The sequence below is a fragment of the Desulfuromusa ferrireducens genome, from assembly GCF_055389805.1.
Genome location: NZ_AP042415.1, coordinates 2,935,455 through 2,991,342, shown reverse-complemented (window position 1 = coordinate 2,991,342; position 55,888 = coordinate 2,935,455). Strand labels below are relative to the sequence as shown.

Here is a 55,888-nt window from a genome sequence, read left to right as displayed (position 1 = left end):
TGATCGCCCCTTCCTCTGGGGTTCCAAACGGACTGGCCCCGACCTGGCGCGCCTCGGTGGAAAATACCCGGATGCCTGGCATTACAAGCATATGGATTCGCCGCGCTCAATGGTTCCGCGCACCAACATGCCGGACTATAAATGGCTGCGCGAGTACTCTCTCGATCCCAACATGATCCGCCGCAAAATGGAAGTTCTTGATTTCCCTTACACTGAAGAACAAATCAGTGCGCTGGCAAGTAAAAACGAGATGGACGCCATCGTTGCCTATATGCAGAAACTCGGCAGCGATATCCCTTGGCGACAGACGGTTAAAACCGAGATCGTTGGTGAATTGATCAACCCCTACAGCGATACAGAGCATAGTGCCATGGAATCCTGGGAAGGCATTTATCAGAGCAACTGCGCCGCCTGTCACGGCGGTCATCTCGAAGGGGAAATTGGTCCCGAACTGGTCGGAGCAAACTACGCGGATGCGGAGCTGTTTGAAATCATTTACAATGGCATCCCGGATGGCGGCATGCCGTCATTCTCAGCCCTTGGGACAGATAAGGTCTGGAAACTGACCAACTTTATTAGGGACTATAACCTCGGTGAGGATCATAACTAATGGATTTAGGATCACTCCTTTATCTGGGCGTCACCTTCGGTCTGTTCGTGATTTTCGCGCTGATTGTATTTCGGACCTATCGGCGCAAAAACAAAGACCAAGGCGAAGCCCCAAAATACAACATGCTTGATGATGATTAATTTGTAACGCTCGCAGCAAACCGGCCGTTACACTTAAAAGGATATTGATATGAGCAATTCTGATCAGTCGCATGAAGATCATGCCGATGGAATCGTTGAAGCAGGCAAGAAGGCACCAGTCTATTTTTATCTGCTGTTTTTCGGGTTGATTGCCTGGGGGGTGATCTTCATGGCCTATTATCTGTTCAGCGGCTGGAGTTCCAGCGGTGAATTTGATGAAAAAATGACGGCACACACCTCGGCCTACAATCAATCGGCCCCATCCGCCGAGGCGACAATTGCAGACCAATCGGCAGCAAGCAGCATTGACGCAGCAGAGCTGTTCGCATCCTACTGCGCTGGCTGTCACGGCGCTGACGGCAAAGGTGGATTCGGCAGCGACTTAAGTCGTGGCAGCTATATCTACGGAAAAGATACCGCTGCGGTTAAAACGAGTATCGCAAATGGTCGCGGTGGCAAGATGCCTCCTTTTGGTGGCCAACTAAAGGACGCAGAAGTAGACGCCCTGGTTGAATTCTCCAAAAACCTCTAATCCTTAAAGCTTGCCGGGGCGGTTCCTCGCCCCGGCAAAACCTTGGCTATGTCACAAACATCCTGTGTTGATAAACTCCCCGGGCCACTCAGCCCCTGGCGGCGCAAATTTCAATGGGTCATCTCGTTACTGATTCTGCTGCTGCCTTGGCTGCAACCGGGTGGCAACAGTCTGCTGCGCATTGACGTCCCCAGCTTAAGCCTGTATCTGTTCGGGCAAGTGTTGCGGATAGAAGAGCTATTTCTTTTTTTACTGTTCTGCCTCGTTTTCGGTATCGGGTTCCTGCTTATCACCTTGATTTCCGGTCGCGTCTGGTGTGGCTGGGCTTGCCCACAAACGACACTCAACGACCTTGCAGAATGGTTTGCCAAACGACTAAAATTAAACGTCCGCAAAAATCGCCTCCAGGGTGCTAGCTGGCGCAAAGTTGTTGTTCAGGGATTCTATTTTCTGCTGGCAACGCTGGTTTCCGCCAATCTGCTCTGGTATTTCATCGAACCACAACGCTTTTTCCGCAGCATCTACTATGGCCAGCTCCACTATTCGATCTGGCTGACATTTATCAGCATTGCTCTGATTATCTACCTTGACCTGGCTCTGATCCGACGCTTGATGTGCAAAGAGTTCTGCCCCTACGGACGCATCCAAACGGCACTGGTCGACCCCGCAACTCTCACCCTGCAGATGCCGGAGAGCGAAAAGGAGCGCTGCATCAAGTGCAACTCCTGCGTGCGCTGCTGTCCGATGGGAATTGACATCCGTCAGGGCTACCAGGTCGAATGTATCAACTGCGGACGCTGCCTCGATGCGTGTCGACAGATCATGCAAAAGCGCCAGCAAACGGGACTGATCTCTTACACCTTCGGTGTCGATAAGTTGAGCCCTGCGGCGCTATTTAATCCGCGAACGATCCTTTTGAGTCTGATCCTGGTCATCCTGATGGCGATTCTTGCGTTTTCCATTTTCAATCGTGTTGAAGCGTCACTCAAAATATCAGTTTCGCACAGCGTCGCAAGTCGCCTGCTCAAAGATGGGCGGCAGGCAACCTTCTTTAATGGCTGGATTAACAATCGCAGTACGAAAAGCGAAATCTACTACCTGCAAGCCAAGACGAAATCAGGTGCCCCACTGACGATCAAGGGGCAGACGCAACAGCTTAGGCTTTCTGCGGGACAAAATCGTAAAATTGATTACGTGTTGATCTCCGCCACTGACGAGCAAGCATTCATGATAGACTTCGTACTATTCAATAATGAAAATCGACAACTGGCGGTCAGTGAAGCGCAGATATCGCCGTTGAGCAAATAAATCCGGGACCCTAAATGCCTAATAATTTCTACCCGTTTTTCATTCTATCTCTACTTGGAGCTTTTCTGCTCTTTTCGACCTGGTCGGCCTTTCAGGCCTCAACTCCGGGGACCGAAGTCACTGACCGTGACTACTACAGCAAGGGCCTGAAATACAACAACACGCTGGTCGAAAAACGAGCGGCCAGTGTCCTCGGCTGGAAGGTCGCTACGACGCTGGCTGAGAAACAATTACAGATCAGCTTGATGGACGGCAACTCCGCTCCGGTCAGTGGAGCTAGAGGGCTGTTAACTTTCTACACTCAGGCAGAGAGCAACCAATTAGCGCTACCACTCGTTGAAAACTCACCGGGAAGTTATCACATTCAACTGCCGGCAACACTCACTGGTGAAATTACTGTGCGCGTTGATTTTGAGCGCGAAGGTGCCAGAATTTCACGCCAGTTATTACTCAATATCTGATGACAGAATCGACCCCGCCACCACTGAAATGTATCCACTGCAAAGAGATATTTCTGCCTGCGGATCTCGTTTCTACTGAAATTGATGGCCAAACCCTCAACTTCTGCTGTCACGGTTGTAGTAGTGCCTATCAGATTATCAATGGTGCCGGCCTCAGCAGTTACTATCGCCGCCAGGATCGGCAAACGGTTGCCAACAAAGAAGCCATTCAAACCAAATACGACCCCGAATATCTGGCCCGGTTCGTCAGTCATGCAAACGACATAGACAGAATCAGTTTGATCATTGACGGTATCCGCTGTGCGAGTTGCATCTGGGTCATCGAACGAATTCTGCAAAAACAGCCGGGGGTTCACTCTGCCCGGGTCAATTTTGCCACCCACCGGATTCTGATCGATTTTGACCAGGCACAGATTTCTCCCGCGCTCATCTGCACGCAACTGGCGCAAATCGGTTATATCCCCCGCCCCTACTCTCCCGACGAATTACAGCAGTCGGCCGATCGCGAACAACGCAGCCTGATGTTCCGTTTCGGCACCGCGGTATTCCTGTCGATGCAACTGATGGGTTTTTCTATCGCTCTTTATGCGGGTTATTTCCAGGGCATCAACCCGCAAACCCGTGACTTGCTGCAGATATTGGCGGCGCTGGTCACCACCCCGGTGATTTTCTATTCCGGCTACCCGTTTCTGCGCGGCGCCTGGTACAGCCTGCTTAATCGTCAGCCGAACATGGACCTGCTGATCGCCCTCGGCTCCCTCTCCGCCTACAGTTACAGCCTCTACGCTTTGACCATTGGCGGCGAGATTTACTTCGATACCGCGGCAATGATCATCACCCTGATTCTGGCCGGCCGCCTGTTCGAAAGCAGTGCCCGGCGAAAAGCCTCAGCCAGTGTCGACCGACTGCTAAAACTTGCTCCGGCCAAAGCCAGCCGTTGGCAAGACGAAGAGTGGATCAGCGTCGATAGTCAACAACTACAACCGGGCGATCGCATCCAGGTTGTCGCCGGTGAACGCCTGCCGGCCGATGGCATTATCCGCAGCGGAGCGACAGAAATTGACGAGGCCGCCGTCACCGGCGAACCGCTACCGGTGGTGCGTGAAATTGGCTCAAACGTCACCTCTGGCACCCTGAATCTGACCGGACGGATTGAAGTTGAAATTACTGCCGCAGCCGCTGATTCTTTTATCTCCAGAGTGGCCGGCATGGTCGAGCAGGCCCAGGCCAGAAAAGCTCCGGTGCAGCGACTTGCCGATCGCATTGCGACGATCTTTATCCCCATTGTCCTGCTGATTGCGGCAGTAACCTTCTTCTTCTGGGGCGGAGGGGAAAACGGCCTGTTGTACGCCATCACTGTCCTGGTGGTTGCCTGCCCATGCGCGTTGGGGTTAGCGACACCAACGGCTGTCATGGTGGCGACCGGACGCGCTGCCGAAGAGGGAATTCTCTACCGAGGTGGCGATGTTCTCGAGGCGACAGCCGATATCAAACTGATTGCCTTTGACAAAACCGGAACCCTGACAACCGGCAAGCCTCAAGTCGCAAAGATACAACCAATTTCAATAACAGAAACGCAGCTGCTGCAACTGCTCGCCAATACCGAAGCCGGGAGTCAGCACCCCTTAGCCAAAGGGATTCTAGAGCGAGCCAGAGAACAGAACCTGACAACCTCCCCGCAAAACAGCTCACAAACGGTCCCCGGACGGGGGATTAAAAGCTCCGGAAGGGACGGAGAAATTCTCGCTGGCAGCCAGCTGTTTCTCCAGGAGCAGGGCATCGAGTTTGCCACCACAAACAATAATTCATCAAACAGCGAAGTCCACTTGGCGCAAAATGGCGAATACCGGGGTTGGATCGAATTAAGCGATCAAGCCCAGGAGGATGCAGCGACACTGATCAGTACCCTGAAACAGGCGGGTTATCAGACCCTACTGCTAACAGGAGACCGCACCGATGCGGCCGCTGCCCTTAGCGCCCAACTTAACCTGGACAATTACCACGCACAGTTGACCCCGGCAGACAAAGCGCAATTGATCGAGCAGTGGCCTGATTCGCGGGTGATGATGGTCGGCGACGGGATCAATGACGCGCCAGCCTTGAGCGCAGCGCGGATTGGTTGCACCCTGGCTGGCAGTACAGACATCGCCGTGGAAAGCGCTGACCTAATCCTGACCCGGCCGAAACTGAGCAACCTGTTGACCGCCCTGAACCTGTCGCGCTGCAGCATGAAAATTATTCGGCAGAATTTACTCTGGGCTTTCAGCTATAATTTAATCGCCTTGCCACTGGCGGCCAGTGGGCATTTAGCACCCGTCTACGGCGCAGCGGCGATGGCGATCAGTTCTATTTGCGTGGTCACCAACTCCCTGCGACTGAAAAGGATTGCCTTAACCAATGCTTAAATCGATCCTGATCCTGATTTTCCTCTCCTTCTGCATCGGTACCGGCGTCTGGCTGTTTTTTATGTCGGCGGTCAAGCGGGGCGATTTCGATGATATCGAAGGAGCCAAATACCGTATGCTTGACGATGATGATGATGAGTCTGATGACGATTTTCCAGGCGGGACTCGACGGTGAAAAAAAGACCTCTAGGTACCCATAAATCGAGATGCCGGGAGTTCCCATGGATCCACTAATCAGCATGGCATTTATGACCGGTCTGCTTGGATCTGCCCACTGTATCGGCATGTGCGGCGGTTTGGTCAGCGCCCTTTCATTGACCGCTGACGGTCGTAACAGTGGCATTGCCTTTCACCTGCTCTACAATCTCGGCCGCATTACGACCTATACCTTGATTGGATTTCTCGTTGGCTGGCTCGGGTCAGCGATGGTGGTGAAAAGTTCGTTGCAGGACGTGACGCGAGTCTTGTTGATTGGCAGTGATCTATTTATCATTCTGGTCGGCTTGGGGAGTGCCGGGCTATTCACCAAACTAAACATGATGTCCCTGGAAATCAAAGGCCCGATCGGCGTCATGACGAAAGCGGTCAAAGGACTGCGAAAACTGCCGCCCGCGTTCGCAGCCTTACCGCTGGGTCTGTTGTTTGGATTTTTGCCGTGCGGACTTCTTTACGCAATGGCGCTGACGGCGGCACAGAGCGCCGACAGTAGTATCGGGGCGCTGATGATGACGGCTTTCGGACTGGGAACGGTTCCGGCCCTGTTACTGGTCGGCGGAACGGCCCAATGGGTCAGTTCAAAACGCAGCTGGATGCTCAAAGCGGCCGGTGTGACTGTGGCACTGATGGGCTGTTACAATCTTTACGGACACATCAACATGCTAACCTAGCGAAAACTATTAGGGTTTCTTTTTCAGCAAACTGGCCCTCAGCGGCGCAAAGTGATGTTTATCCGCCTGCCATTCGTATCCACCAGCATCCCAGATATCCTCCAATAAATCCCAATCGAGATGAAGTTGTCCCGTTTCATCAAACAACTCCGATACTTCCAGCATTTCGAGATCTTCAATAATCAAATTGCCGTTACTATCCGCCCAATGAAACGGTTTGATTTCCATCGGACCAACGGTTTGTAGCGGGATCACCGAACGATGGCCATCGGGATTGGCAATCAACTCCCCTTTCCAACGGATCGAATCGCTGGAAACGGCTTCTTTTGCCACCTCAAGCATATAGGAAACAGTTGTCTGCAACGCTGGCTTACGGAAAATCCAACGGGCCATCCCCTCGAGATTATCCAAACTTGAGGCAGGCGGATCAGCTTCAACCAGTTTCCAACCCTGTGGGTATTCTTCACGCAGGATCATACCCTTCAAAGGCTTATCCGATGAAAGCTTGATTCGAATCAACACCCGACTTCCGGGAGCAGCATACGGCGGCAGTAAGCGCTTGGCCTGCATTGTCGGTGCCTGTACACTAGTACTACGGAGATAAAAAGCACCCACAACAAGCAGAAACACGACGAGCAGCCCAAGCAACCAAAGCTGTTTTTGCGAGTTTTTAGGTGGAGGAATTATTTCTTCCGGTTGCTCTTCCCGCTTTAGAATTTCTTCAAGCTCGACTTCAAGAGCTTCAGCAAGCTTCAGGGCGTTATCTCGCCTGATGGTCGGATAACGATTATTTTCCCAACGCGACACTGTATCGGTCGTCACACCAACAACTTTCGACACATAGAGTTGAGTAAGACGTTTATCTTCCCGCACCCTGCGAATAGCCTCCCCGTCGATTGAAACGGAAGGTAATTGTCGAATATCCAAGTCCATATAAGTTGACCTAAAAAATAGAGTTTATCTGACCAATGAAGTCTACCAGAGTGTTTACAGTTGAGTAAACCGTGGAATTAGATAACATCAAATCAATAAAACCAACCCGACATACAAACCGCAACTGGCTAATTTTACTTAAACACAACCCGACATCTTACGACATTCAAGCCGATGTCTGATGAAAACAGGTAAAATATGTGGAATTATCCATCGCAAAGGTGACGCGGAGGCTGTCACCGCTTTAAACTCTAGAGGAGGAAGAAGATGAAAAAACTACTGACCCTGTTTGTTGCTGTTGCCTTGGTCTCTGTCGCTGCCATGACCGTTATTGCTGCCGACAAAGGACCCGCTGAATTAAAAATGTCTGCAAGTATGGGCGATGTTACTTTCAACCATGCTAAGCACCAGGAACTGGTGACTGACTGCGCAACCTGTCACCACACCGGGGTTGCCGACGGAGCATGTAAAACCTGTCATGGCTCAAAGCCGGAAGCTCCCAAAGCAAAGAAAGCTTTCCATAAATTGTGCAAAGACTGTCATAAAAAAGAAGCCGGACCGACGAAATGTAAGGCTTGCCACGTAAAATAATCACGATATCACAATAAAAAAGGCGGGCCGTTGTGGCTCGCCTTTTTTATTACCTTAAAGATATTATGAAATTATTTTCATTTTTAGTTGACATTAATTATTTAATCCTTATAATTACAAACAACAGAGAAAACAAACTCTCTCCAAACAAACTTTTGCCCCGTGTTCTCCCTCCTGACGCGGGGCTTTTTTTGTCTTGCGCAGGTGAAACCCTACCCTGCCACCACCCCTCAAATATTTTTGAAGACTTTCAACAAATGTGGCACCAACTGTTTTTTGCGCGACAACACCCCTTTAAGGATGTATAAATTTTCATTTTCTTGAGGGTAACCGATGACATAGGGCAGCTCGTTAGGCCCAACCGTCAGCAACAAGCTGGTCTCCATAACGATATCGGTAACGAGTAACGCCGCCAATTCGTAGCCCCGTTCTTTCCGTAGCGATTTCAACTCGACCAACAACTCATCGTAGCGCTGATGGAACGAATGAAAGTTAACCACCTCAACCTGCCCCAGTCCAAGCATGTGATTTCCAGCAGAATACTCTTTAAAATCGGTCAACAGCAAGTCACGAGCAGCCGTCCCACTAGCCATCGCGCTGCCTGAGGCAAAAAGCTCAGCACCGAAGGTCTTATATTCCAAACCGGAAAGGGATTCCAACCAGGGAACCAATTGGCGGTCACTCTCGGTTGTGGTCGGAGACTTGAGAATAACCGTGTCTGACAACAGACCGGCAAGCAGCAAACCAGCCGTCGCCGGTTGCGGATCGATCCGCGCCTGTTGATAGAGAGTTGCCACCAAAGAGCAGGTGCTACCTAAGGGTTGATTGATAAACCGAATCGGCGTATCGGTATGAAAATTACCCAAACGATGATGGTCAATCACTTCAAGAACTTCGACTTTCTCCGCTCCGGGAACGGCTTGGGATAATTCATTGTGATCGACCAAAATCAACTTAACGGGAGAACTTTTGATCAAATGACTCTTGGTTGCAATTCCCGAAACCCGTTTATCGGGTGAAATTACGATAGCTCCAGGATTTTTGCCGTGCTGCAGCTTGAAGCGTAAATCATCCAACAGGTCATTTGGTTCAACGCTTAAGAAATCGCTCTCAACCAGCTCTCCAACCGGTGTCGCCATGCGCGTCAACCAGACACTGTTTGCGGTATCGTATGCACTGACCAGTATCGAAACACCTTTTTCTTCGGCTACCCTCAGCAACTCATCACTGACCGGAGACTTGCCTGAGATAATCAGCAAACGAACACCGGCCTCAATGGCTTTTTTTTGAATACCGACCCGGTCACCGGTAATTAGAATCGTCTGCTGCGGTACGATTTCATCCACCCAACTACTGAAGCTGGCCTCACAACGGGCACCAACATAAAGGCTGAAATCATCCACCTGATCGGCTTCAACCAGGTGGTGCGCTGTCGCCGCCAAGCAAGATTGAATTGACGCAAGGGAAGCGCGCACCCGACGCATTTTATCCGGTTCGGTGGGGACAAGAAAAACCTCCGAGGCCGTTTTCAGTAACAACATCCCTTTTGGACGGAACTCATCATCAACGACCGGCAACATACGAATGCGATGCTTGTGATACAGCTCAATGGCTTTTGACATCGGCGTCGATTCATGGATAGTCACAACCTCTTCAGTGACGACATCCTTAATTCTAGGGTGCACATCGGCGAGCAATTCAGGGATCGGAACCCCAAGGTGCTCAAGAACGAACTCTGTTTGCTGATTAAGATTGCCCGCACGAGCGGAATACACATTTGTCAGCCCCTGCTGGCGGCGCAACTCTGCGTAAGCAATAGCGCTACAGATGGAATCGGTATCGGGATTGCGGTGCCCGATAACGTAAATTTTTTCCTCAATATTCATCGCCAGCCTCCTTCAGTAGAGCAAAACATTTTCGCTGCCTTTTACCACCCAGACGCTTAACTGTCATCAGCAGAAATAAAAAAACCTGCGTCAGAAGACACAGGTTTGTAAAAAAAACTTATAAGTTGAAAATCAATCAGTCAGTGACTTGCGCCAAAGTTGTGACCTGACGTAGTACGCCCTTCACATCACCCAAACCGATAACATTTTTGATGATCCCTCGTTCGAGACGATTGTTTGCATCAAAGCTAACCAATAGCTCGCGGCCGTTGGTTTTAAATACGGAAGGGTCAACCAAAACCTTACAGAGTGTCCCTTCAGCGGCAAAAAAGTTTTTATCTTTATTCTTTAGGCCTACCGCTGGAGTCACAACAATTTCTTCGACCCCTTTACGATGAAAGGTCGGCATGTGGATTGTCTGTTGTTCAAGAGAGCCAAAAGCCTCTAAACGTAAATTATAAAACGCACTCAAAATATCATACACCGGGCCATCGGTCTCAAGGGGCAACATCTCGTCAGCATCGATACGATGATATTTAATTTTTTTGTACTGAACCTGGCGCTGATCATAATCGAAGGTATAGCTGGTCTGCTTTTCACGCTGCTCCTTGCCCTCCCCCTTATAGGTGTGGGAGCTGTGGACCAACGGACGCAAAAAACCGTCGGGGCCGATTTCCATCAACGTTTGGTATTTTTCAATGCGATTCTTGGTAACAAAAGCAGCAAAGCCGCGGGTACGGGCTTCCATTGTAGCAAGATAGGTCCCGGCTTGTTCACCTCTCTCAAGCCGAATAGTCCCTTCAGCGAGCCGCTTGAACCACAGAAAAGACACATCGTAAGCTAACTGCTCGCCGACCAGCCCTTCAACTGGATGAATATTCCCCTGATCAGCAGCAACAGATGAAACTTGCACTGCGAACAGCAGGAATAGAGCATTGATTATGAGAATAAGCTTCCTGATCATGTATATAAGACCTTTTTCAATAATTTTACCCAGAAAAACTGTAGCATTTATACCATGGTGTGGCGTATTGGCATCTACCTTTGAAACCGCCGACACATCGAAACCGATCTACTTGCCACACCCTCTCCAACATTCCAGAGCAAAAGCAACAACTTGAAAATTTATCATTATTTATTGGTCGCTTACGTGTCATCGTGGATACATATTTACTTCAAAATCAATGCCAATTTACTGGCAAACAAAATACTAATCTAACGGCGCTCCCCCCCCAACCGGGGCACCATGCAATAACACACTTGACGAAAAGCTTTGATCCAACTAATATCCATATATTCAAAATTCAATAAAGGTAAATAATTATGATTGAGTCTGCTGAAAAGTTGCCGTTTGGGAAAGAACAGGATTATGATCGCGAATCAGAAATTTTAAAGGTTCTCGGCCATCCGATACGATTAAAGATTGTAGCGGGTTTGATGTCTCAGTCCTGTAATGTAAAAAAAATCTGGGAATGTCTCGGCCTTCCGCAGGCGACCGTTTCTCAACATCTGGCACTTTTAAAAAACAAAGACATTATTTCTGGACGTCGTGAAGGAGTAGAGGTTTTCTACCAAGTCACCTCTCCAGAAGCGAAGCGGATTGTCGGGGCAATTTTTGAAGGCCCCATCAACTGCGACCAGTAAACATAATCGCGTCCACCAAAAAAACGGTCACTTATTTTATAAGTGACCGTTTTTTTGGTGGCGTAAATACGACTTAATCTTTATTTTCCGGCCCGGATTGCAGCAACCGTTTTGCCTCGAATCCCCCAGTTTTCCGCCGGGATCTCTTCGATGATAACATGGGTGGCTTCTGGATTTTTACCAAGCACTTCCTTCATTGCCACGGTAATCCGATCCATCAACTCCTCTTTTTTTTCTTCGCTGATTCCACCAACAGTACGTACAGTTACAACAGGCATCTGGTATCCTCCTTTCATCACTGATTAAATGCGAAGATCTAGTATAGCCCGAGCGAGAAAAGAATCAATAGTCAATTGCCGGCTACAGTAAACGAGCCAGAAGATAGATGACCTCGTATGTTGCCGGGACCCCTTGCTCACTTCCATAACAGTCATTGTAATACAAAATCATCTTTTGCATAACCTGTCGCGAAGCTAATCCCTGCGGACGCTGTTGACTGGCATTCTGCGCACCGATTTTTTTCAGGCTACGCATCAAGGCTGGCACATTTGCGTGCCACTCTACTTCAAACTCCGAACGCAGGGTCACAATCTCAAATCGATCCCCCAGCGCAGCTGAAACCGTCTCCAAAGACGGGAAACTTTGACTATGCGACTGTTTGTCGACTAACACCGATTGATGTGAAGTCCGCAATTCATGCAGCGTTTTTTCGCCAAAAAGTGCCAGCGCCAACAAACCATCCGGATTCAGTACCCTTGCTACCTCGGAAAAAGCATTGGGCAAATCATTCAACCACTGATAAACAGAACTGGAGAGGACCAAGTCAAAACTGCTGTCGACAAAAGGGAGTGCCGCGGCATCCGCATCACATACCGGCGCAGGGGAAAGGGTCTGTTGCACATGATGACTCATGCCATGCGCGATATCCGACAAAACCAATTTCATTTCCGGATAGCGTTGCAGCAGTTGGCGACTGAGCAGTCCAGTTCCACAGCCAACCTCCAATGACAGATGTTCTGGCTGCCGATAGTGCGACGACAGATACTCGATCAAACGTGTTGCCACCTGTTGCTGCACCAGAGCGTAACGATCATATTCCTGGGCATGACAGGAGAAATGTTGGCGAACTTGCCGCTTATCAATTCTTTCACCTATCACTGTAGAAACTTCAACCATTGGTCGACCGTCTCCTCAGGACAACTAAAAAAAGGCGCATGGCCGGCTGACGGCAGACGATAAAGACGGGCCTTCGGCAGTTGATGCACCAAAAACTCACCGGCGGCAAAAGGAATAATTTGATCGAGTCCACCATGCATAACCAGGACAGGCTGCTGCACATCGAGCAATAAATTTCGTAAGTCAGCACTCCCCAAAACAGCTAAGGTTTTTTGCGCCTGCTCCGGCTTAGGCAGTTGTTCACGACGGACAGCAAAGGCAAGTATCTGGCGATAACGTTCTTTAGCTAGGTCTTCGCCAACAAACTGAAGGTTAAAAAAGTCGCCCATAGTTTTTGCGTAGGCTCGCTCGAGATTCCGGGTTAACGACTTAATCTGCGTGGCCGGCAAACCATATTGCCAATCATCAGACTGGCAGAAACGGGGTGTAGTCGAAATGAGCAACAACTTTTTGACGGACAACAGTTTATTCGCCGCAATCTGCAGCGCTACCTGACCACCGAGAGACCAGCCTAATAACGAAGGATTCGCAACTCCAAGTTGCTGCGCCCACTGCTCTATTGCCATTGCCAAGACACCCAACTGGCAGTCTGCCACAGAATCCGACTGGCCGTGACCGGGAAGATCGGGACAAAGCACGCGATATTTTTTCGCTAGAACAGGTGCCACTTCGCTGAAAACAGCCGAGCTCATTGACCAGCCATGCAGCAGAATAAACGGCTCTCCCGCCCCCCATTCGCGCCAAGAAAGTTGCTGGCCGTTCGGCAACGTACAGAACTGAACCTGCGGCACGTCAATCACGGCTAAGTTCCTGGCGAACGACATCAATCATCTGTTGCGCGGCCTGTCGCACTTCAACCAAGCTATGATCTGCCATCAAGGTCGCACGCAGACGACAGGTCCCGGGAGCTACGGTCGGGGGACGAATGCCGCTGAGGAAAACACCGCGACTAAACAGCTCTGCAGCAGCCCGCATTGTCGGCTCGGGGCCGCCAATCATAACCGGAACAATTTGCGTGGCACTGCCGCAAAGATCGAATCCAACCTCACTCAACAGTTGATGAAAAAGCTGCCGAGTTGCTTCCAATTGCGCGCGCCGCCGTGCCCCTTCTGCGCTGTCGACCAGATTAATAGCGGCCATATTGGCGGCTAGCACCCCAGGGGGAAGGCTGGTAGAAAAGATAAAACTGCGCGAGCGATTGACCAGCGTGTCGATCACCTCGCGACGAGCAGCCAGATAAGCGCCGAAGCTACCAAACGCCTTACCGAAGGTCCCCATCTGCAAATCGATCTGCTCAAGGCAATTGCAGTGCTCTGCCGTGCCACGTCCAGATTTACCCAAAACGCCGCCTCCGTGCGCATCATCAACCATCAGCCAAGCGTCATAACGTTGCTTCAAGGCGACCAATTCAGCCAGCGGTGCGATATCGCCATCCATGCTGAAAACGCCATCAGTGACGAGCAACCAGCGACCGCAGCGCTCCGCCTTTTGCTGCCGCAATAACTCTTCCAGCGCCGCCATGTCTTTATGTGGATAGATCTCGATGCGGGCGCCCGAAAGACGGCAGCCATCAATAATCGAGGCATGATTGAGGCTATCGGAAAAGACCGTGTCTTCCGGGCCGAGCAGGCCCTGGATAATGCCGTTATTAGCCGCATAGCCGGTGTTAAAAACGAGGGCGGCTTCGGTTCCCTTAAACTCGGCAATCCGTTCTTCCAATTGATGATGTAATGACATGCTGCCGGAGATCAGGCGGCTGGCTCCCGAGCCGGTACCGAAATCGGTCGTTGCTTTACAGGACGCTTCTATCAACGCGGGATGATTCGCCAAACCAAGGTAATTATTGGAACAGAGTAGCAAATAGTCCTGACCAGCAATTTTCACCCGCGGACCCTGGGCCGATTCGACCTCGCGCAGGGTTCGCAACATCCCCTGCCCGGCAAGCTCAGTCAGATAGCTTTGCAGTTGCCTCATCCCTCTTCCTTCCAGTGGCGCGGCGTATGAACGCGGCCAATACGCTCGATGATAAACGGTTGCCGCTCCAGCCATTTAACCAAAGTCCCGAGGCGGCCTTGACCACAACGAACAAAAAATGCGCGACCACCCCGTTCATCACCGGCCGGTTTTAACAAACTGATGCGCTGATAGCCATTTTCTTGCGAAGCGACGTAGCCTGCCTGGTAATCGGGGTCATCAGACCAGCACAGTTCTGCAACGACAGCCGGGCAGCTGACAACCTTGGCCGCCAACGTCAAGGCTTCAATCACATGGGGATTATCCAGTCCGTGTAGAGCCAAGATATCACGCAATTGTCTTCGCGCATCAACCGACAAATCCATCCGACTGACCCTGACCCCGCGTGTCGGATCTTTTTCTAAACGAGCGCCACTATCAGCGTCGATCAACATTGCACCGCGCATACTGTGACCGCCGGGTGCTGCGCCATTAGCAAGGATATCGATAGCACTCTCTACAGCACGGCGTTCAACAGCGGAAGAAACCAGCATCTCCGCTGCCAAAACACGCCCTTGCTGCCAACTCTGCACTTGATTATTATGCAGATCAGGAAGACGGCCTGATTGCAGCTCAGCCTGATCGACCGTATCGATATGAAAACAGATTCGTTGCGCCTGCCCACGCGGATGCAACAGCGCACGCTGCAACATTTCAATCGCGGCGCGCTCCAACTCATCAAAACCGATCAGCCGCTCAGCCCCGGAAATATGTTTTTCTTCGCGCTCAGCACGCATTCTTAGACTGTTAAGAGGGTTTGACATGTCGGCGAAATTATCACTTCAACCGAGGATTGTCAACCAACACAAGAGCACCGGTTGACAGGACGGCAGTTCCCTTTTTTTCTCCAGCATGCTAGTTTTTCTATCTCTCATCAACCACATCGAAGAAGCGAGATCCCAGTGACCAATCTACACCTGTTACAATTTGCCACCTTTGCTTACTGTCTAGCCGTATGCGGATATCTGTTGCTGGTGGTACGAAAACATCGTTGGCTGCAAATAACCTCTCAAACATGCATTTTTATCGGTTTTCTGCTACAAAGCGCTTGCCTTATCTGGCGCTGGCAGTTGGCCGGGTTTCTGCCCGTAACCAACCTTTTTTCCACGCTGTTTTTCTTCAGCTGGTCACTGGCGGCCTGCTATCTGTATTTTGAAATCCGTTATAAAATTGCCGCCAGCGGTCTATTTGTCATGTTTCTCAACCTAAGCCTACTGTTTGTTGCCCTTAACCGCGATGCCTCACTACCAACGCTTGTGCCGAGTCTCGACACCCCATTTTTCAGCCTGCACATCGTCTTTTCATTTCTCGGCTATGCCTTTTTTGCCATGGCATTTTCGCTTGGTGTACTTTACTTGGTTCAACGCTATCTGCCGAATCAACAGCTGCCACCCTTAAGTACATTGAGAAAACTAAACGAAGAGTCGATTTTTCTCGGCTTCTCGCTTTTCACCCTCTGTATGGTGGTTGGTGGGATTTGGGCCTACTGGGCCTGGGGCTATTATTTCTCGTGGAATATCAAGGGAGTCTGGTCTTTTCTTGTTTGGCTGTTTTATGCCGGCATGTGTCACGCCAAATTCATCCGCCGCTGGCAGGGAACCGGTTACGCTCTGTTATCGATCGCCGGGTTCGGCGTTGTCCTCTTTACTTATCTCGGCATCGGCCTGTTGCTGGAAAGCAATCATCCACTGGAGTAATCGCTGATGCTGAAAAAGACCTGGAATCTCTGCTGCTCCTTAAAACTGGCCATCTATTTGGCCTCGGCAGTCACCCTGCTGCTGATGGGCGGATCGCTGCTGATCCCCTATAACAACCGCATTTTCGGACCGATGGATCGCATGGCGATCGGTGATTGGATGCCGCAGATTGCCGCCGCAAACCTCGATAAAACCTGGTGGTTCTATCTGGCAGCAATCCTGATGGCGCTGCTCGGAGTTAATACTTTATGTTGCTTTTGCGACTGGCTTTGGCAGATCCGTTCGCGTTGGAAAAAAATCGGCGAATACCTGTTGCACCTCGGGGTTGTTCTCGTCCTGATTGCTTACCTGTGGGGCAGTAGTGCCGGTTGGCGACATAATGGCATGCAGTTTCGCGTTGGCACAGTCACCCCGCTGCCGAATTGGCCTGGACATTTTCTTCGCGTCGATAATTTCAAGCCGCTGCTATCCCCAAACGGCCCTCCACGCGACATGATCAGTGAAGTTTCACTCTTGCGCGGTGATCAACTTCTGGTCCACGGCAAGGTTCAGATTAACCGACCCTTACTGCATGGGGGGATCGTCATTACCCCTGTCTCCTTTGGACAAAAACCGGTCGGCTTCCGCGCTTTGCTTCCGGGGCTACCTCCAGTCGAACTGGAAACCGGCCAACGAATTGTCCTGACTGATCGCAGTCTACTTGAGGTCCTTCGATTCCTCCCTGATGCGCGACGAAAATCCAGCGGAGAAATCATTTATCGCAGTGGTCGACTTGGCAACCCAGCGTTTGAACTGCGCTATCTTTCGGTAAATGGCAAGAAATGGCAGGGTTGGTACGTGGCAGGGGAACGTCTCCCCAGAGAGCTGACCGCTCAGGGGGTACAGATCAGACTTCTTTCACCGATCTACGCTAACTACAGTTCGCTGACGGTTAATTACGATCCAGGTGCGGCATTAGCTGCCGCAGGCAGCGGCCTGATGACCGTCGGTGTGTTATTGGCGCTGTTCTCCTTTTATCGTAAACGCAGACAACAGGATCGACCAGAAATCTAATTGACAGACATCTCGCTAAGCTCTATACCTATCAATTACAAGAGGCTAATAGATGAACAATGAATCGATTCTGGTCGTCGACCACATTACAGATCGTCGCGAACATCTCGTTACCTTGCTTGATGAGCAAGGAATGGCGGTCGTTCAGGCGTCGTCTTGTGAGGAGGCCCTAGAATTACTGGCAAAGATGGACTTCCTGGTCATTCTGACCGAAACCGACCTGCCGCGCAAAAGTGGTCTCTACTTACTCAAAGAAGCCAAAGGCATCCAGCCACTAGTGGAAGTCATCCTGCTAACCCATAACGCTTCTTCATTCACCTTGCTTCAGGCGCTCCGACATGGGGCCTACGACTTCATTCTGCGCCCCATCGACAGCAGTGAAATCCTGTTTAATACCCTTTGTCGCGCCCTGGATCACATTCAACAAAGAAACGAGCGAGAAAGCCTGCTGCAGGAACTGGAAGTCAAAAATCGATCCCTTAGCCAAGCCTTGCATCGACTGAAATCGTTAACCGAAAATATTCGTCGGATGGCCAAGTCCGACCAAGTTGAAGATATTTTCAGCATCATGCTCGAGGCTGCCACGTCCGAGCTTCATGCCAAAAACGGTTTAATTGCTCTATTCAATCGCGACAGCGACTCATTGGCGCTGAAACTGACGCAAAAAATATCACCGGAAATGTGTTCCCGCTATGCCAGAAAAATTCCCAACGGACTGATTCAGGTCATTGCCAAACGCAACAAACCGATATTGGTTCCGACCCACTTACCTCAAGGATTGGCTGAACTATGCCTTCCGGAAGAGGCTGATTTACTGCTGCTTCCGGGTCTGATTTCCGTACCGCTGCAACTCAATAATCGCACCGCCGGCATTATGTTATTAAGCGGCCACCCACCTAACAACCCCTTTGCCGAACACGATTTGCTCTATCTGAGCCAACTCGCAACTCACTCACAGTTGCTGCTGGGAAAAGTTGGCCAGATCCACCTCCTGCGCAGGCAGAATAACGCAGCAGAAAAATCTATCACCCGCGCAACCTACTAACGTGAAATAGAAATTCGTCGGGACAGCGCTAGTTTTTTCGGTAATGAAAAATCCAGACGCCACGACTGGCCTCTGACTCGGGAAAATCCTCTCCTGGTTGCTGCTTCTGCAAAAGCTCCATCTCCGGAAGAACTTCAGCAACCTGTTGCTGTAAAAACTCAGGTGGCAAGCGTGGCCCATTAAGACAAGCGATCAGCTCTCCGCCGGGAGCAAGTAAAGCAGGGATCTTTCGCAACATTTTTGGCCAATCGCGCTCTGCCGTGAAACTTTTCCCCTGATAAGCCGGAGGGTCACAGATAATCAGATCAAACGGCCCCAACCTCCGCAAGCGCGTGACACTACGAAAAAACTCCAAGGGCAAGAAACTGACACTGCGCAAGTCGAGCTTATTGAGCTGATGATTTAATTTCCCCTGTTCCAGGGCTCCTCGATTCATATCCAGATTCACAACCTGGTCGGCACCACCAGCAAGAGCGGACACGGAAAAGCTGCAGGTATAGGCAAAAAGATTGAGGACCCGTTTTCCCGACGAAAGCTGTTTGACCAGCGCCCTGCCCTGAGCCATATCGGGGAAAAAGCCAATATTCTGCGCTTCGCCTAAGCGGAGCCGATAACGCAGTCCCGCCTCCTGAGCATCCACCGCCGCCTCAGTTTCGCCCCAAAGAACCCGCACCGGACCGTTAGCAATAAATCTCTCTTGCAACATAATGGCGGTCACACCAAACACTTCCGCTTGCAACAGTGTGACGAGGTCCTGCAACCACTCGTCATCGCGCGGCGCGTATAAACTGATCAACACGATCGGCTTAAACCAGTCGATAAGTAGATCTTCATATCCCGGAAAGCAGTGTCCACGTCCGTGAAACAACCGTCTTGATTCTTCATTATTGGGAAGATGGTGTTGTAGTTCCTGCGCGATGATCTGCATTGTCTTCAAAAAAGTCCGTATGGTGTCAAGGCCCGGCGAAAATACTCCGTCGCCGGCACGATTAAATAAAAAGAATTGCCGCTTTTACGCAGCAGTAGAAACTGATACGCGCGCCTCGATATAGTATCACCAACCGTTGCGAGCAAAATTGCCAACAATATGTGGTAGAAAAGATGAGAAAAGCAAGTCATAATAGACAGATTAATAACTCGGAGGATTCGGATGAAAAAAATCAACTTACTGATTGTGGCACTGGTTATTGTCATCTCAGGGCTTGCGCTGACAATATTTATGCAAAAAAAACCACTTCAGGAGAATACGGTCAGCCCGCAGATTCAAAAAACACCACCCAAACCAGACAAACAAACGATTGTTCACTACCCGGTTCCGGTACAGATTAAAGATCAAATTTTGCCAATGGTACAAGAAGAGCGTCAAGAAACGGCTAAGGCCTCTCCGGTGCTCCCCAAACAACTACCAACGGTACAACAAAGTGATAAAAGCATACAGCAGGCTATGAGCAATCTTAATATAAAAAAATCGCTCAGCAACTTAGTTTTCATCGAGAACTTTATTCAACGCTTTGTCGTTACCATCGATAATCTTCCGGAAAAACGCGTACCAAGAGCCCATCTGCCACTAGCGCCCATTAAAGGGCGCTATATTGTCGCAGGCACAACAGAAGCTCCCCAGACGAGTAGCCAAAACCAAGCTCGTTACAATGAGCATGTACAGCTGATAGAAAATCTGGATCAAGATTTGGTTATAAAAATATACATTCATTTCTACCCGTTATTTCAAACCGCCTTTGAGCAATTGGGTTATCGTAACGCCTATTTCAATGATCGCCTCATTAATGTCATTGATCATCTCCTGGAAACACCAAGTCCAACCGAACCAATATTGCTGTCGCAACCGGCTGTGCTTTATATTTATGCTGATCCGCTACTTGAAAAACTCTCATCCGGGCAAAAAACTCTGCTGCGTGTCGGTCCCAATCATCGCGGGAAGTTGTTAAGAATACTAAAAAGCTATCGCGAAAAGCTAACGAACCTGCAACCATAAAAAAATGCCCATCCAGTCTTTGGATGGGCATTTTTATTTATTGAGAATCAACCACCATACTAATAAATTGCGTGCATAATCCGCCGTTCCGGGCCTTGATAGGTACGATGAGCGAATCGACGGACAGGATCAATCCCTGGATAAACCCAGCCATCAGACCGCTGAAACTTGACGATTCCATCGCCTTCAATGAGGTTCTGCAATACCTTAGGTTCGACCATGTCCATCATGCCATCTTGATAAACTACTGGAACTTCTTTCATCGCTGACCTCCTTTATCTAAAGGTCATACTAACATCAATCACCTTTCCCGCAAAGCCATAGCGAAAAAAAACAACGCCAGATCGGACACTTAATTGAGTTTAGCTAATAATGAGATTTTCTTCTCGGTAGAATCAGGCACAAAAAAAACCGGCTAATGCCGGTTTTTTTATGTTTGAACCAAACGCTAACTTCTTCTTTCTACACCCAAATAATTATCAGGTACGGTTTCTCGAATCGAATCAAAACCAACAGTGACCCAACCAGAGGAACGCATAAATTGTACAATTTTTCGTTTTTCTATTAATTTTTGCAGTTTCCGGGGTGGCACCTGCTCAACCTTCCCAGTACTGTGACGAACACGTATCAACATCAAGCACCCTTTCAACATCAGCAAACCGGCAGAACACGGCAGAACACGGCAGAACACGGCAGAACACGGCAAGTCAACTTCAACACCAATGTGATGCGGATAGTAACAGAACTTACTGCTGCAGACCTAACTATTTCCTTTTTCCACTTTCAAGATCAAACAGAATGGATGAACGACGATCCTGCCCACGATAATCACCCCGCAAAGAGCTTCTGATCGGATCTCTGCCCAAGGTCACCCAGCCCGTTGCTCGTTCAAACTGTTCAATTTCACTCATAACAATTAATTCATCAAGCTTCCGCGACGGAACCAGATCGATCCTGCCATCTTTGTATCTCACACGTATCAACATCAGGAGAACCTCCGATTCAATCGAGCAGTGCATCAATTGCGTTAAAATTGAAACGTTTTTCCGCGAGTTCAGTAATCATTTTCAGTTTATGCGTATCCTCAACGGTTAATTTTGAAACGTCATCATTGATAATTTCAAAAACCGTCGAAGAGGTCCGCATCGCACGCATATATGGAATGCCACTTTTTTCAAGAATCCGCTGGGTAATATGACTGATCTGACCAACCCCAGGAATGATGATACCGGCAATTTTCTTATGATATTCCTCGAGCTGATAAAGATTGGCAATCGTCATCAATAGCTCATCTCGGCTACTATTAACAATCACCAGCGATGATTCCTGAAGCAATTCGGCAACACGCTGCGCCGAGGCAGCGCCGATCTGGACATTATGTACAATCCGTTGCGCTTCTACTTCTGTCGCATGCAACTTCACCCCGAGGACACTGGCAATTCTCCGCAAAGTCGGATTCGCCAAAATTGGCTGATAATTAAATCCGCCGACAACCTGAATCCCTTCAGGCTCGAAGGCTCTTTCGAGATACTTAAGAGTCTGCTCCCTTTTCTCGGCAATAATTTTATTAACCAGGATTGCCTTGACGTCCGCTTTTTCCTTTTGAAAAAGAGCAAAGTTCATCATCGCGGCATCGACCACGTTACCCAAGCCCCCCCCTGTCACCATGACAACGGGAGAATTAGTCTCCCTGGCGATACGCGCATTGTTACAACCGATGACCGAACCGACTCCTGTATGGCCAGCACCTTCAATAATCAGAAAATCATTTTTAGCATCAAGTTCAGCGATGGCATCGAGCATCTGCTGAACAATTTTTTCGCGCGACAACTCACCATCCATAATTCGCCGAGTGTCCCCCTGCCGAAGGACAAATGGTGACATCAACGGCAAATCGTCAACCTGCCCGAACATTTGCGCGATCAAAATGGCATCTTTATCGGCAATCAGACCGTTAAACTCGACGGGTTTCGGACCGATAGGTTTGACAAAACCGACACGATCATACTTTTTTCGCGCCATATGCATGAGAGATAAACTTGTGGTCGTTTTTCCACTATTCATTCCCGTTGCTGCGATAAATATCTTACGGGCCATAAAGTCTCCTGACTAATTTTTTCCAGACATTACAACAATTCAGGTCAAGTTAACATGTAAAGAATAACAATGAATAGAGCATTAAAGCGTAAAAAAGGGACGTTCCGGTAAAAAGAACGTCCCTCGCTAGCTATTTAATTTACCAACCGGTTAATCATGCAATGTGCTTTCCAGTCTCGCCTGGGCGAGTAAGCCACCGATAAGCCGTCGAGTTTCCTCTGCAGAGAGGATCGCACCCAAATCATCCTCAAATTCATCCTGGTTATTCGCTGTATACTCTTCACCACTTTGATCACTGACAAGGATGGCGGGAAACAATTTGATATCGTGCGTAATTCTGAGTAATGGCTGTTTGTAATCAATACAGGGAACCGTTAAAAAAAACTCATAACTAAACAAGGTATTTTTTTGCCGCCTCTCGACAAGGTAATCAAGTAAACCCTCCGTCATTTCAACAAGATACTGACCCTGCTCAAGAACAATTTCATGCGGAGTTCGGATGCTGGAGATGTCCGGCATATTCCCCCATAGATTTTTTTTTGCCATACAACGTCTCCACTTCGGCAACAAGACTAAAACCAAACAGAAGTGAATTTTAACAAAAAAATGTCGATAAGACTGCCATTTTAATCTTTTCTCATTTTTCTCGCCAGTGGAGTAACACACAAATGATGACTATTGACTTAAATTGACAATACCCAGCCAACAAGTAACCTTTTAAGTAATCAAAAATGAAAAACAAGACAATGGAGCTACCGATGAAAAAACTCATCTGCAGTATCATAATTATCGCCCTGTTTCCGACGTTGGCATTAGCTGAAACGGTTCAAATAACTGAAACGAGCAGTCTTATTTTCGAGCTACCGGATGGTTGGCAATTAACCACAGAGCCACCACAAGCCCTGGTGGCAGAAATGGCTGAGCATATTGGCCATGAAGCGGCGGAAAAAGGATATTCGCCAACGCAAGCGCAACTGATGGCAGCGGCCATAAAGAGACTTAAGGCCAATGAAGTACTCCTCTATAACCCTGAAAGTACGGCATTCATAACCCTCGACATGAGTCATTTACGCCAAGGAGAAAGACCGCCCAGCAAAAAAAGCATCAAGCTCTCGGCTAAGTATGCCGGTCAATCACTCGAGCAGGAAGAAGGCGTCAGCCAACTGCAGGACACAAGTAATGAGACCACTATAAACGGCGCATGGTACGCCTACCGCTATGATGCTGACTTTTTACAGCACGACAAAAATAAACACTTTTCCGGCATCATCGGTTTTTCGGCCCCTCACTGGTTCTTCTTCTACGCGACCGATTACCTAAAGGATTCAAACGACAGACAAAAGATAGAAAAGATCTTCGAAAGCATTCGTATAGACTCAAAATAACCCAGAAGAAAACACAAAGGCTACCTCGCTAAAGGTAGCCTTTGACATGATTTCAGCTGAGGGAGAGGGATGAATTAACCGGCGAAAATTTGAACCGACTCGGTGCGCAATGATTTTTCAATACTCGCGACAATACCATCGGCATCGATACCCAATTGGGCACGTAACTCCGCTTGTGTCCCCTGTTCGACAAATTTATCAGGAATACCGATGCGGACCACCGGGATTGAAAGCCCTGCGTCATTCAACAACTCTAGAACTGCGGTTCCGAACCCACCCTGCAGAGCATTCTCCTCCGCGGTAATGACAAGCGGCACATTCTGCGCTTCGGCAAGAATCAACTCTCGATCAAGCGGCTTGACAAAACGGGCATCGATAACGGCGATCTCAACCCCCTGTTGCGAAAGAATTTTAGCCGCTTCCAAGGCCTCACCGACCATCACGCCGACAGCAATAATCAAGGCATCGTCACCACTACGGAGCAATTCCCCCTTGCCTATTTCTATGGTCTCAATCGTTCCCTCTAATGGCAAACCTACGCCGTTGCCACGCGGGTAGCGATACGCAAAAGGACCCTCCGCCAGAGAAGCGGTCTTCATAATACGGCGCATTTCAACTTCGTTGCGCGGCAGGGCAAAGGTTAAGTTCGGAATATGGCGCATAAAGGAAAGATCGAAAACACCGTGGTGAGTCGGCCCATCAGCACCAACCAGACCGCCACGGTCCAAGGCAAAAGTCACCGGAAGGTTTTGCAGACAGACATCATGCAGGATCTGATCGTAAGCACGCTGCATGAAAGTCGAATAGATGGTAACAACAGGGTGCAAACCGCGACAAGCGAGGCCAGCGGCAAAAGTGACCGCGTGCTGTTCGGCAATCCCGACATCAAAAAAACGCTCGGGGAACGCCTCAGCAAAACGGTTTAGTCCAGTGCCTTCCGCCATTGCCGCGGTTATTGCCACGATCCGCTCATCGTCCTCAGCCAGTTCGACCAGGGTATCGCCAAAAACCTTAGTGTAAGAGGCTGCCCCGCCAGGCTTGCCCCCTTTGACTTCACCCGTCACCGGATTAAATGGACCGACGCCGTGATACTTGGGCGGATTAAGCTCAGCCGGTTCGAACCCTTTCCCCTTTTTGGTTGCTACATGAAGCAGGACAGGCCCCTTGATATTGGAGACATTTTCCAGAGTCTCCATCAGTTCGTCTAAATTATGCCCATCAATGGGGCCAAAATAATCGAAACCGAATCCTTCAAAAAGCATCCCCGGGGTCAGAAAACCTTTCAGCGATTCTTCGGTCCGCTTAGCCAGGTTGACCAGATCCTTGCCGAATCCCGGCACGAAACTGAGAATATTTTCCGTTTCCTTTTTAAAACGAATAAATGCATCGGAAGACAGTTTACGACTTAAAAATGAGGAAAGAGCACCAACATTTGGCGAAATCGACATCTCGTTGTCATTGAGGATAACGACCATCTTCTGCTTCAGATGCCCGGCATGATTAAGCCCCTCGAAAGCCATTCCGGCAGTTAGGGAACCATCGCCGATAACAGCGATCACCTTATCATCGTTGCCACAGATACCAGTACCTGCGGCCATGCCCAGCGCAGCAGAAATCGACGTACTCGAATGACCGACATCAAAGGCATCGTGTTCGCTTTCATTGCGCTTAGGAAAACCGCTAATTCCGTTTAGTTGTCGCAAGGTATCAAACTGCTCCAGGCGGCCGGTCAGAAGTTTATGCGCATAAGCCTGATGGCCGACATCCCAGACAATCTTGTCTTTGGGGGATTCGAAAACCCGATGCAATGCAATACTCAGCTCGACAACCCCCAGCGAGCTACCTAGGTGACCGCCATTTTCCGATACCGTCGCAATAATCTGCTCACGCAATTCACCGGCGAGTTGAGTCAGTTCCCCCTTAGAAAGCTGCTTTAAATCGGCAGGAGACTTCAAATGTGAAAGAATAGTGCCCATAATGTTCCTCATCCTAAAGCTACGTCTGCTGTCAGCTGTGCTGCCCGGCACAGATCCTTCCGACAACAATCTCTCTTAAAATGATCGATCGACAATATAACTGGCAATCTCGCGCAACGGACGTGCCGTCTCGCCGAAAATTTCCAGTGAAGAAAAAGCCAGATCACGTAATTCACGCGCCCTTGCGCGAGCGCCATCAAGACCAAGCAGCGCTGGATAGGTCGCTTTGCCACGCTGTTGATCGCTACCGACATCTTTCCCCAACTGCTGCTGGTCGGCGACAATATCGAGGACATCATCGGCAACCTGAAAGGCCAAACCCGCAGCCTCCCCATAACGACAAAGTGCCCGCCGTTGGCTGAGATCTGCACCACCTAAAATTGCGCCTGCTTCGATCGAAGCCAGAATCAGGGCGCCGGTTTTATGCGTGTGAATATATTCGAGGGTCGGCAGGTCAATCTCCTTCCCCTCGGATTCCATATCGACCACCTGGCCACCGACCATACCACGAGACCCGGCACTGCGCGCCAGCAAGTGCATTACTTGACAGCGGGACTCGGCTGACACTTCTGGGGCAATCTCCGGGTTGGACAACAGAATAAATGCCTCCGTCAAGAGACCGTCACCAGCCAAAATCGCCCGTGCCTCACCGTACACCTTGTGATTGGTCGGCTTACCACGACGAAAATCGTCATCGTCCATGGCCGGCAGATCATCATGTATCAGTGAATAACTGTGGATCATTTCAAACGCGCAAGCTGCGGGCAACACCTGTTGGGGGGTACCGCCGACGGCTTCGCAGGCTGCCATCATCAGGATCGGTCGAATCCGTTTTCCACCGGCAAAAACGGAATAGCGCATCGCGTCATGTAATTTTGCCGGCAGCGTATCGGCACCGGGCAGATAGAGATCAAGCGCAGCTTCGACCAGCTGAATCCGTTCCTGCAGATAGGTCTCAAGAGGCCAATCACTACTCATCAATAAAATCCTCGGTGGTCAAACTGCCATCAGCTTGTTTTAGTAATTGCTCAACCTGCAGTTCAACATGCTGCAATGACGCGCGACAGATGTCTGCCTGTTCGACTCCAACTGAAAACACTTTCAAAGATTGATCGAGAGATAACTCACCGCTCTCCAACTTGGAAACTGCATCTTCGAGTTTTTTTATCGCCGTCTCAAAACCTTTTTTCACTGCCATAACTGCTTGCCTGTTCATTAATGTCAAAAGGTAGATTATCACCACCGGGACAGACTTACGTCAAGTCCTTTCCGGGACTTATTTGCTCTCATTTCCCCCAGGACCGGTGACAACCGCCGTCAGCTCCCCTTTCGCCAGATGCACGGTCAAGAGATCACCCGGCACAACCTGTTGCGAATCTATTAGCACACGCCCAGACTTGACATTTCGAACGATGGCATAGCCACGATTCAAAACCGCCAGCGGGGATAAGGCATCCAATTGACCGGCAAGAATAGCGAGGCGTTTTTGGTGCTCACCAAGGATCCCGGCCATCGCCTGTTCTAACCTCGATGACAGTTGGCGAAATTGAATACGTTCAAAGCGGAGCTGCTCAAGCGGGGCTTTAAGCCTTTTTTCCAGTCCCTGCAAACGGTTTTGCAACAACTCTAGCCGCGAACGCATCTGCTGACCTAAACGCAGGAGTAGCTGATCAAGATGACACTCCAGATCGAGTCGATTTTTAACCACCAGTTCTGCAGCAGCACTCGGCGTCGGCGCACGCAGATCAGCAACCAGATCAGCAATGGAGATATCGACCTCATGCCCAACGGCCGAAATAATCGGGATAGCTGATGCGGCAATCGCCCGCGCAACCGCCTCTTCGTTAAAGGCCCACAGATCCTCACGCGAACCGCCGCCACGCCCTACGATCAACACCTCGGAACTGCCTTCGCGATTCAGATCGGATATCGCAGTGCTGATTTCTGCGGCCGCCCCTTCGCCCTGGACACGAACCGGGCAGAGCAATACCTTGATCCCGGTTGAGCGGCGCCGTAAAACAGTCAAAATATCGTGGATTACCGCGCCGGTTGCCGAAGTCACCACCCCGATCGTGGTCGGGAACTCAGGTAACGGCAGTTTACGCTGTGCGTCAAACAAACCTTCTTTTGCTAGTTTCTCTTTTAATTGCTCCAGTGCCAACTGCTGGCTGCCAACCCCGACCGGCTCCATCCCTTCGACAATTAACTGCAGATCGCCACGCTGCGGATAGATTGAAACCCGACAGCGGCAGATGACTTCAAGCCCTTGCTCCGGCTGAAAACGCAAAGCTCGTGCGTGACTGCGGAACATGGCGCAGCGCAACTGAGATTTCGCATCCTTTAAGGTAAAATAGTAGTGCCCGGAAGCCGGCCGCGAAATACTGACGAGCTCACCCTGTACAAGGACCTCGACAAAGTTCTCCTCAACCAAATCCTGTAGCAGATTCACCAGCGCAGAAACAGAAATAACCCGTTGTGTATCCATCAAACAATAAAGTCCTTCCAGCTTTCGACCCAATAACTGCTGCGTATTATAGCCCTGTTAGCCGAAGATTGACAGTGACCTTCAGTTGACCTATAAGTTGGTTAAATTGATTCAATCAACTGCCTATGAGGATATCGATGGCCAAACCCTATGTGATTACTATCGCCAGTGAAAAAGGAGGGGTCGGCAAAACCACCCTGGCAACCAACCTGGCAGTCTACCTTAAAGGGCTGGCTGAAGACTTGCCCGTTACCCTTTTCAGTTTCGACAATCACTTCACCATTGACCAAATGTTTCAGCTCGGCAAGCAGCAGTCAAAAACACACATCGGGCACATTTTTACCGACACAACACCTGAAGAGCTGACCGTTGCAGGCCAATACGGCGTCCAATACATTCCCTCCTGCCGAGAACTTTTTGAACTGCAAAGACACCTGCAAGGGTTCGATCAACTGGGTGAGATTCTCAGTCGCAGCCAGCTCGGCGGATTGGTCATCATCGACACCAGCCCCATACTCGACACCTATACACGCAGTGCAATTTCTGCCGCTGACCGGGTGATCGTGCCGATCAAGGATGCCGCCTCACTGGAAAACTGCCAGAATCTGGCTACGTTCCTGAGCAAACAAGGACGGCCCAAATCGACCCTGCGGCTGCTCCCCTGCCTGATCGACACACGTATTCACTTTGACGGCCCTTTTCGCAATTCCTACCAATTACTCAAAGCCTACGCCATCAATCGTGGCTATCGTTGCTTCGAAGGATTTATTGCCAAAAGTCCAAAGGTGGAATCGCTCAGCACCAACCCCGCGGGCAAAATCTACCCAATCATCACCCATGGCCGCAACACCGATGTTCACCTACAGTTCATGCACCTGGCCCGTCAGGTTTACCTGGAGTACCTGCAATCCGGCCCGACCCGGATGAATGAGGTTGCCAGCGAGATTTACGACCGGGAAACTCGCCTCGAACGGGAACGCCGCAAGCGCTTTGCGCAGTTGCATAAGAGTTGCCTGTGTTGTGATGAGGCTTTGCCTGAAGATCAAGTCTGGCCTGGGGCCTATTATTTGGAAAGTGACGATGGCCAACTGGCAGGCTATATCGAAGACAGCTGTTTTCTCGACCTGGTCTTGCAAGATTGCTACGGCGAACAGCTGAATAATGGCTTGATGAATTCCCTGCGTGAGCTACTGGTTGAAACGGCTGAACGTTCCTATATTCTGCTGCAGAGGACCCCCTTGGCGGACGATCAGTCGCGGATAGATTTCTATCGTTTGGATCAACACGGCGAAAAGCTCTCCGGTCGCAGCTTACAAATAAAGGAGCGGGGAATTTTCAACCGGCAGCAAAAATCGAAATTATTGCAGTTATTCCGTAAAGCCTCCAGCGCAAGCAACCCTGACGGTGCCCAGCTGCTGCTGGCGCATCGAACCAGCAATAATCCGCTAAAGATTATCGAGCATCAAAACTATCTGCAATGGCAAACCATTTTCAGTCGGGTTCAAGTTGAATTGGCCGCAGAAAACCATCTATCAATGCCAGAGTTGGAAACGGATCAATAAGCTTTAGCCAGCGCCGAAGCCGGAACAAACTCGATTTGCTGTTGCCGTAACCAAGGAAGTTCTTCACGTAACGCTTGCAATGTTTCAGGATAAGGGTGGCAGATGGCAACCACCTCTCCCCGCTCGTTCGACATGCGTACCATTTTGCGAATTTGCTTGCGGATATAAGCGACGTCTTCAGTGTTGTCGAGAAAGATCTGCCGGGTTGCGGTCAACATTCCCATCCGCCGTGCCTCGTCAAAAGCAACTGAACTGGCGATCGTCTTACTGTCGATAAAGAAGTGTCCGCCCTGCTGCAGTTCGTCCAGGACAACATTCATAGCCGCACGATCCTGCGTGTAGCTTGAGCCCATGTGGTTATTCCCACCAGAGGCTCCGGGAACTTTATCCATATAGTGTCGTACAAGTTGGCGCGTCTGCATTTCGGTCTGATCAAGCAGCAGAGCGTTGGGACCTGGATTAACCCGGGGATAATTGTTCGGTTGCATGGGGATGTGAATCATATATTCGCGACCGGCATCCTGCAACAAAAGCGCCGCCTCCGTCGCCTTGTGGCTTTCCGGCAGGATCGCCGGTGTCACCATAAGACTTAACTCAAGCAAACTGCGGACGGTGGAGAGTGAGCGCCCCATATCATCCATCACAATGGCGATTTGCGGACGACTGCTGGTGATCTCAATCGGCACACGATAGCGAAGTTCAAGACGCAGTTCGTTTTGCCAATAAAGGCGCACTAAGCCCTTACGAGGCAACAGGTCGAGTTGAGCAGGCGCGCCAGTCAGACCGATCTTTGCCGATAGATCGAGTAATCGACTCCGATCAGGAAAATCGCCAAACATTTTCAACCGCTGCCGATTGCCCTCGACCGGCAACTTTTGCCAGCCCTGCGATTGCGGGCCACTGAGCAATTCCGCGTCAACCAGAGCATAAACCTGTGGATAGCCATAAATCGGCTGCGTCTCAGGTTTATGCACTTCAGTCGGAGTAACCACTTGGGGATATTTCGGAACAATGCTGGAGCGCAAACTCACCAACAGCACCAAACACAGACCAACGAAGGAGAGAAGAAACAAAGAGGCAAGTAAAACCCGAACTTTTTGTCCTTGCAGTGCAGACGTTTTTTTTGCTGCTTTAGGCAGCTTGGCATTGGGACGTTTTTTTCTTTTGATCATCTATATTACAGTTCTTCTTTTAAGGACCGGTCAGGTTTACTTGGCCACCTGAGCTTACAAATTAAGCTGCGCGCGAACGACGATTGAGGATATCCACCCCTTTTAACAGATCCAAGGCACGCATCAGTTGATAATCATTCTTCTCCCCATCTTCAAGCTGCTTTTGTTGTTCAGACACTTCTGGCTCTGGCTGAGTATTTCTCAAAGGCTGAAAATGATTTTCAAGATCCTTTTCGCTCAAGGAGTTCCCGTTTTTCTGTTCTTTTGCCACAATTTGCGGAACCACAATATCTGGGGTGATTCCTCGTGCCTGTATCGAAACACCAGCGGGAGTAAAATAGCGCGCCGTCGTCAAACGTAACCCTGACCGATCCCCCATCGGGATGATCGACTGCACGGACCCCTTACCGAAACTCTGCTCGCCTAAAAGAACGGCCCGTCCCTGATCCTGCATTGCCCCGGCAACAATTTCAGCGGCACTGGCACTGCCACCGTTGATCAGCACCACCAGGGGATAATCTGGTTCGGTCCCTTCGGCTTGAGCCCTGAACTCCATCTGACTTCCAGACTCACGACCTTCAGTATAAACAATCAACCCCTCGGAAAGGAACAGGTCGGAAACAGAAACCGCCTGATCCAGCAAACCACCTGGGTTATTACGCAAATCCAAAATCAGACCGTTAAGATCCCCACCGTTGCTTTTTTTTAAGAGCGCCAATTGCTCTTGCAAGTCAATGCCAGTACGAGCCTGAAATTGAGAAACTCGGGCATAGCCATATCCTTGCTGCAAAAGTTTACTCTTAACGCTATACAGTTGAATTATGTCACGAACAATGGTGAAAGCTTTCGGCGCAGTGAAACCTTCACGCCAGACAGAAATAGTAACTGCTGCGCCCTTAGGTCCACGCAACAAGCGAACCGCCTCCATGATTTCCATGTCCTTGGTCGACTTGTCGCCAATTTTGACAATCTGGTCGCCCGCCTCTATCCCAACCGTGAATGCAGGAGTGTCTTCGATCGGCGAGACAACGACCAGAACGCCATCCTTCATCGTTATTTCAATCCCCAAGCCGCCGAACTCGCCGTGCGTATCATCTTTCATATCCTGATACATCTCCGGGGTTAAAAAACTGCTATGAGGATCGAGCGTGGCCAGCATTCCCCGAATGGCACCGTAGATCAATTCAGTGGCATCCGTTTCTTCAACATAGCTCTTACGAATGATCGACAGCACATCGGTAAACAGTTCGAGCGTCTGGTAATCCTTCTGCTCATTGGCAACTGCCCCAACCGAAGACACGGTAACACTGAAAAAAGCACAACTCATTGCCATGACCAGAAGAACAAAACGTCTGACACGGAACATAAATTCCCCCTGCATCCTAGCGGCGCTGCAGCCAACTTAATGGGTTAACCGGCGAACCATCCTTACGGATCTCAAAATAGATACTATCGCGACCATCAAGGCCACTCTTTGCCACCACATCCCCGGCGGACACCTGATCTCCGGGTACCTTGTCAAGCTGATCGGCCTGGGCATAAAGAGTATGAAAACCACCAACATGACTCAGTATCAAAAGATTACCATATCCTTTAAACCAAGCGGAAAAGACGACCTTACCTGCGGCAACAGCGTGAATAGGCGTCCCGGCGGGAATCGCCAATTCAATCCCATTACTTTCATAATAAGCGCCGAGGACTGCGTCTTTTTTTGTACCAAACCCGATCAGCACCTCGCCGAGCACAGGCCAGGGCAACTTGCCTTTGCCCGCGCTGAAGCTGGCCATAGCAGTCGACGGTGGTGGTTCGGGTTGAGGACGCTCTTTTAAACGGGTAATCAATAACTGTAAGCGTTTTGCTTTTTCCTGCAAGCGGGACAGTTCCTGATTGAGCAGTTTTCTATCTGTTTTCACCTGTTTAAGCAAGCGCGAATGCAATCTGCGCCCATCAGTTGCGGTTTTCTTTTGCTGCTGTTCTTTTGCCAGCAAATCAGTCTGCTGCTGATTAAGACTCTCGAGTTCAACCAACTGCTGTTGGTGCGAGTCAACCGCCGAGCGGTAATCACCGAGCAACTCTCGATCATATTCCATGACCCGGGTCAGGTAATGATACTGCTGAACAAGCTCAGTTGGAGAATCCGCCGAAAAAAGAATTTTTAAAGGCCCGATGTCCCCTTCTTTATAGAGTGCCACCAAGCGTTTTTGCAATCGTCTGCCGGTGTGCTGGATTTTCTTTTGTGCGGTGGCAATCTGCTGCCTCTGGATCTCAACCTGACGTCGTACTTGAGACTGTTGTTTTTTTAACTCCGAAATACGTTTATCCAACTGCTGGAGGGTTCGATTCAATAAAGCCAGTTGGCGACTAAACTGTACTTCCGACTTTTTTTTAGCGCTCAGATCAATCTGAGCATTTTCTATCCGCTGTTGGATTTTATTTAACTGAGTACGACTGTCCTGCAGATCTTCCCCATCGACAGTGGGGACCACGAGGATGAACAACAGTACGAATAAAAGGGATTGATTACGAAACATGCCCATCAGACACGAACGAAACGACGCAAAGAGGAAAGACTGCCGAGAATACCCAATAGCACACCAGAAGAAACCAAGATGACTTGCTGCCCAGTCGTCAGGAACAAAAGGTCAAAATCAACCGGGGTCAACCAGAAAGAGGTCAAACTACGTTGAATAACGAATTTGAAAGAAATGGCGAGAAAGCCGAGGGACAGGATTCCTCCCAATAAGCCCTGCAGTGCGCCCTCCAAAAGAAATGGAATCTTGATAAAACGCATTGTCGCCCCAACCAGGGCCATAATTTCCAGCTCATCGCGGCGCGCATAAAGGGTCAGTTTGATGGTGTTGGAGACGATAAACAGGGCTGCAAAGAGCAAAAACCCGCCCAATACCATGCCGACGAAGCGTAACATATCGACAAAGGAATTAAAGCGTTCCAGCCATTTTTGCCCATAACGTAAATCCTCTACTGCCAAGGTATTGTCCAGTCGCTCAATAACCTTATTGATCCCTTCCTGATTACGAAATTCTGGCAGCAGAATCAATTCAAAAGAGGCTGGCAACAGGTCACGACTGACCCCTTCGAGTAGCGTGGCATCATCTGCCAAGCGACTTTTAAAACGCAACAGGGCATCAGCAGACGAAACATAGCTGACCGAGTCGACCTCGGGGAACTGCTTGACCTCAGTGAGCAAAGCAGGTAACTCTCGCTGCGTGGGAGCTTTTTCCAGATAAGCAACAACCTGAATTTCTCGCGTCCAGTTGGATGCCAACTGCTCGACATTAGCAACGACCAGAAAAAAGGTCGCAACCGTCGCCAGCGAAACAGCCATCGTCAAAATAGCTGCAGTACAAAGCAACGGCCATTGACGCATGTTGCGAACGGCCCTGCGAATAAAGTAACGGATATTTTCCAGCACAGCCGGATCCTCCGAATAAAATTGAATTATCTGCGACAATCAGCTTTCGTTTGGCTGCTGATCTGAAATCAGTTGACCTTTGTCCAGGGTGATTATGCGCCGCGGAAAGCGATGATGCAGGCTGTGATCGTGAGTTGCCAGCAACACCGTGGTACCACGGGCATTGGCCTTTTTAAAAAGCTCCATAATTTCCATAGTGACCTCCTGATCCAGATTACCACTCGGCTCATCGGCAAGCAGAATCAACGGATCAACAACCAACGCCCTGGCAACCGCAATCCGCTGTTGCTCACCACCAGACAGCTCTAATGGTTTTCGCTGCAGGCGATGTTCCAGGCCAACTTCCTTAAGTGCCTGATAAACTTTTTTACTCACCTCGTAGCGTTTTTTCCCCTGAGCTTCCAAGGCAAAGGCGACATTCTCATAAACAGTGCGGCTCTGCAACAATTTGAAGTCTTGGAAAACGACACCGATTTTCCGCCGCAGGTAGGGAATCTGAGGACCACGAATGCGGGTAATATTCTGCCGATTGATAAGGATCTGCCCACGAGTCGGTTTTTCAGCCGCATAGAGCATGCGCAAAAAAGTGGTCTTACCGGCACCTGAAGCACCGGTTACGTAGACAAAATCCCCCTTGGGAATTTGAATGGACAGATCTTTAACGGCGGGAGCTTCACCACCATAACTTTTGGTTACATTAAACAGCTGAATCATCGTCAGTTACCAGTCCTGATAAGGAATGCCATTGCCACCGACGAGATCGCTGCCGCTGCGCACATCATAACAGCCCCCTTGGGCCAATTGACCATTATCTGCGGGCTCAGGCGGGAGACAGTCCCAACTGCCAGAGTCCCGGGTGAACGGATCGCGCGGAACATCCCGCAGATATTTGCTATTGGCTAACTGCTCAAGACTATCGGGATAGGCCCCATTATCAGCGAAATAGGCATCGATGGCGCGACGCATCTGATACAAGTCTTCAGCCAATACCGACTCCTTTGCCTTGATCTGGCTCCGCTTGTATGACGGAATCGCAATCGAAGCAAGTACGCCGAGAATAACCATAACCGCCAACAATTCAAACAGCGTGAAGCCGCGTGTGTTCAATGTTTTTTTTATACTGATCATCGGTTACCAGTCACGATAGTAAGTTCCGTTTAGAGCAATGTCGTCACTCTGGGAATAGATATCATACACATCATCGCCACCCCAGACCGTAGAGTCCGGCTCATCGGCATAGGAGCGCTTCCCCCAACCATCATCGTAACGATCGAATGGATCGCGCGGCAAGCGCCTGAGGTATTTCTTTTTATAGGGGAACAATCCCCCCCAATCATTGCCTTCGATTAAATTCTCTAATTCTTCCGGGTAGCCGCTCGCATCAACAGTCGCAAAGATTTTCTTTGTCGCAACAGCCTCTTGATAATCCTTTTGATACTCGTCAATCGCGGTGCGCACTTGGCGTAAGGTTCTGCGCAACTCGAGCTCTTTGGTGCGGGTGACTGTGACCTCGGCAAGCGGAATAACGGTCGCGGCCAAAATGCCCATGATGGCGATGGCAATCACCAGCTCGATTAAAGTCAAACCAGAGCGATTCGATATACGGAAGTTTCGCATCAGCTGGCGATTCTACTTTTGAGCTTCTATCGTCAAACCATCCGTTTCAACCTTTAACCGCACCCCGCGCGGATTGCGAAAGTTTGTTCTCGTCGGCTCAATGACTCCAGTTCCAACGGCCAGCGCCTTAAAGTTCATAATAAACAGATCGCCTCCACCGGAAAGACCCTTGCCACCAGCCCCCTGTTTTAAGCCAACGATAATCCGGCCAGAACCTTCCAGCGCAGTGTGGGTGAAAATGGTCGGGCTGACCCCTTGCTTGAGAAAATCCCCTTCAGTGGCACTGATAAATTCAAAGACTTCTTTGTCGTACTGGACATACATGGGCGCGCTGAACAAATCCTTGATTTCACCGACATGAAAGGTCAAAGAAAAGGGCTCTCCAACCTTGACCAACTCCGCTCCCTTAATAAAAACCATCGGCTTAACGACGGCCACCGGCGCCGCGTCTGCAAGTATCGCCTGCTCTGCGACTGCTTCCTCTTCAGGAGTTGTCATTGGCGTAACAACTGGCGCAGACTCGGAACGTTCGCCAACATCCGGGGCCAACGCTGAAGGAACCTGCGCGGAAGTTTCAGGCACCGGTTCTTTTTCTGTCGCAGGGTCAACTAGCGGCGCTGTCTCAGGCTCGGGAACAACGTCGGTCGGCACCTGCAGGTCGGCCTGTGGCTCAATGCCTTTTTGCCCTCCTACATAATCATCGGCAAATGTCCCAAAATTCCGACCATATTTCAAATCGTCCTCACCACCGGACCAGATACTGGACACATCATGGCCCGGCAGGGTGACAGATTTGACGATATGCGGAGTAATCGAAAGAAGAATTTCCCGCTTGATTTTATTCTTTGTCGTCCCTGTGAACAAACGTCCGAGTAACGGGATATCACTAAGAAACGGAATTTTAGACTTGCTTACCGAATCGACATCACGCAGTAATCCACCAATTATCGTCTGTTCGCCATCTTTAAGGGTAAGGGTCGTATTTGCGTTTGTAGTCGAAATGGTCAGGACTGTTGTGCCATTTTCAGTAGGCGGTCCCGCGGTAGCATTGCTAACCTCAAGGCCAAGCTTGGTTGTAATGGTATTGTCGAGTTGAATCACAGGCTCAACGTCAAGCTTAACCCCGACATCAACATACTGGACATTTTCAGAGGTCTGATCGCCATTGATCGTTACCGTGACCACCGGTTCACGAGCACCGATATGGACCTTAGCCTTTTCCTTGTTCTTAACCCTTATTTTGGGACTCGCCAGCGTCTCGGTGTTATTTAGCGTCTTTACCATGTCAAAGGTAGCTGTCGGAATCCCATAGAAAGGATTAAGATTGTCGAATGACGATAGTAAGCCAGAAACAGGATCTGTAGCCCCTACACCTGCGGCAGCAATTGCCAACGCTCCATCTGCGGCCAAGCCAGCTTGTACAATATTAGCACTTGTCCTTAATCCAAAACTGCTATCATCAGAATGCTCGATCTCTATCAGTTCAAGATCAAAAACCACTTCCGAATCGCCCCGATCATTCGCTTCAATAACCTTTTGCGCTAGTTTGATCACTGCAGGCGTATCACGAATAATAATGGCGTTAAGTTCTTCGTGTACGTAAATCTTTCGCACCTGCAGCATGGTCCGTAGCAGGTTGACAGCTTTCTTGGCATCGATGTTCGAGAGGTAGAAGGTCTGAATCAACTGGTCTTCAAACTGCTTCTGTTTGTCGCGCGTTTTGGGAAACAGGATGATGGTTTTGCTATTGAGGATCTTCTTGTCTAACTTATTCATCCGCAACAATAGTTCCAAAGCCTGGGCAAAGGTTGCCTGCTCCAGAAACAGCGTCGTGTTGCTGCCACGCACATCCTCATCAAGAATAAAATTAATACCGGATAAATTGGTCAGAATTTCAAAAACATCCGGCAACTTCGCATCAGTAAAATTTAAGGTTATCGGTTGCGTTGAAACGACCTCCAACTCGACACCATCGACAACAACAAAGTTATTCTGCTCCAGTTTTTGTCGCAATTGTAATGCTGGCTGGAAATCGTTTACAAAACTTAAAGCCTGCTCTAACGTCACCTTAGCCTGTTGTTGCCGCCGCGCACTCAGTAGTTCTTCAGCATCAGCGGTCAGCTTTTGCGCCTGCAGATACTTCATACTATTTTGCAAGCCTTCGGCCGCAACATAGTATGATCCGTCTAAATCAGCAGCAAGGCGGTACTCTTCCTGAGCTTTTCTGTAGTTTGACTGCTCAAAAAACTTGTCTCCCCAATGCTTATGGTTCTGAGCTGACTTTTCACGAGCGGAGTTGAGCTTTAACCGATATTCATAATTCTTCGGTTCTTTTTTAACAGCTGCCATGAAAGAATAAATGGCTTGATCATAACTTTCCTGCGACAAAGCCTTTTCACCATCCTTAAAAGCTGCTCGTCCTGCAGCGCAACCGGACAACAGAGTAACGGCCAGAAGAATACAGCCTAAGCGTACTGACCAGCCTCTGATCAAGAATCGCATATTTATCAAGCTCCTAATATCTATTTGGCTCACGGATCTACCTCAACTTTTTCGCTATCAACAGCGGGGATCTCCGCCTCGGGTACGGGGCTAGTATAAGTCGGTACACTTGGGCGCCCCGATGATACTTTAGGGACCGGCATCCGCTGCGTTTTCGGCTCTCCGATTGTGAGCGCCACACCTGTGTCATCCTGTCCGCGACTGACGATCATTTGTGTTTCAGTCAATTCACGAACCAGGAGTCCATCCGCAAAGCGATCCCCCTTTTTCACCAAGTAAAGATCACCCTGCGATGTCGTAAGAAAAACCGTCATCCGGCCGCTTTTACGCAAAAAACCAAGGACATTCAATGGCGGAATCGACTTATTCACGACAGGCCCTCGGACCACCGGACGAATAACTACTGGTGGCGGCAATTCAACAACTGCGGGGGCCGGAATTGGAGCCGCGACAGCCACAGACTTGACAACGCGCGGTGCTCGATAAAGTGCACGGAAAAGATCCCGTTTCGGCTTTTTATAGGGCAGTTTCTCTCCACCGGAAAAATCGAGCGCAAGATCAACACCAGGGCCGGAAGCAACCGAGGAAACCGAACGGCGGGGATCAGAAGCGGTTGAATTAGCCACCTGTTGCTGACGGGGATATTCATTCCAGGCGTAACCGATAGCTAACAGTAAAACAACTATCAGCAGTAGCGAACGAGTTCGGCTCATCGCGCTACCTCCTGAAAATATGTTGTTAAATTTATCTGCAGGCTCACGATCGAAGAATTATCCTTACTCCGTCGTCCGGTTAAGCTGATTTTATCAATGAGAAGAATCCGCCGCGAATTTTCCAAAAAATGGATAAACTTCTTCATCTGTCCGTAAGTTCCATCAACGGAAAAACTCAGGCTATAAGTCAGAAAGTTTGCTTCAGTGTCTAATTTAGGTTCATAGGAAATCTGTCGAATATCCAGATTGGTCTGTCCCGCCCAGGAAAAAAGATCCCCGATAAAATCGGCGAATTCATCCTTTTCTGGAATCAATTCTGAAAACTTAAGCAGATCGCGTTCCATTTGTTCAACGGTCGAAACAGGGACACCGCTTTGCGCAAGCTTAGCCTCTCTGTCCATCAGTTGCTGCTGCAACACCCTTTGACGGGCCTGCAATCTCTTCGATTCAGGATCGGCAACCAGCGTTTGGTAAAAAAACAGCGCAACAGATAGCAGAACGAGAGCAGCAATAGCACTGAACAATCCACGGTTCCGGCTCCAGATGTCTTTTAGCAGGGCAGTTTTCGACATGACTAAAACACCCCCTCTAGCCGAATCGAAAACTGCAGGGCGGTCCTGTTTATCTCGTCATATCCAAGCGTCTCAATTTGACTTTGATTTTGCAAAAACACCTGCTTAAAGGAAGAAGCATATAAATTATCGAGCAGTTTCTGTAAATCAGGCAATTTTTTGCACACCCCGGTCAGAACCAAGGTACCGTCAGAATAATTTGGATTGAAGCTGCGAATGCTGACATCTCTAGGCAATAAGCCTTCCATGCGATCGAAAAGAACCGTCCAGCGAAAGGCATCTTCGCGGAGCAACTCTTTTGCCCGACCGAGACTCTGTTTCTGCGCTGAAATTTGCTCGGCGGTAAAATGCGCAGGGATTTTGCCACGCAGTTGTTTCTCAATCGCCTCGATGTCAGTTCGATAATCAAGATTCAATTGCCAAGTATGCAGAGAAATCCGTAACTGAAAAAGAAGGATCAGCAATATCAGTAAAGCAAACAGCAGATAGCCCCATTTCAGAGCACGCTCATTGACATAACTGCGACTGGCAAGATTGAGGGTCAGTTTCATCGCGTCACTCTTTGAATCATCCGCTCAGCTACACCAAGTGCAGCAGCCATTCCACTGGCATCAGTAGCAGAAATTGATAGTTTTTGAGAATCTGCCAACTGGTGAATCGGCGAAGCCAACAGTTTTACTTCCCGCTCAAAGGCTGAACTGACAGCATCGAGCAAATCGTCCGTTTGCTCCCAGTTGCTATGGAGATACACTGTCGAACGGGCAAAAGAAGTATGGGCGCGACGATAACCGACCATCGAACGATTGATTTCCTGAAAGATCTTTTCCGGATTTTCAGAAACCGTTTTGGCACGACAGAAATCGAGCAAATGATTTTCAAAGGCGAGCATGCAAAGCTGATTACCATCAACGCCGATAAGGATAAAATCGGAACCGAGATCGATTCTGGAATGATAGGCATTATACAGGTTCAAAGCATGGAAATCGACCAGTGCCGCAGAAAACCCGGCTTGTTCCAACAGTTCTTCGTACTGGGTTAAAACGTCTTCCGCCATAACGGAAGCCAGCAACCGTCTTCCACCAGATTCACGCTCTTCAAGAACCTGATAATCGACGACGATTCTTTCTAACTGGGGCGGCAACAAACTCTTTAATTGCCAACGAACGATATCCAAACCTTCAGCGTAATTTTTAAAAGGAGTGTCGATATCAAGGTGAAAAACGTGTCCAGCGGTATCAGGCAAAGCAACAGCAATCCGCTTTTCCCGCTTGGCCAGAGGTAAAAGAACCTCGCGCACGGCGGCAACGAACAGTTCTGGTTTGCGAACATTGGGCTCAAGTACCGTCGGCAACAGCACCCCTTCGCTAAAATTGAGGGTTTGCCCTCCGGACAAGGCAGTTCCAGAACCACGCCGTTGTACCGCAATGGCCCGTAACCCCTCGCGGCGGATATCTAGTCCCAAGTAGTTGCGTCGTAACACGTAAATCAAATCTCCGCAAAGGTGACGCGATCGATCTCGCGAAATGTCGTTTCGCCCAGCAGGACTTTTTCCAAAGCCGCTTCGCGCAAGAAAACCGTCCCATTTTCACGCGCCAGTTTTTTCAATTCGGACACCGGACTTTTAGCAGCAATCCGCTCGCGCAGTTCATCGTTCATCTCCAACAGTTCGACAATCGCACTCCGTCCGACATACCCCAAGCTATTACACTCTTTGCACCCTTTCGCATCGTGGAAGTTGGCACGGGCACACTGCTCTTCAGTCAAACCATACCCCCGTAGCACCTCAGGATCGTGACTAACCGGCTCCTTGCAATGCTTACAAAGAACACGAACCAGACGCTGCGCCAACACACAATTAAGGCAAGAGACAAAGTTGTAGGGGTCGATCCCCATGTGCAAGAACCGCCCAAGCACATCAAACACGTTATTGGCGTGCACAGTGGTGAAAACCAGGTGACCAGTCAACGCCGACTGGACGGCAATTTGCGCCGTCTCAGGATCGCGAATCTCGCCAACCATAATCTTGTCCGGGTCATGGCGCAGTACGGAACGTAAACCGCGAGCGAAGGTCAGCCCCTTCTTTTCGTTAACCGGAATCTGCACCACACCTTTGACCTGATATTCCACCGGGTCCTCGATGGTGACAACCTTTTCTTCTGTCGAGTTGATCTCAGACAAGGCGGCATACAGAGTCGTGGTCTTGCCGCTCCCGGTCGGTCCGGTGACCAACACCATGCCGTAAGGCTCACGAATTCGGCTGCGCATCCGCCCTCTTTCCCGCTCAGCAAAGCCAAGCGCTTCAAGGGTTAAACCTTGCATGTCCGCAGCGATCGATTCCTTGTCGAGAATCCGGATAACAGCGTCTTCGCCAAAGATAGTCGGCATGATCGAGACGCGGAAATCAATCGACTTGCTCCCCATCCGCACCTTAAAACGGCCATCCTGCGGAACTCGTCGTTCGGAGATATCAAGTTCGCTCATGACCTTGATTCGCGAAATAATCGGGCTTTGAAAACGGCCGTCGATGGTTTCGGTTGCCTGGTAAAGAACCCCGTCAACACGGTACTTGATGACAACACCCTCACCGGTTGCCTCAATATGGATATCACTTGCGCGCTTATTGAGAGCATCAAACAGGGTTGAATCAATCAAACGGATAATCGGGCTGGTATCAGCAGTCAGTTTTTCGATCGAAAGGACCTCATCCCCCTTGTCGGTCTCCCTGATCAGCTGCAATTTAAAGTCTTCCGAGGCTTCACGCAAGACCCGCTGAGAACCGGCACCTCGTTCTATCAATCGGTCGATCTGGCTCTTTGACGCAATCTTTAACTCCAGAGCCAAACCGAGCTGCAGTTCAAGATTGTCCAGAGCAACGACATCAGTGGGATCGGCAACGGCCACCACCAGTTTGTCCCCTTGGTGCTCAAGCGGGACCAAGCTGTATTTCATCGGCACATCAGACGGCAGCATTGCAAGCAGTTCCGGATCGAGAACCAGATCGTCCAAATCAATATATTCATACTGAAACTGGATCGCTAAGGCACGAGCCAATTCTTCTTCGCCAAACAAACCATCAGCGATACCGGTCGCACCAAAACTTTTTCCACTGACTTGCAATTTTTCCAGGATCAAGTCGATTTCCACAGCGGCGATGGCCCCCATATCGACAAGAATTCTCCCGATCATTTTGCGTTGATACTTCATCCGTGTCTCTAACCCTCAGGCTCAGCCTACAGTCCCTGCCAACTGAAAAATGGGCACATACATAGCAACAACAATAAAGGCGATCAGACCACCCATCGTCATCATCAAAACCGGCTCAATCATGGTCGTTAAGCGGGTCAACAGTCGCTCAACTTCATCTTCATAATAATCAGCAACATCGGCAAGCATTTCGGTCAAAGATCCAGAGGTCTCGCCAACTCCGACCATTCGCAATGCCAGGGACGGAAAGAAACCGGTCCGTTCAAGTGACTCGGATAGCGAAACGCCTTCCTCAACCCGACGGATAGCTTGGATCATCTCTTTTTCCAGGCTGCGATTATTCAAGGTTCCACGCGACATCTGCATCGCCGGCACCAAGGGGGTTCCGCTAGCGAGGGTTGTCCCAAGAGTGCGGGTAAATCCGGCCAACGCATAATCGATCTTCAAGCCACCGAAAAAAGGTAATTTGAGCAGCAAGCGATCAAATTGAAGCTGCCAGCGTGAAGAGCGCAGGAGCATTTTCAAAAAGAAGACAACAACGACTATTGCAATCAATAAAAGATACCAGAAATCCTTCAGGAGCGTGGAGAGACCTATAAGTATCTGGGTCATCAGCGGCAGCTCAACCTTGGCATCCGCGTAGATCTGAGTAAAGGTAGGAACCACAAAAATCATCAGAAAAATAACAACTGAAACAGCAGCGGAAGTCAACAGCAGCGGGTAAAATGAAGCGCTTCGGACCTTTGCCCGGATCGCTTCCGAACGTTTCTGATAAACCAGAAAACGCGACATGGTTTCTGGCAAGTCCCCGGTCTTCTCACCAGCCTTGATTGCCGCGATATAGAGTGGCGGGAAATACTGGGGGAACTTGATAAAAGCATCCGACAGAAGACTCCCACCCTTAATTGCTTCACGAATATCAGCCAAGGCATCACGAAAGTTACCCACTTCCATCTGCTCTATCTGCGTATCCAGAATCTGCAGGATGGGTAGCCCGGAACGGAGCAATACCAATAGTTCCTGGTTAAAAGAGAGAAATCGACGCCCAGCTAAACGACCGCCCTTCGACCCCTCCTTTGCGAACAACTGAAAAGTCTCGCGACGGATCTGAAAGACATAAAAGCCTTGATCCTGAAGATTCTCTTTCAACTGCTCTTTTGACGTGGACTCAAACTGCTTACTAACGACCCGTCCATCAGCAGTTCCAATTTTACATACATAGCTCGGCATAGCTAACAATGCTATCATACCATTAGCCAAAAGAGAATTTTTTAACGTAAATAGTTCACCATAATTACACATAATAAAAAAGCGGGAAGCAACAATGACATGCCGCTTCCCGCTGGACCTTAAAACTATAAAAATGGCCCCCTAGATCAACCCTGTGCCTGCACTGCAGTGATTGCTGAAACGTTGACAATATCATCTACGGAACAACCGCGGGACAGATCGTTGACCGGCTTGGCAAGCCCCTGAATGATCGGGCCAACGGCTTCGGCACCAGCAAGACGCTCTACCAACTTGTAGCCGATGTTGCCAGCATCAAGATCAGGAAAGACGATGGTGTTGGCCCGACCGGCAACATTTGAACCGGGCGCCTTCTTCTCGCCAACCTTCGGAAGCAGTGCGGCATCGGCCTGCAGTTCGCCATCAATAGCCAAGTCAGGGGCCAATTCTTTGGCGATTGCCAGCGCTTTTAGTACCTTGTCGCAATCCTCATGCTTGGCACTTCCCTTGGTTGAGAAACTGAGCATGGCAACCCGGGCCTCAACACCGAGGAAGCTCTTGCAACTGGCCGCTGTACTGATCGCAATCTCCGCCAAGGCCTGAGCATCCGGATTGGGATTAACGGCACAGTCAGCAAAACAGAGCACCCCATTCTCACCAAACTCGGGGGTCTTGGTCACCATCAGAAAGACCGAGGACACCGTCTTCATCCCAGGCGCGGTTCCTATCACCTGAAAGGCAGCACGCAGGACGTCTCCCGTCGTATTATAAGCACCGGCAACAGCACCACCGGCGTCTCCCTTGTGCACCATCATGGCGCCGAAATAGAGATTATCCTCACCGGTCAGCAATTCGATCGCCTGCTCGCGGGTCAATCCTTTTTTCTTACGGATTTCGACTAATTCCGCAGCATAACCTTCAAGCAGGTCGGAACTCTTCGGCTCGATCAGCGTAACACCGTCAAGAGAAACACCCATTTCGGCTGCCTTAGCGGTAAGGACCGCAACATTTCCAAGCAGAGCGACATTTGCCAGTCCGTCGGCAACAATCTTGGCCGAAGCCTCAATCATCCGATCATCGTACCCTTCCGGCAAGACGACAGTCTGTAAATTCTGGCGGGCCTTTGCTTTGATCTGATCAACAAGATGCATTAAATTCCTCCTTCACTTTACGTCCGCTTATCTCCAATTAAAACAATATTTGATAAAATTAGTCCTGAACAATTCAAGACCTACAAAGAATAGAGTCGTTTATACCTAAAGGCCGAAGCGACGGTCAATCGCTTTTTCATTTTTACTCGGACCATCAGACTAGCAGCACGAAGCAACAACCGCTATAATCCTCGGCCTATGCAATTAAACAATTCAGCGACCACAAATACAAACCGTAACAGGCCGGCACTCCTGACGTTTTGCGTGCTTTTTTCAATTCTGCTGCACCTGTTGGTGATTTTCCTGTTGCCCTATTTAAAAACGGCTCCCGATATGACGACAACGTCGCAACAGCCGACGGTTGTCCGCTTGGTCGACAAACCCTCAACAGAACAAAAAATGGAATACGAACTGGACCAACAGCCGAAACAAGTGGAGACAGAAGCACCACCAAAAAGCACGCGTTTGGCAGAGCAGAATCAACAAACGGAAAAGGAGATGGCCCCGAAAGGCGACGACGTCCGTGACCAAGCGAAGCAGCCGGCAATCAAACAACCCAGCCTAGCCGTTAAGGCACAGCCCCCTGCAGCAAACCGACCAGCGCAACAGCAGGCGATGACTCAGAACACCACAAAATCAAAACTGCCTCGCAAGCAAGAGGGGAAATTCACCGCGCCAGCGCCTCAGCAGTCAGCCAGCAGCACCAAACAACCGGAAGCTGCTCCGACTCCATCTCTGGAGCAACTGACCCAGTTGACACCCAACACCTTGAATCGGCTTGCTCAAGCAAGCCAGTCGGACAGAGAAAGGATAAAGCAAAGGGAAGACATGGAAACGGGAGATACCGTCTGGCTCAACCTGAAACGAGGCGACTTAATTTCTTTTTTCCGGCGCTTCAGTAATCAAGTCGAATGGGTTTGGAACTACCCGCAGCAGGCGATTGTGAACGAAATGCAGGGAACCCTGCTGCTAAAGGTCACCATTGACCGAACTGGCGAACTTGTTGATGTCGAGTTGATCCGCGGGAGCAACTATGAACTCCTCGACTCGACAGCAATACAGGCAATCTTTGCGGCGGGGCCATTCGGCCCCCTGCCGAAGCACTACCCCCACCCAGACCTAAAATTTTATGCACACTTCCAATACACGCTAAGCGGAAAGTACATCTACGGAGAAGGCCGCTAAGTCAATCTTTGACCCAACGCAGCTTCGGCTTGCGTGCGGCCGTCGCCTCATCCAAACGCTTCACCTTGGCACGCACTGGCGCCTGCTTTAATAACTCAGGACTCTGCTTGGCCTCTTCAGCGATAGCCAATAAAGCGTCACAAAATTCATCCAGGTTCTGCTTACTCTCGGTCTCGGTCGGCTCGATCATCAGCGCCCCCTTGACCACCAAGGGGAAATAGATCGTCGGTGGATGATAACCGTAATCAATCAGTCGCTTGGCGACATCGAGGGTGTGGCAATCGTTTTCCAGTGCCGCTTCGGAGAAAACCACTTCGTGCAGGGAGCGCTGTTTGTAGGGCAGATCATAAGTCCCTTCCAGCCGCGCACGGATATAATTGGCGTTAAGCACGGCCAATTCGGTTGCCCGCTTCAGCCCCTCGCCCCCCATCGCCAGAATATAACAATAGGCGCGCACCAAAATGCCGAAATGTCCGGAAAAGCCCTTAACCCGACCGACCGACTGCTTCAAGTCAAAATCGAGACAATACTTATCACCGTCTTTAATGACGATCGGTACCGGCATAAAATTACGCAGTTTTTCGACAACGCCGACCGGACCAGCACCTGGGCCTCCACCACCGTGGGGCGTAGAAAAGGTCTTATGCAGATTGAAATGCATGACATCGATACCGATGTCCCCCGGTCGACTGATCCCCATCAGGGCATTGAGGTTGGCCCCATCACAGTAAACAAGGCCACCCCGCTCATGAACCAACTCGCAAATCTCGCGGATATCGGACTCGAACAAGCCAAGGGTATTCGGGTTAGTGACCATCAGCGCGGCGACATCATCATCCATCACCGCAGCGACCGCCTCTTTGCTGAGGACGCCATCGGTCGCGACCGGAACAACATCGTAACCACAAAGGGCCGCCGAAGCGGGATTCGTCCCATGAGCGGTATCGGGAATAATCACCTTGTGCCGTTTATTCCCCTGCGCCTCATGCCACGCACGGATCATCAGCATGCCAGCAAACTCCCCCTGAGCTCCTGCGGCCGGCTGCAGAGTGATCGCCGGGAAACCGGAGACTTCGGCCAGATCCTGCTGCAAGACATACATCAGCTCCAAGGCACCCTGACTGAGATGATCAGGGGTCTGCGGATGTAACTCGGTAAAACCGGGCAAACGAGCGGCCTGCTCATTGACCTTGGGATTGTACTTCATGGTGCAACTTCCCAAGGGATAAAAACCGCTGTCAACGCCGTAGTTCCAGGTCGACAAACGGGTGTAATGGCGCACCACATCAACCTCTGAAAGTTCCGGAAAATCGCAAATTTCATCACGGGTCAGCGCTGAGTCTGGCGTCGCTTCCGGGACATCGGACGGTGGCAAGCTGTAGCCGATCCGACCTGGATCGGTCAATTCAAAGAGCAGTTTCTCATCAAGTACCAGCCCGCGGCTGTCCGTGCGGCTCATAATTCACCTCCTGCCAGGGCAGTCACCAAGCGATCGATCTGATCACGACTGTTCTGTTCGGTAACACAAATCAGCAAAGCATTTCCCAGCTCCGGATAGTCCTTTTTCAGGGCAATCCCTGCGAGAATCCCCTCCTGTTCAAGGCGCTGCTGCAAATCAGCAATCGGCTCGGTACAATTAATGACAAACTCGTTGAAGGTCTCTCCGGCGAAAGCCAACGCAAAACCATCCAGCGCGGCAATCTGCTGCTTGGCGTAGGCGGTCTTGGAATAATTCAATTCAGCCAATTTACGCAAGCCCTGCTTGCCGTGCAGCGCCAGATAAATACCGACCATCAGCGTACACATACCCTGATTAGAGCAGATATTCGAGGTCGCCTTTTCACGGCGGATATGTTGTTCGCGGGTAGCAAGGGTCAAAACAAACCCGCGCTTGCCATCCAGATCGACCGTTTCACCGACTAAACGCCCCGGCAGAGCACGCATCTCTTTCTGCTTGACGGCAAAAAAGCCGATCCCCGGGCCACCGAAGGAGATCGGGATACCGAAACTTTGCCCCTCTCCAACAACCACGTCAGCACCTAAATCACCCGGTGACTTAAACAGGGCCAGTGCCAAGGGTTCGGCAACCGCAGCAATCATTTTTGCCCCGGCGCCGTGCGCACTATCCGCGAGCGATTGCAGATCTTCGATTTGTCCATAATAATTCGGATAACCGGCGACCACGGCAGCAACCTGGTCATCGAGGAGCGTCGCTAACTGCTGCTGATCGGTAACGCCATTTTCACTCGCCGGAACGTCCAGTAACTCAACATCCAGATACCGACAATAGGTGGCGACCGTTTGTCGATACTGAGGATGAAGCGCTTCGGACAGAAGGACCTTTTTCCGCTTGCGACCGGTCCGCAGAGCCAACAATACCGCCTCAGCACAGGCCGAAGCACCGTCATACATCGAAGCATTAGCGACGTCCATGCCGGTCAATTGGCAGATCATGGTCTGAAATTCAAAGATCGCCTGCAGCGTCCCCTGGCTGATTTCTGGCTGGTAGGGAGTATATGCTGTGTAAAACTCACTCCGACTAACCAGATGGTCGACCACCGACGGAATAAAATGATTATATGCGCCACCACCCAAAAAGGAGTCCCACTCCGAAACCTTGGCATTTTGCTCGGCCAGATTCCGCAACACCGTCATCGACTCCGACTCAGCCAAAGCAGATGGCAGATTCAACGGGGATTGCAGACGACAATTGGCAGGGATGCCGGAAAACAAGTCATCGATCTGGTCGACTCCGATGGTCTCCAACATCTGCTGAATGTCCATGTCCGTATGGGGCAGATAGCGCATAGTTATCCTCTTCGGCAGTCCAAGCTGCTGCTTTTGACAAATACCAGGAGCAAAAATAAATGATCAGTCCTGCTCAATAAAACTCTGATAAGCGGTCGCATCCATCAAGGCATCAAGTTCTGCCGCAGCAGAAAACTTAACCTTGATCATCCAGCCATCTTCATAGGCAGAAGTATTGAGCATTTCCGGCTCATCCGGCAGTTCATCGTTAATTTCAACGACTTCTCCGCTGATCGGGGAAAAAACATCTGAGACCGCCTTGACTGACTCGACAACACCGAGCGGCTTACCTATTTCCAGTTGATCGCCGACCTCGGGAAGCTCAACAAAAACCACATCCCCCAGCTGATCCTGAGCAAAATCGGTAATACCGATGGTGACAATCTCATCCTCAACCAGGACCCACTCGTGCTCTTCGGTGTACTTCAACTCGTCGGGAAAATCCATGACATCCTCCTAAAATCAGTAAAATGGTCCCTTCCGGGAAGCGTTTAAACAAAGGGGAGTTTTGTGCGTTCCGCGGCAACCTGACGCTTACGGATAGCGATTTGCAGCGGCAGTTCCCCATCGGCAATCGGTGCCTCGATCAGAGCCAGGGCAATACCCTGCCGAAGGCAAGGAGACATGGTCCCACTGGTGACGTATCCGACCTCCCGACCGTCACAAAGAACCGGATAATTTTCCCGCGGCACCCCTGGCTCCGTCAGTTTAAGGCCGATTAATTTACGCTTTAAGCCGTCCTCTTTTGCTGACAGCATCGCCTTTGAACCGACAAAATCACCTTTTTTCAGTTTGGTGATCCAAGCGAGGCGCGCTTCCAGCGGCAAAATATCGGCAGTAATTTCATGTCCATAAAGGGCATAAGCCTTTTCCAGCCGTAACGTATCGCGCGCACCCAACCCGGTTGGCACCAAGCCTAGCGGCTCACCAGCAGCCATCAGCGCCTGCCAGAGCGTTACGCCGTCAGCAGCAGGACAGTACAGCTCAAAACCGTCTTCTCCGGTGTAACCGGTCCGCGAAATGATCGTTTTACACCCCGCCACATCACCTTCGGCAAACCAGTAATATTTGATAGCCGACAGATCAGTTTCGGTCATTCCGGCAAGAATCTTTTCCGCCTGCGGCCCCTGCAACGCCAATTGGGCATATTCTGGGCTACGATTAATCAGCTTAAGTTCGGTAAAATCGAATTCATCGAGGAGTTGCTGTAGCCAGGCAAAATCTTTTTCGGTATTTGCCGCATTGACACATAGCAAATAGTTATCGGCAGCAAAACGGTAAAGGGTCAAATCATCCACCACCCCGCCAGTAGGATAGCAGAGCGCCGTGTATTGAATCTGCCCATCGGCCAACGCAGCAACATCATTAATGGTGGCTTGCTGTAAAAAATCAAAGGCCTGCGGTCCGCTGACTTCAATCTCCCCCATGTGGGAAACGTCGAACAGCCCGGCAGCCTCGCGAACAGCCATGTGCTCAGAAATCACACCAGTATACTGAACCGGCATTTCCCAGCCACCGAACTCCACCATACGGGCTCCTGCTTGATGGTGGACCTGATTTAAAATGGTTTTCTTCATCGGCAGGCTCCCTTATAAGTGAGATTGTATGGCAACAGGATTTTGCTAATCCGCAAGGATCTGCGGAATCAAATCTTCGTGACCGAAAGTCATCAGATGTACGCCCTGACAGAGATCACGAGCCAATGCGACCATTTCACGAGCGATCTGCACTCCGCTCAGCAACGGGTCTTCGGCTCCCTCAAGGCGTTGTATCAGATCTTGCGGCACCTGTACACCCGGAATATTGCGATTGAGAAAGTCGGCCATACGGGCATTTCTTAACAATAGAACTCCCATTATAACAGGAACCTTTAAACCGCCGGCGGTCGCCATAAAGGATTCCAACTGGGAGCGATTGAAAACTGCCTGTGTTTGAAAGAATTTTGCCCCGGCGGAGATTTTTTTCTCAAACTTTTTTAAGACCAGAGATTGGGGTTCAGCGGCCGGAGCGACAGCAGCTCCAGCAAAGAATTTTGGCGCGACACAAAGAGGCTTACCGGCCATATCGGCCCCAGCACTCAGATCATCAACCGCTTGCAGCAATTGCACTGAATCAAGGTCAAAAACCGGGCGAGAAGCCTTATGGTCGCCAAACTTAGGGTGATCACCGGTTAACAGCAACAGATTTTCAATCCCCAATGCCGCGGCGCCAAGCAGATCGGATTGCAAGGCCATGCGATTGCGATCACGGCAGGTTAGCTGCAAAATCGGCTCATAGCCCTGCTCAATCAACAAGCGCGCTAAAGCCAGCGGGGACATACGCATGCAGGCCCCCTGATTATCGGTGATGTTGATCGCGTCCATGCCACGCAAAAGATGGGCTTTGGCCAGAGCCGGGGCGACATCCACCCCCTTTGGCGGAGCGATTTCAGCAGTGAAAACAAACTTCTGCTGAGACAATTTCTCTGCCAAACGGCTCATTTTTTACGCTCCGATGAGGAATTCTTATCCAACCGGTGCTGTCCCGGCTTGAATTTCTTACTCCAGTCTTTCGGCTCGACCATCTTGTCAAACACTCCCTGCCGCTGCTGTTTTTCCAGCCGCTCGTGAATGCGTACCCAAGTACAATCGCGCTCTTGATCGACCTCGCAATGACCGTCTTCCATCCCACCGCAAGGGCCGTTTAACACCCCTTTGGCGCAATTGGTTACTGGGCAGATACCGGCGGTGTCGTTCAAAATGCAATCACCACAGAGAGAACATTTTTCTTCAAATTCACCAAAGCGGCGGATATTGCCAAGAAACAGCGAGTTTACCGCAGCCAGAACCCGCTTATCGATACAGTTGGAGATTGACTGCACCCCGGCACCACAAGAGAGAACCAGCAGAGCATCCGCCTCTTCAACCTGCGCCTTATAGCGCCGCAATTCACGGGCCGCTCGCATGATATGGCAGGTTTCTTCAAGCACCATACTGCCAACCACCTCGCGTCCGGTTTCTTCGAGCCACTCCTGGGTGGCAAAGACTTCGTCCTCGCCACCCACTTTACAGACCGTGGCACAAGCACCGCAACCGATCAGAAACAGAGAATCATAGCCGGTCAGCAACGCTTCCAGTTCATCTCGGCTTTTCGGGGTGCTGATGATCATCCAATCGCCCTATTGTTTGGCTGCCCGCCGCTTGGCGCTGACAACGGTGTTAAACAGCAACATGGTGATGGTCATCGGTCCGACACCACCCGGAACCGGAGTAATGGCAGCAGCCCGCTCAAAAGCAGCATCATATTCGACATCACCAACCAGCTTCTTTTCGCCGACCCGGTTAACACCGACATCGATAACCACGGCACCCTCTTTGATCCAGCTCCCCTTGACCATCTCCGGAACACCAACAGCAGCAATCACCACATCGGCAGCAGCGACCTTGCCCGGCAGATCTTGGGTTCGCGAATGACAGATGGTGACGGTCGCATGCTCCGCCAAGCACATCAGTGCAACCGGCTTACCAACGATGTTGGAACGACCGACAACGACGACTTCCTTACCCTTTAAATCGACACCGGTTTTCTCCAGCATTTTCATTATGCCATAGGGAGTACAGGGCTGAAAAAGTGGGTTGCCGGTAGCCAAACGACCAACGTTATACGGATGGAAACCATCGGCATCCTTTTGTGGCGAGATAGACTCCAGCACCTTTGATTCGTCGATATGGGCAGGCAGAGGCAACTGCACTAAAATACCATCGATCCGCTCATCGGCGTTTAACTTGGCGATCAACTCCAAAAGCTCTGCTTCGCTGGTCTCAGCCGACATCTTGTGCTCATCGGAAAAGATCCCCGCGGCAGCACAAGCTTTTTCTTTCATCGAGACATAAACCCGACTAGCCGGATCTTCACCGACAAGCACCACGGCCAACCCTGGCGTTACACCTTTTGCGATCAAGTCAGCGGTATCTTTTGCGATTTCAAGACGTAGATCCGCAGCGATTGCCTTACCATCAATTACCTTTGCCACCTTATGCCTCCATTTGCTGTTATAATTAAAAGCAGATTGTCTCTCTACCAGAGTGAAAGTAACTCTAACAAGTCACAAACTATACGTAAGCACTTTGTGAATGTAAAGCCGCTGTATAAAAGCTAAAGACGTATATTTATTTTCTACGAGGGAAGCTACGCCTATGTTTATACAATTTCACTTACGTGTCCTACTATTGTCCATATTCCTGACCCTCCAACTGACTGTTTTTTGCTATGCGGAACATGACACTCAGGAAGAAGCCGGAGAGCCAACTCTTGTCGACAAAACCCACCAAGGGATCTCCGAATCGCTGGCGGCTCCTTCGCGCTGGTTTGATAATTTTTTTAGCGATCCACGTACAGACGAAGAACCTGCGGGAACATTTTTACGCTTACGTGGTTCCATGATTTCAGAAGAGGGTGAAAAGCTCAGCTTTAAAGGCAAAGCGAAAGCGCGACTGCGGCTGCCAAACCTCAAACGACGCTTCCACCTGATCCTCTCAAGTGAAGACGAAGACCTTCGTGACGAAACCTTAAAAGACGCAAGATCTAACCGGGAGTTGGCTGAAAGAGAAGAAACCAGCTTGGCCCTGCTCTATACCCAGAAACGTAGCAGTACATTCAGCCTGACCCACCAGGTCGGTCTCGACCTCGAAGATGGTCTCAACCCTCGGGTTCGTTCACGCGTGCGCTACTCGATTCCCATTGCCAGAGAATCGATTTTGACCCTTGCGCAGGCGGCCTACTGGGAAGATGACGAAGGGTTCGGCGAAGAAAGCCGCATTGACTACGACTTCCCACTGAGTAATAAAAAGCTGCTCAGAGCAACCGGACGTGGACTCTTTTCGGAATCGAGCAACGGTTATGAATGGTTAAGCATGTTGCAATGGCTCCAATCGTTCAGCCACAAAAAAGCATTGGCCGTCGGCAGCTTTGTCGCCGGAGAAACTCGCCCGCAAAACCATGTCACCGAATATGATGCCTTTATCAAATACCGGCAAAAAATTATAAAAAAATGGCTTTTTGTTGAACTCAAACCAGAGGCAAAGTGGTCTAGAGAAAATGACTTCAAGGTCGCCGGAATTTTCACCCTTACGTTTGAAGTTCAGTTCTACGATTGAAGGGTACCGGACAACGACAGAAGCCCCGTTCAATCAAGACGGGGCTTCTGTCGTTGTTCACCAAAATGAGTTTAAAGGCTTTTAGCCGTTAGCAGCCTTCGGACAACCTGCGCACGCTTCACTCTTGCCAGCAGAGTCACTACCACAAGAAGCTGGCGCGGAATATCCCTGTTGATACCAGCCGTTCCCTTTGAGAGCAAAACCTCCCTGAGAAATCAGCTTTTTGACCGCACCGCCACACTCACGACAATCACTGATCGGTTCATCGGAAAACTTTTGCCGCACTTCAAATTGCAGCCCACAAGATTCACACTGATATTCGTACATTGGCATAATCAAAATCTCCAAACTTGACTTGTATTTTTTCTCTTGATTTTAAAATGAGGACAGATATTAAATTGGAGCAGCTATCAATGTCAAGATATGACCTCAATGTACGCATCCAAAACAGCAGAAACGCTTTGCACATCCAGTCCGTTGAGCAAAACTCTCTTCTGCCGTGATTTGTCTCCGGAAATCAATTCAACCGCGCCCTTGGCGATACCGAACAGTTTTGCCAGATATTCACAGCACGCCTTATTGGCAGCACCTTCGACCGGAGGCGATGTCAATTTAATTTTCAGGGCGTCTCCCTGCAGACCGACTATTTTGTTGCGACTCGAGCGAGGCTGCACCTGTACCCGCAGGATGACCCCAGCGGGGGTTTCACTAAGGCAGGGATACATCAGGATTGATCTACTTCGTCTTCAATCTGCCCGGCAATCATCGGTTGTTGGAGAAATCCGGCTTGCCGATCATCCTCTTCGATCTGCAGGATATCCATATCCAGCAGTTTCAAATGACCATCAATCAGCGCACGCAAGCCGGTTTCGAAAGAAACTTTCTGCCGTTTGAGCTGTTGTATTTCATTGACCAACTGCACACGGCGATCAGTTGCATCCCTGACCACCTGTTCCCCCTCCAGATGGGCTTCCGCAACCATTATTTCCGCTTCTTTACGGGCGTTATTCTTTAGTTCTACTGTCACCTGTTGCGCAGTCATCAAAGTTTCCTGCAGCGCCTTTTCCCGGTCACGTAATTGCTCCAATGAGGTCCGCGTTCTAGCGAGGGTCTCTTTCAGCTCATTGTTCTGCTTGTGCATCCGCTCGAGCTCATCGGCAAGCATTTCCAAAAAATGATCGACGGCGGCCGTATCATATCCGAACAGGCGTGTCTTAAACTGGTGTTGCTGGATTTCAATCGGGGTAATCCGCATGGGATTTAAGCCTCAACTTGAGAAGTTAATACGCT

Annotated in this window: 62 protein-coding genes (2 of these 62 only partly in view); 18 read left to right on the top strand and 44 right to left on the bottom strand. The window is 50.0% G+C overall.

The genetic code is table 11. The features are described 5' to 3' along the window. The 8 genes in view from ccoO to ACZ5PT_RS13445 are tightly spaced (at most 49 nt apart) and all read left to right on the top strand, a layout consistent with a single transcriptional unit that may run on beyond the window. Positions 1–610: the 3' portion of a cytochrome-c oxidase, cbb3-type subunit II gene (ccoO, locus tag ACZ5PT_RS13480; RefSeq protein ID WP_464263552.1), read on the top strand. 269 nt of this gene lie to the left of the window's left edge; the window shows 610 of its 879 coding nt (coding positions 270–879); its start codon lies off the left edge, out of view; the stop codon is at positions 608–610. Further along, complete coding sequence (locus tag ACZ5PT_RS13475; protein ID WP_464263551.1) at positions 610–750, top strand: CcoQ/FixQ family Cbb3-type cytochrome c oxidase assembly chaperone; 141 nt, start codon at positions 610–612, stop codon at positions 748–750. The genes ccoO and ACZ5PT_RS13475 overlap by 1 nt, the downstream gene beginning before the upstream one ends. Positions 751–799: 49 nt before the next feature. Further along, positions 800–1,282, top strand: a complete 483-nt coding sequence (locus ACZ5PT_RS13470; protein WP_464263550.1) for a c-type cytochrome — start codon at positions 800–802, stop codon at positions 1,280–1,282. Positions 1,283–1,330: 48 nt separating this feature from the next. Next, positions 1,331–2,590 (top strand): 4Fe-4S dicluster domain-containing protein, encoded by a 1,260-nt coding sequence (locus ACZ5PT_RS13465; RefSeq protein ID WP_464263549.1) that lies wholly within the window; start codon positions 1,331–1,333, stop codon positions 2,588–2,590. Positions 2,591–2,604: 14 nt separating this feature from the next. Continuing rightward, entirely contained in the window at positions 2,605–3,051 is a 447-nt protein-coding gene (locus ACZ5PT_RS13460) for a FixH family protein (protein ID WP_464263548.1), read from the top strand. Beyond that, complete coding sequence (locus tag ACZ5PT_RS13455) at positions 3,051–5,456, top strand: heavy metal translocating P-type ATPase (RefSeq protein WP_464263547.1); 2,406 nt, start codon at positions 3,051–3,053, stop codon at positions 5,454–5,456. Before ACZ5PT_RS13460 ends, ACZ5PT_RS13455 begins: the two co-directional genes overlap by 1 nt. Next, on the top strand, positions 5,449–5,631 hold the full coding sequence (ccoS, locus tag ACZ5PT_RS13450; RefSeq protein ID WP_464263546.1) for a cbb3-type cytochrome oxidase assembly protein CcoS: 183 nt from the start codon (positions 5,449–5,451) through the stop codon (positions 5,629–5,631). Before ACZ5PT_RS13455 ends, ccoS begins: the two co-directional genes overlap by 8 nt. A 46-nt stretch (positions 5,632–5,677) precedes the next feature. After that, a complete protein-coding gene (locus tag ACZ5PT_RS13445) occupies positions 5,678–6,343 on the top strand; it encodes a sulfite exporter TauE/SafE family protein (protein WP_464263545.1) in 666 nt (221 codons plus the stop codon). 9 nt (positions 6,344–6,352) lie between these two features. On the opposite strand, the gene ACZ5PT_RS13440 is transcribed toward ACZ5PT_RS13445, so the two are convergent. After that, positions 6,353–7,276: a helix-turn-helix transcriptional regulator gene (locus ACZ5PT_RS13440; RefSeq protein ID WP_464263544.1), complete on the bottom strand. Its 924-nt coding sequence runs from the start codon at positions 7,274–7,276 to the stop codon at positions 6,353–6,355. A gap of 267 nt (positions 7,277–7,543) precedes the next feature. Here ACZ5PT_RS13440 and ACZ5PT_RS13435 point away from each other — a divergent pair, with 267 nt between their 5' ends. Next, entirely contained in the window at positions 7,544–7,867 is a 324-nt protein-coding gene (locus ACZ5PT_RS13435; RefSeq protein WP_464263543.1) for a cytochrome c3 family protein, read from the top strand. 230 nt (positions 7,868–8,097) lie between these two features. On the opposite strand, the gene ACZ5PT_RS13430 is transcribed toward ACZ5PT_RS13435, so the two are convergent. Together ACZ5PT_RS13430 and ACZ5PT_RS13425 are read right to left on the bottom strand one after the other, a co-directional pair. Next, positions 8,098–9,753 carry a putative manganese-dependent inorganic diphosphatase gene (locus ACZ5PT_RS13430; RefSeq protein ID WP_464263542.1) on the bottom strand — a complete coding sequence of 552 codons (1,656 nt, stop codon included), beginning with the start codon at positions 9,751–9,753 and terminating at the stop codon, positions 8,098–8,100. A gap of 136 nt (positions 9,754–9,889) precedes the next feature. Beyond that, the gene (locus tag ACZ5PT_RS13425; RefSeq protein ID WP_464263541.1) at positions 9,890–10,717 is read right to left on the bottom strand and encodes a DUF3108 domain-containing protein; all 828 of its coding nucleotides are present in this window, start codon (positions 10,715–10,717) and stop codon (positions 9,890–9,892) included. 359 nt (positions 10,718–11,076) lie between these two features. Between ACZ5PT_RS13425 and ACZ5PT_RS13420 the strand changes: the two genes are divergently transcribed. Beyond that, positions 11,077–11,397, top strand: coding sequence for an ArsR/SmtB family transcription factor (locus tag ACZ5PT_RS13420; RefSeq protein ID WP_464263540.1), 321 nt, complete (start codon positions 11,077–11,079; stop codon positions 11,395–11,397). A gap of 80 nt (positions 11,398–11,477) precedes the next feature. On the opposite strand, the gene ACZ5PT_RS13415 is transcribed toward ACZ5PT_RS13420, so the two are convergent. The 5 genes from ACZ5PT_RS13415 to ACZ5PT_RS13395 form a co-directional block, all read right to left on the bottom strand. Beyond that, a complete protein-coding gene (locus ACZ5PT_RS13415; protein WP_464263539.1) occupies positions 11,478–11,675 on the bottom strand; it encodes a tautomerase family protein in 198 nt (65 codons plus the stop codon). Positions 11,676–11,757: 82 nt separating this feature from the next. Next, positions 11,758–12,573, bottom strand: coding sequence for a malonyl-ACP O-methyltransferase BioC (gene bioC, locus ACZ5PT_RS13410; protein WP_464263538.1), 816 nt, complete (start codon positions 12,571–12,573; stop codon positions 11,758–11,760). Next, positions 12,552–13,397 (bottom strand): alpha/beta fold hydrolase, encoded by an 846-nt coding sequence (locus tag ACZ5PT_RS13405; protein ID WP_464263536.1) that lies wholly within the window; start codon positions 13,395–13,397, stop codon positions 12,552–12,554. The genes bioC and ACZ5PT_RS13405 overlap by 22 nt, the downstream gene beginning before the upstream one ends. After that, positions 13,366–14,547, bottom strand: coding sequence for an 8-amino-7-oxononanoate synthase (gene bioF / locus ACZ5PT_RS13400; RefSeq protein ID WP_464263535.1), 1,182 nt, complete (start codon positions 14,545–14,547; stop codon positions 13,366–13,368). Before bioF ends, ACZ5PT_RS13405 begins: the two co-directional genes overlap by 32 nt. Further along, positions 14,544–15,323, bottom strand: a complete 780-nt coding sequence (locus ACZ5PT_RS13395; protein ID WP_464263534.1) for a 6-carboxyhexanoate--CoA ligase — start codon at positions 15,321–15,323, stop codon at positions 14,544–14,546. Before ACZ5PT_RS13395 ends, bioF begins: the two co-directional genes overlap by 4 nt. Before the next feature lie 165 nt (positions 15,324–15,488). Between ACZ5PT_RS13395 and ccsA the strand changes: the two genes are divergently transcribed. The 3 genes from ccsA to ACZ5PT_RS13380 are packed head-to-tail and all read left to right on the top strand — an operon-like array spanning position 15,489 to position 18,381. Beyond that, positions 15,489–16,283, top strand: coding sequence for a cytochrome c biogenesis protein CcsA (gene ccsA, locus ACZ5PT_RS13390; protein ID WP_464263533.1), 795 nt, complete (start codon positions 15,489–15,491; stop codon positions 16,281–16,283). Between the two features lie 6 nt (positions 16,284–16,289). After that, entirely contained in the window at positions 16,290–17,336 is a 1,047-nt protein-coding gene (locus ACZ5PT_RS13385; protein ID WP_464263532.1) for a cytochrome c biogenesis ResB family protein, read from the top strand. A gap of 52 nt (positions 17,337–17,388) precedes the next feature. Continuing rightward, complete coding sequence (locus ACZ5PT_RS13380) at positions 17,389–18,381, top strand: response regulator (RefSeq protein WP_464263531.1); 993 nt, start codon at positions 17,389–17,391, stop codon at positions 18,379–18,381. 28 nt (positions 18,382–18,409) lie between these two features. Here ACZ5PT_RS13380 and ACZ5PT_RS13375 read toward each other — a convergent pair whose 3' ends face one another. Next, on the bottom strand, positions 18,410–19,309 hold the full coding sequence (locus ACZ5PT_RS13375; protein WP_464263530.1) for a class I SAM-dependent methyltransferase: 900 nt from the start codon (positions 19,307–19,309) through the stop codon (positions 18,410–18,412). Between the two features lie 222 nt (positions 19,310–19,531). Here ACZ5PT_RS13375 and ACZ5PT_RS13370 point away from each other — a divergent pair, with 222 nt between their 5' ends. Then, entirely contained in the window at positions 19,532–20,374 is an 843-nt protein-coding gene (locus ACZ5PT_RS13370; RefSeq protein WP_464263529.1) for a DUF3014 domain-containing protein, read from the top strand. A 59-nt stretch (positions 20,375–20,433) separates the two neighbouring features. Here the strand turns inward: ACZ5PT_RS13370 and ACZ5PT_RS13365 are convergent, their stop codons facing one another. The 5 genes from ACZ5PT_RS13365 to ACZ5PT_RS13345 all read right to left on the bottom strand — a co-directional run bounded on the left by ACZ5PT_RS13365 (position 20,434) and on the right by ACZ5PT_RS13345 (position 23,017). Continuing rightward, positions 20,434–20,637: a GSU3473 family protein gene (locus ACZ5PT_RS13365; RefSeq protein ID WP_464263528.1), complete on the bottom strand. Its 204-nt coding sequence runs from the start codon at positions 20,635–20,637 to the stop codon at positions 20,434–20,436. Between the two features lie 185 nt (positions 20,638–20,822). Continuing rightward, positions 20,823–21,008 (bottom strand): GSU3473 family protein, encoded by a 186-nt coding sequence (locus tag ACZ5PT_RS13360; protein WP_464263527.1) that lies wholly within the window; start codon positions 21,006–21,008, stop codon positions 20,823–20,825. A gap of 130 nt (positions 21,009–21,138) precedes the next feature. Beyond that, positions 21,139–21,360, bottom strand: coding sequence for a GSU3473 family protein (locus ACZ5PT_RS13355; protein ID WP_464263526.1), 222 nt, complete (start codon positions 21,358–21,360; stop codon positions 21,139–21,141). Positions 21,361–21,376: 16 nt separating this feature from the next. Beyond that, positions 21,377–22,471 carry an AAA family ATPase gene (locus ACZ5PT_RS13350; protein ID WP_464263525.1) on the bottom strand — a complete coding sequence of 365 codons (1,095 nt, stop codon included), beginning with the start codon at positions 22,469–22,471 and terminating at the stop codon, positions 21,377–21,379. Positions 22,472–22,621: 150 nt separating this feature from the next. Beyond that, positions 22,622–23,017, bottom strand: coding sequence for a hypothetical protein (locus tag ACZ5PT_RS13345; protein ID WP_464263524.1), 396 nt, complete (start codon positions 23,015–23,017; stop codon positions 22,622–22,624). Positions 23,018–23,229: 212 nt separating this feature from the next. On the opposite strand from ACZ5PT_RS13345, the gene ACZ5PT_RS13340 reads away from it, so the two are divergent. After that, the gene (locus ACZ5PT_RS13340; RefSeq protein WP_464263523.1) at positions 23,230–23,856 is read left to right on the top strand and encodes a hypothetical protein; all 627 of its coding nucleotides are present in this window, start codon (positions 23,230–23,232) and stop codon (positions 23,854–23,856) included. Between the two features lie 74 nt (positions 23,857–23,930). Here ACZ5PT_RS13340 and dxs read toward each other — a convergent pair whose 3' ends face one another. From dxs to xseA, 4 genes are all read right to left on the bottom strand, one after another. Then, positions 23,931–25,832 (bottom strand): 1-deoxy-D-xylulose-5-phosphate synthase, encoded by a 1,902-nt coding sequence (gene dxs / locus ACZ5PT_RS13335; RefSeq protein WP_464263522.1) that lies wholly within the window; start codon positions 25,830–25,832, stop codon positions 23,931–23,933. A gap of 75 nt (positions 25,833–25,907) precedes the next feature. After that, complete coding sequence (locus ACZ5PT_RS13330; RefSeq protein ID WP_464263521.1) at positions 25,908–26,810, bottom strand: polyprenyl synthetase family protein; 903 nt, start codon at positions 26,808–26,810, stop codon at positions 25,908–25,910. Next, positions 26,803–27,030, bottom strand: coding sequence for an exodeoxyribonuclease VII small subunit (gene xseB / locus ACZ5PT_RS13325; protein WP_464263520.1), 228 nt, complete (start codon positions 27,028–27,030; stop codon positions 26,803–26,805). Before xseB ends, ACZ5PT_RS13330 begins: the two co-directional genes overlap by 8 nt. A 78-nt stretch (positions 27,031–27,108) precedes the next feature. Further along, positions 27,109–28,317, bottom strand: coding sequence for an exodeoxyribonuclease VII large subunit (gene xseA, locus ACZ5PT_RS13320; RefSeq protein WP_464263519.1), 1,209 nt, complete (start codon positions 28,315–28,317; stop codon positions 27,109–27,111). A 137-nt stretch (positions 28,318–28,454) separates the two neighbouring features. On the opposite strand from xseA, the gene ACZ5PT_RS13315 reads away from it, so the two are divergent. Continuing rightward, positions 28,455–29,879: a ParA family protein gene (locus tag ACZ5PT_RS13315; RefSeq protein ID WP_464263518.1), complete on the top strand. Its 1,425-nt coding sequence runs from the start codon at positions 28,455–28,457 to the stop codon at positions 29,877–29,879. On the opposite strand, the gene ACZ5PT_RS13310 is transcribed toward ACZ5PT_RS13315, so the two are convergent. The 15 genes from ACZ5PT_RS13310 to pta all read right to left on the bottom strand — a co-directional run bounded on the left by ACZ5PT_RS13310 (position 29,873) and on the right by pta (position 45,470). Further along, on the bottom strand, positions 29,873–31,051 hold the full coding sequence (locus ACZ5PT_RS13310) for a divergent polysaccharide deacetylase family protein (RefSeq protein ID WP_464263517.1): 1,179 nt from the start codon (positions 31,049–31,051) through the stop codon (positions 29,873–29,875). The genes ACZ5PT_RS13315 and ACZ5PT_RS13310 overlap by 7 nt on opposite strands. Before the next feature lie 61 nt (positions 31,052–31,112). After that, positions 31,113–32,417: a S41 family peptidase gene (locus tag ACZ5PT_RS13305; RefSeq protein WP_464263516.1), complete on the bottom strand. Its 1,305-nt coding sequence runs from the start codon at positions 32,415–32,417 to the stop codon at positions 31,113–31,115. A gap of 16 nt (positions 32,418–32,433) precedes the next feature. After that, the gene (locus ACZ5PT_RS13300; RefSeq protein ID WP_464263515.1) at positions 32,434–33,582 is read right to left on the bottom strand and encodes a murein hydrolase activator EnvC family protein; all 1,149 of its coding nucleotides are present in this window, start codon (positions 33,580–33,582) and stop codon (positions 32,434–32,436) included. A gap of 5 nt (positions 33,583–33,587) precedes the next feature. Further along, positions 33,588–34,484 carry a permease-like cell division protein FtsX gene (gene ftsX / locus ACZ5PT_RS13295; RefSeq protein ID WP_464263514.1) on the bottom strand — a complete coding sequence of 299 codons (897 nt, stop codon included), beginning with the start codon at positions 34,482–34,484 and terminating at the stop codon, positions 33,588–33,590. Between the two features lie 39 nt (positions 34,485–34,523). Then, the gene (gene ftsE, locus ACZ5PT_RS13290) at positions 34,524–35,198 is read right to left on the bottom strand and encodes a cell division ATP-binding protein FtsE (RefSeq protein ID WP_464263513.1); all 675 of its coding nucleotides are present in this window, start codon (positions 35,196–35,198) and stop codon (positions 34,524–34,526) included. Between the two features lie 6 nt (positions 35,199–35,204). After that, complete coding sequence (locus ACZ5PT_RS13285) at positions 35,205–35,612, bottom strand: type IV pilin protein (RefSeq protein ID WP_464263512.1); 408 nt, start codon at positions 35,610–35,612, stop codon at positions 35,205–35,207. Between the two features lie 3 nt (positions 35,613–35,615). Then, complete coding sequence (locus ACZ5PT_RS13280; protein ID WP_464263511.1) at positions 35,616–36,101, bottom strand: type II secretion system protein; 486 nt, start codon at positions 36,099–36,101, stop codon at positions 35,616–35,618. 12 nt (positions 36,102–36,113) lie between these two features. Continuing rightward, the gene (locus ACZ5PT_RS13275) at positions 36,114–38,603 is read right to left on the bottom strand and encodes a secretin N-terminal domain-containing protein (protein ID WP_464263510.1); all 2,490 of its coding nucleotides are present in this window, start codon (positions 38,601–38,603) and stop codon (positions 36,114–36,116) included. 29 nt (positions 38,604–38,632) lie between these two features. After that, a complete protein-coding gene (locus ACZ5PT_RS13270) occupies positions 38,633–39,316 on the bottom strand; it encodes a hypothetical protein (protein ID WP_464263509.1) in 684 nt (227 codons plus the stop codon). Then, positions 39,313–39,888 (bottom strand): type IV pilus inner membrane component PilO, encoded by a 576-nt coding sequence (locus ACZ5PT_RS13265; protein ID WP_464263508.1) that lies wholly within the window; start codon positions 39,886–39,888, stop codon positions 39,313–39,315. The genes ACZ5PT_RS13270 and ACZ5PT_RS13265 overlap by 4 nt, the downstream gene beginning before the upstream one ends. Before the next feature lie 2 nt (positions 39,889–39,890). After that, positions 39,891–40,439, bottom strand: coding sequence for a PilN domain-containing protein (locus tag ACZ5PT_RS13260; RefSeq protein ID WP_464263507.1), 549 nt, complete (start codon positions 40,437–40,439; stop codon positions 39,891–39,893). Then, on the bottom strand, positions 40,436–41,368 hold the full coding sequence (pilM, locus tag ACZ5PT_RS13255; RefSeq protein ID WP_464263506.1) for a type IV pilus biogenesis protein PilM: 933 nt from the start codon (positions 41,366–41,368) through the stop codon (positions 40,436–40,438). The genes ACZ5PT_RS13260 and pilM overlap by 4 nt, the downstream gene beginning before the upstream one ends. 5 nt (positions 41,369–41,373) lie before the next feature. Then, positions 41,374–43,092 carry a GspE/PulE family protein gene (locus ACZ5PT_RS13250; RefSeq protein WP_464263505.1) on the bottom strand — a complete coding sequence of 573 codons (1,719 nt, stop codon included), beginning with the start codon at positions 43,090–43,092 and terminating at the stop codon, positions 41,374–41,376. A 21-nt stretch (positions 43,093–43,113) separates the two neighbouring features. After that, on the bottom strand, positions 43,114–44,322 hold the full coding sequence (locus ACZ5PT_RS13245) for a type II secretion system F family protein (protein WP_464263504.1): 1,209 nt from the start codon (positions 44,320–44,322) through the stop codon (positions 43,114–43,116). A 146-nt stretch (positions 44,323–44,468) separates the two neighbouring features. Then, on the bottom strand, positions 44,469–45,470 hold the full coding sequence (gene pta, locus ACZ5PT_RS13240) for a phosphate acetyltransferase (RefSeq protein ID WP_464263503.1): 1,002 nt from the start codon (positions 45,468–45,470) through the stop codon (positions 44,469–44,471). Positions 45,471–45,734: 264 nt separating this feature from the next. Here pta and ACZ5PT_RS13235 point away from each other — a divergent pair, with 264 nt between their 5' ends. Further along, a complete protein-coding gene (locus ACZ5PT_RS13235) occupies positions 45,735–46,655 on the top strand; it encodes an energy transducer TonB (RefSeq protein ID WP_464263502.1) in 921 nt (306 codons plus the stop codon). Position 46,656: 1 nt separating this feature from the next. Here ACZ5PT_RS13235 and gcvPB read toward each other — a convergent pair whose 3' ends face one another. From gcvPB to folD, 7 genes are read right to left on the bottom strand one after another with little or no spacing between them, the layout of a single operon-like run. Further along, on the bottom strand, positions 46,657–48,114 hold the full coding sequence (gene gcvPB / locus ACZ5PT_RS13230) for an aminomethyl-transferring glycine dehydrogenase subunit GcvPB (RefSeq protein ID WP_464263501.1): 1,458 nt from the start codon (positions 48,112–48,114) through the stop codon (positions 46,657–46,659). Continuing rightward, a complete protein-coding gene (gene gcvPA / locus ACZ5PT_RS13225) occupies positions 48,111–49,469 on the bottom strand; it encodes an aminomethyl-transferring glycine dehydrogenase subunit GcvPA (RefSeq protein ID WP_464266742.1) in 1,359 nt (452 codons plus the stop codon). The genes gcvPB and gcvPA overlap by 4 nt, the downstream gene beginning before the upstream one ends. Positions 49,470–49,526: 57 nt before the next feature. Continuing rightward, positions 49,527–49,910 carry a glycine cleavage system protein GcvH gene (gene gcvH, locus ACZ5PT_RS13220; protein WP_464263500.1) on the bottom strand — a complete coding sequence of 128 codons (384 nt, stop codon included), beginning with the start codon at positions 49,908–49,910 and terminating at the stop codon, positions 49,527–49,529. Between the two features lie 44 nt (positions 49,911–49,954). Continuing rightward, positions 49,955–51,040: a glycine cleavage system aminomethyltransferase GcvT gene (gcvT, locus tag ACZ5PT_RS13215; protein ID WP_464263499.1), complete on the bottom strand. Its 1,086-nt coding sequence runs from the start codon at positions 51,038–51,040 to the stop codon at positions 49,955–49,957. Positions 51,041–51,085: 45 nt separating this feature from the next. After that, on the bottom strand, positions 51,086–51,943 hold the full coding sequence (locus ACZ5PT_RS13210) for a methylenetetrahydrofolate reductase (protein ID WP_464263498.1): 858 nt from the start codon (positions 51,941–51,943) through the stop codon (positions 51,086–51,088). Next, positions 51,940–52,611 (bottom strand): methylenetetrahydrofolate reductase C-terminal domain-containing protein, encoded by a 672-nt coding sequence (locus tag ACZ5PT_RS13205; RefSeq protein ID WP_464263497.1) that lies wholly within the window; start codon positions 52,609–52,611, stop codon positions 51,940–51,942. Before ACZ5PT_RS13205 ends, ACZ5PT_RS13210 begins: the two co-directional genes overlap by 4 nt. 9 nt (positions 52,612–52,620) lie before the next feature. After that, a complete protein-coding gene (gene folD, locus ACZ5PT_RS13200) occupies positions 52,621–53,475 on the bottom strand; it encodes a bifunctional methylenetetrahydrofolate dehydrogenase/methenyltetrahydrofolate cyclohydrolase FolD (RefSeq protein ID WP_464263496.1) in 855 nt (284 codons plus the stop codon). Positions 53,476–53,638: 163 nt separating this feature from the next. Here folD and ACZ5PT_RS13195 point away from each other — a divergent pair, with 163 nt between their 5' ends. Beyond that, complete coding sequence (locus ACZ5PT_RS13195) at positions 53,639–54,598, top strand: hypothetical protein (protein WP_464263495.1); 960 nt, start codon at positions 53,639–53,641, stop codon at positions 54,596–54,598. 81 nt (positions 54,599–54,679) lie between these two features. Here the strand turns inward: ACZ5PT_RS13195 and ACZ5PT_RS13190 are convergent, their stop codons facing one another. From ACZ5PT_RS13190 to ACZ5PT_RS13175, 4 genes are all read right to left on the bottom strand, one after another. Beyond that, positions 54,680–54,931 (bottom strand): FmdB family zinc ribbon protein, encoded by a 252-nt coding sequence (locus ACZ5PT_RS13190; protein ID WP_464263494.1) that lies wholly within the window; start codon positions 54,929–54,931, stop codon positions 54,680–54,682. 83 nt (positions 54,932–55,014) lie between these two features. After that, a complete protein-coding gene (locus ACZ5PT_RS13185) occupies positions 55,015–55,323 on the bottom strand; it encodes a DUF167 domain-containing protein (protein ID WP_464263493.1) in 309 nt (102 codons plus the stop codon). Beyond that, a complete protein-coding gene (locus ACZ5PT_RS13180) occupies positions 55,323–55,853 on the bottom strand; it encodes a DivIVA domain-containing protein (protein WP_464263492.1) in 531 nt (176 codons plus the stop codon). Before ACZ5PT_RS13180 ends, ACZ5PT_RS13185 begins: the two co-directional genes overlap by 1 nt. 25 nt (positions 55,854–55,878) lie before the next feature. Then, positions 55,879–55,888, bottom strand: the end of a protein-coding gene (locus tag ACZ5PT_RS13175) for a YggT family protein (protein WP_464263491.1). It continues 275 nt past the right edge of the window; the window shows 10 of its 285 coding nt (coding positions 276–285); its start codon lies off the right edge, out of view; it ends in the stop codon at positions 55,879–55,881.

Bases quoted from the DNA above. Each gene is read 5' to 3' on its own strand.
- bioF (WP_464263535.1), bottom strand. From the start codon at position 14,547: ATGAGGCAACTGCAAAGCTATCTGACTGAGCTTGCCGGGCAGGGGATG.
- ACZ5PT_RS13475 (WP_464263551.1), top strand. From the start codon at position 610: ATGGATTTAGGATCACTCCTTTATCTGGGCGTCACCTTCGGTCTGTTC.
- ACZ5PT_RS13365 (WP_464263528.1), bottom strand. From the start codon at position 20,637: ATGAAAGAAGTTCCAGTAGTTTATCAAGATGGCATGATGGACATGGTC.
- gcvT (WP_464263499.1), bottom strand. From the start codon at position 51,040: ATGAAGAAAACCATTTTAAATCAGGTCCACCATCAAGCAGGAGCCCGT.
- ACZ5PT_RS13415 (WP_464263539.1), bottom strand. From the start codon at position 11,675: ATGCCTGTTGTAACTGTACGTACTGTTGGTGGAATCAGCGAAGAAAAA.
- gcvH (WP_464263500.1), bottom strand. From the start codon at position 49,910: ATGGATTTTCCCGACGAGTTGAAGTACACCGAAGAGCACGAGTGGGTC.
- ACZ5PT_RS13310 (WP_464263517.1), bottom strand. From the start codon at position 31,051: ATGATCAAAAGAAAAAAACGTCCCAATGCCAAGCTGCCTAAAGCAGCA.
- ACZ5PT_RS13265 (WP_464263508.1), bottom strand. From the start codon at position 39,888: ATGTCGAAAACTGCCCTGCTAAAAGACATCTGGAGCCGGAACCGTGGA.
- ACZ5PT_RS13445 (WP_464263545.1), top strand. From the start codon at position 5,678: ATGGATCCACTAATCAGCATGGCATTTATGACCGGTCTGCTTGGATCT.
- gcvPB (WP_464263501.1), bottom strand. From the start codon at position 48,114: ATGAGCCGCACGGACAGCCGCGGGCTGGTACTTGATGAGAAACTGCTC.
- ACZ5PT_RS13465 (WP_464263549.1), top strand. From the start codon at position 1,331: ATGTCACAAACATCCTGTGTTGATAAACTCCCCGGGCCACTCAGCCCC.
- ACZ5PT_RS13280 (WP_464263511.1), bottom strand. From the start codon at position 36,101: ATGCGAAACTTCCGTATATCGAATCGCTCTGGTTTGACTTTAATCGAG.
- ACZ5PT_RS13340 (WP_464263523.1), top strand. From the start codon at position 23,230: ATGAAAAAACTCATCTGCAGTATCATAATTATCGCCCTGTTTCCGACG.
- ACZ5PT_RS13360 (WP_464263527.1), bottom strand. From the start codon at position 21,008: ATGTTGATACGTGTTCGTCACAGTACTGGGAAGGTTGAGCAGGTGCCA.
- ACZ5PT_RS13350 (WP_464263525.1), bottom strand. From the start codon at position 22,471: ATGGCCCGTAAGATATTTATCGCAGCAACGGGAATGAATAGTGGAAAA.
- xseA (WP_464263519.1), bottom strand. From the start codon at position 28,317: ATGGATACACAACGGGTTATTTCTGTTTCTGCGCTGGTGAATCTGCTA.
- ACZ5PT_RS13260 (WP_464263507.1), bottom strand. From the start codon at position 40,439: ATGAAACTGACCCTCAATCTTGCCAGTCGCAGTTATGTCAATGAGCGT.
- ACZ5PT_RS13370 (WP_464263529.1), top strand. From the start codon at position 19,532: ATGAAAAAAATCAACTTACTGATTGTGGCACTGGTTATTGTCATCTCA.
- ACZ5PT_RS13385 (WP_464263532.1), top strand. From the start codon at position 16,290: ATGCTGAAAAAGACCTGGAATCTCTGCTGCTCCTTAAAACTGGCCATC.
- ACZ5PT_RS13395 (WP_464263534.1), bottom strand. From the start codon at position 15,323: ATGCGTGCTGAGCGCGAAGAAAAACATATTTCCGGGGCTGAGCGGCTG.
- ccoS (WP_464263546.1), top strand. From the start codon at position 5,449: ATGCTTAAATCGATCCTGATCCTGATTTTCCTCTCCTTCTGCATCGGT.
- ACZ5PT_RS13380 (WP_464263531.1), top strand. From the start codon at position 17,389: ATGAACAATGAATCGATTCTGGTCGTCGACCACATTACAGATCGTCGC.
- ACZ5PT_RS13305 (WP_464263516.1), bottom strand. From the start codon at position 32,417: ATGTTCCGTGTCAGACGTTTTGTTCTTCTGGTCATGGCAATGAGTTGT.
- ACZ5PT_RS13470 (WP_464263550.1), top strand. From the start codon at position 800: ATGAGCAATTCTGATCAGTCGCATGAAGATCATGCCGATGGAATCGTT.
- ACZ5PT_RS13275 (WP_464263510.1), bottom strand. From the start codon at position 38,603: ATGCGATTCTTGATCAGAGGCTGGTCAGTACGCTTAGGCTGTATTCTT.
- ACZ5PT_RS13300 (WP_464263515.1), bottom strand. From the start codon at position 33,582: ATGTTTCGTAATCAATCCCTTTTATTCGTACTGTTGTTCATCCTCGTG.
- ACZ5PT_RS13180 (WP_464263492.1), bottom strand. From the start codon at position 55,853: ATGCGGATTACCCCGATTGAAATCCAGCAACACCAGTTTAAGACACGC.
- ACZ5PT_RS13245 (WP_464263504.1), bottom strand. From the start codon at position 44,322: ATGCCGAGCTATGTATGTAAAATTGGAACTGCTGATGGACGGGTCGTT.
- ACZ5PT_RS13250 (WP_464263505.1), bottom strand. From the start codon at position 43,092: ATGAAGTATCAACGCAAAATGATCGGGAGAATTCTTGTCGATATGGGG.
- ACZ5PT_RS13420 (WP_464263540.1), top strand. From the start codon at position 11,077: ATGATTGAGTCTGCTGAAAAGTTGCCGTTTGGGAAAGAACAGGATTAT.
- ACZ5PT_RS13205 (WP_464263497.1), bottom strand. From the start codon at position 52,611: ATGATCATCAGCACCCCGAAAAGCCGAGATGAACTGGAAGCGTTGCTG.
- ACZ5PT_RS13455 (WP_464263547.1), top strand. From the start codon at position 3,051: ATGACAGAATCGACCCCGCCACCACTGAAATGTATCCACTGCAAAGAG.
- ACZ5PT_RS13345 (WP_464263524.1), bottom strand. From the start codon at position 23,017: ATGGCAAAAAAAAATCTATGGGGGAATATGCCGGACATCTCCAGCATC.
- ACZ5PT_RS13430 (WP_464263542.1), bottom strand. From the start codon at position 9,753: ATGAATATTGAGGAAAAAATTTACGTTATCGGGCACCGCAATCCCGAT.
- ftsE (WP_464263513.1), bottom strand. From the start codon at position 35,198: ATGATTCAGCTGTTTAATGTAACCAAAAGTTATGGTGGTGAAGCTCCC.
- pta (WP_464263503.1), bottom strand. From the start codon at position 45,470: ATGCATCTTGTTGATCAGATCAAAGCAAAGGCCCGCCAGAATTTACAG.
- ACZ5PT_RS13425 (WP_464263541.1), bottom strand. From the start codon at position 10,717: ATGATCAGGAAGCTTATTCTCATAATCAATGCTCTATTCCTGCTGTTC.
- ACZ5PT_RS13435 (WP_464263543.1), top strand. From the start codon at position 7,544: ATGAAAAAACTACTGACCCTGTTTGTTGCTGTTGCCTTGGTCTCTGTC.
- ACZ5PT_RS13195 (WP_464263495.1), top strand. From the start codon at position 53,639: ATGTTTATACAATTTCACTTACGTGTCCTACTATTGTCCATATTCCTG.
- bioC (WP_464263538.1), bottom strand. From the start codon at position 12,573: ATGGTTGAAGTTTCTACAGTGATAGGTGAAAGAATTGATAAGCGGCAA.
- ACZ5PT_RS13355 (WP_464263526.1), bottom strand. From the start codon at position 21,360: ATGTTGATACGTGTGAGATACAAAGATGGCAGGATCGATCTGGTTCCG.
- ACZ5PT_RS13375 (WP_464263530.1), bottom strand. From the start codon at position 19,309: ATGCAGATCATCGCGCAGGAACTACAACACCATCTTCCCAATAATGAA.
- xseB (WP_464263520.1), bottom strand. From the start codon at position 27,030: ATGGCAGTGAAAAAAGGTTTTGAGACGGCGATAAAAAAACTCGAAGAT.
- ACZ5PT_RS13330 (WP_464263521.1), bottom strand. From the start codon at position 26,810: ATGAGTAGTGATTGGCCTCTTGAGACCTATCTGCAGGAACGGATTCAG.
- ACZ5PT_RS13270 (WP_464263509.1), bottom strand. From the start codon at position 39,316: ATGAGCCGAACTCGTTCGCTACTGCTGATAGTTGTTTTACTGTTAGCT.
- ACZ5PT_RS13460 (WP_464263548.1), top strand. From the start codon at position 2,605: ATGCCTAATAATTTCTACCCGTTTTTCATTCTATCTCTACTTGGAGCT.
- dxs (WP_464263522.1), bottom strand. From the start codon at position 25,832: ATGGGCACTATTCTTTCACATTTGAAGTCTCCTGCCGATTTAAAGCAG.
- ACZ5PT_RS13440 (WP_464263544.1), bottom strand. From the start codon at position 7,276: ATGGACTTGGATATTCGACAATTACCTTCCGTTTCAATCGACGGGGAG.
- ACZ5PT_RS13405 (WP_464263536.1), bottom strand. From the start codon at position 13,397: ATGTCGTTCGCCAGGAACTTAGCCGTGATTGACGTGCCGCAGGTTCAG.
- ACZ5PT_RS13210 (WP_464263498.1), bottom strand. From the start codon at position 51,943: ATGAGCCGTTTGGCAGAGAAATTGTCTCAGCAGAAGTTTGTTTTCACT.
- ACZ5PT_RS13185 (WP_464263493.1), bottom strand. From the start codon at position 55,323: ATGTATCCCTGCCTTAGTGAAACCCCCGCTGGGGTCATCCTGCGGGTA.
- ACZ5PT_RS13190 (WP_464263494.1), bottom strand. From the start codon at position 54,931: ATGCCAATGTACGAATATCAGTGTGAATCTTGTGGGCTGCAATTTGAA.
- ACZ5PT_RS13315 (WP_464263518.1), top strand. From the start codon at position 28,455: ATGGCCAAACCCTATGTGATTACTATCGCCAGTGAAAAAGGAGGGGTC.
- ACZ5PT_RS13285 (WP_464263512.1), bottom strand. From the start codon at position 35,612: ATGATCAGTATAAAAAAAACATTGAACACACGCGGCTTCACGCTGTTT.